Here is a 56,285-nt window from a genome sequence, read left to right as displayed (position 1 = left end):
GCGGGCGTGTCCCACCAGTAGCCCGCCCCCTGTCGCAGTCCCAGCGATCAAGAAGCGCCTGACCAGCAACAAGGAAGTGCTGATCGTGGCGCTCGGCTCCTCCAGCACGGAGGGTTGGCGCGCCACGACGCCGGCCAACACCTACCCAGCACGCCTCCAGTCGGACCTTGGTGTGGCCTACCCGCTCGCGCATTTCGCGGTCATCAACCGCGGCATCGGCGGCGAGGACGCGCTGGAGGAAATGGGGCGGATGGACAAGGACGTCATCTCCCTCCGGCCCGACCTCGTAATCTGGCAGGTCGGCGCCAATGGTGCGATGGCGCATTCCGACCCGGCAGTGTTCCGCAAGCTCGTGTCGACCGGGATCGAGCGGTTGAAGGCACTGAACATCGATGTGGTGCTGATGGACAATCAGCGTTCTCCGAACATCCTCGCCTCACCGGAGCACCTGGTGCTGGAGCGGATCCTGTCGGAACTGGCCGTTCAATACCGTGTGTCCCTGTTCTCGCGCGGCGCCCTGATGGATGGCTGGAAGCGTGAAGGCGCCAATTACGATCAGTTCCTGTCCGACGACAGCGTCCACATGAACGATCTGGGCTACCACTGTACGGCGGACGCACTCTCCTCCGCCATCGTCGCCGGGCTGCATGCGCCGGACCCACCGGCGATAGCGAAGACCACCACGCCTGCCGTCAGTTCGCCAGCTTCGGCGAACCCTGCATCGGGCAACCCGGTCGCCAACCCTACGGTCCACGCCTCGAAATAACGCCCTAGCTGTTCTCCGGCTTCGCTGCGGCGTGCAGGTATCCGAATTGCGGGTGCCCGCCGCCCAGCGTAGCGGCCGTGGTCTCGCTTGCCATCGCGCGGTTATAGGCCCGCAGGATCGCCGGCGGGGCGACCTCATCCTCTGTCAGGAACAGCCCCCACCGCCGCGCGACCAACCCGAGTGAGCGCTGGCTGGTCAACACCGAATATGGGATCGCCAGCAGCAGTCCAGGCAGCAGCGAGGCGGACCAACCAAGCACCGTGCCACCCGCCGTCAACGCCACGCCCAGCCAAACCAGCCCGGTGAGCGCCGGCATTCGCATGCGATGGAACGCCTCACCCCAGGCGACGCCGCGATCGTCCCGCGGCTGCGCATCCCATTGCACGGACCGGCCCAGCACCATCATCAGAATAAACCGCGTGTAGAACATCAGCAGTACGGGCGCGCTGGCCATGGCCGAAGCCTGTTCCAGCAGGGCGCTCGCCAGCAATCGCACACGGCCACCAAACAGCGCAGCGGTCTCGTCGTCCGCCAGTGCCATGCCGAGGCTGCAGAGCTTGGCAGCATACAGCAGCAGGAACGTCAGCAGCACAAACCCGGCGCTGGCAAGCCCTGGAGTGCCCAACAAACGCGCAACGAACTCCCCACCCAACAGTGCATCCAGCAGCGCCAGCGCAGTAAATGCGAATAGCAGCGGGCCCGAGAGGTAGTTCAGCACGCCCAGCGCCATGTGGTAGCGACCGACCGGGCGCAGGCCATGCATCGGCAGCACGCCCAGATGCTGCAGATTGCCCTGGCACCACCGCCGCTCCCGCTGGGCGAAATCGACCATGTTGGCCGGCAGCGCCTCATAGCTCTGTCCGAGCGACGGCAGCATCCAAACCTGCCAACCACCGCGACGCATCAGCCCCGCCTCGACCACATCGTGGCACAGGATCTCCCCGCCAAATGGCTCCTTGCCCGGCAGCACCGGCAACGCGCAATGCTCCACGAACGGGGCAATGCGGATGATGGCGTTGTGGCCCCAGTAATTGCTGTCGTCTTGCTGCCAGAACGCCAGGCCATCCACCAGTAGCGGCGTGTACAACCTGGCGGCAAATTGCTGGATGCGGGCGAACAGCGTCTCGCGCCCGACAGCATAGGGCACCGTCTGGATCAGCCCGGTGCGCGGGTTGGCGTCCATCAGCCCGATCATGCTGGCAATCGTCTCGGCGCTCATCAGGCTGTCGGCGTCCAGCACCACCATGTACTCGTAGGCGCCCGACCATACGCTGCAGAACTCGGCAATGTTGCCAACCTTCCGCCGCGCATTGTCGGGCCGGCGGCGATAGCGAACCCGGTCGCCGAACAATTTGTGCACGCGGGCGAAGGACGCTGCCTCATCGACGCTCATACCGGCGTCGCGCGTGTCGCTGAGTACGAAGATGTCGGTGCGATCGATCTTCTGGTCGATCAGGGCGCGCGCCATCACCTCGACCGCGGCGAACACCGCCTGCGGATCCTCGTTGTAGACCGGGAACAGCACGGCAGTACGGCTCGCGCCCCCGGGGGCGGCTGCCACGAGGCGGGTGCGCCGGAACAAACGAGCCAGCGCACCGAGCACGCCGGGCACGCCGGTCACGCCAAGGAACAGCAGATTGGCGAACAGCAGCAGCAACAATGGAATCCGCAGCACCGCCGGCGTCCCCACCGTCAGCACCGCAGCCAGCCCGGTGGCCAGCAAAGGCAAGCCCAAGGCCGGCACGACGAACGCCAGGCGGCGGGCACATATCCAGGTCGGGCGGAGCCGGGCCGTTTCTGCGGGGGCTAGAAGAAGGTCGGGGGCCGCATGAGTGGGCGCTGGGATCATCTCGACCTATGCAATGGGGCAGCTGGAGAAACGCAGAAATGCCATGTAGTTATGGCACGACAATGTGTTCCGCGCGTGGCCGCATCTTGGTTGGAATAGGACTGCGGATACCATCGCCTGGCCGAAAAGCAAACCAAGGCGCGGCTAGGCGGCGTCCGCCAGCATCTCCAATCCCTCACCGAGGTAGCGCTCGGCCGGTGTCCCGCCACCCTCCCGCCTGGCGAAGCTGCGCAGCGCGCGGGCAAGTTGCTCCGCCCCACCGAACTGGAACCCGATCTGGCTGGCATAGGCCTGCGCCGCGAGGATCTTCCGGTCCAAGGCCGCGGTGATATCGATCGATTCCTCCTCCTGCTCCGGCAGGACGGGCAGGGGCACCGCCTCTGCCTCCCGAATCGCGTAGGGCGTGTCGCGGTAGAATGCCAGCCGGTTGGCGGGGAAACTCTCGACCACCGCAGCGGTGACATGCTGGTGGTCCACGTGATTGCCCAGCCCCTGCGGTGCCAGCACCAGCGTCGGCTCGAACTCCGCCCGCAATGCCCGCATCTGCGACGTCAACACCAACGCGACGCTATCCTCGCTCAGCACATGGCCGAACAAGGCTTTCGCCGAATGGTAACCACGATGCGGCGCCTCCAGCAGGCCCATCCAGCGCGTTTCGGTGAAGGACAGAATTGCAGCGGCGGCCCGGTCTTCTTCCCGCCGCACCGCCATGTAATCGACGTCCGGCGCCAGCCCTTTGTCCAACTGGCACGCCAGCGCAAACCCCGCCGCCGGCACCACCGATCCAGTGAACACGGTCACCAGGACCGTTCTCCACCCGCGATCAGCCAGTAACCCGGCCAATCCCCCGGCAGAAAAGATCGCATCGTCGAGGTGCGGCGAAATAAACAGTGCTGTTGGCATGGGGCCTACAGTAGATGAGGTTCGGCTCTGAAACGACAGGGCGTTATCGGGAGTTCCACCGGCCAGTCCAAATCCGGCCTCGACCCGATCATCGCAGCATACACCTCCATGATCTGACGCCCCACTGCCTGCCAGGAATAGATCCGCCGGCATTCCTCGAACCCGGCGTCTGCCAGCCGGGTGCGCTCGGCCATGTCGGTGATGATCGTGCGCAAAGCCGCCGTCAGCGCCGGAATGTCACCTGGATCGGTCAGCAGCCCGTTCTCGCCATCGCGAATGCAATCGATCACCCCGACGGAGCGGCAGGACACCACTGCCAGCCGGCTAGCCATCGCCTCCAGGATCGTGTTGGAGAACCCTTCGGCATAGGTGGGGGACACGAAGATGTCGGCCTTGCGATAGAGCTCCGGCACCTCGGCATAGTCGATATACCCGGTCATCCGGGCATGGTCGCCAAGGTTGAGCGCGATGATCTTGGCCGCCGTCTCGTCATAGGTCGGCCCAATGCCGGAGATCAGCAACTCGAACGCCAACCCCTCCGCCGCCAGGGGCGCCAGCGCGTCCAGCATGTCCAACACGCCTTTTCGCGCATCCACCCGCCCGTGATACAGCAGCACCGGCGGCCCACCGGCCGAGCGATCCCCGGGGGTGAAGCGGCTCACGTCCACCGCGCCCGGCACGATGGTGAACCGCGCCGGGTCGGTGCCCAGCCGGTGGGTGACTTCCTCGGCAAACGACTGGCAACCGATCAACACCGACCCGGCGTGGTCCAGCACCCTTACCATGGCGATCCGGTGAGTTTCGCAGCAGGACCCGACCCAGTGCCCATCGCCGCCCTGGATGGACACGACATTGGGCACGCCGGTTTCGCGCGATGCCTCCAGCACAGCCCAGCCGCAGGGATAACCGTATTGGGCATGCAGGATGTCGAACGGCTCGCGCGCATGCTCGGCCAGGATTGCCGCTTTCATGTTGGCGACGTCGGTTTCGAAATCGCCGTGATCCTGCTCACCCACCTGTTCCAGCCCGATGACGCGCACGCCGGGCACCGGAGGCGGGGGGCCGCCGCCGTACACCCGGATCCCCAGCGCGTCCCCGCGATACTGGCTGATCATGGTGACGTCATGCCCGGCCGCGACCAGCTCGCGCAGCAGGTTCAGCGCATACACGCTCATGCCGGAGATCGCCGGGAAGAACCGGCGGGAGACGAAGCAAATTCGCAACGGGGTGTCCTTCAGGGCAGCGCGGCGCGCAGGGCGGCCAGCGAGTCGGGAATCATGGTATCGGCGCGATGGCTCTCGCGGGACAATTCGACGCAGATTAGCTTCTGGAACCCAATCTCGGTCAGCGCCGACAGCACGGCTGGCACATCCATATCGCCCTCGCCGAACGGCAAATGGATATGCGCCCCTCGCTTCATATCCTCGATCGTGACGGTACCGAGGTCGCCGGCAAACTCCCGCACCGCCGCAGCAGGGTCGCGTTCGCCCGTCACCAGGCAATGTCCGGTATCTAGCGCCAGTGTAAGGCCCGGAATGCCCAGGGCGCGCCAATCGTCCAATGTTTCGATCAGCATGCCGGGCTCCGGCTCCAGCGCGGCAACGACGCCCATGACTTCGGCGCGCTTGACGATCTCGGTCACACCCTCCAGCAGCCAGCCCCCCGCTTGCTCGGCCGTGACGCCCGGCTTCGGCACGCCGGCCCAGAAGCTCATCGCCTCGCCGCCGGTCTCCGCAACCACGGTCAAGGCTCGGGTCAGGAAATCTACCCGGCGTGCCCGGCCATCCGCATCGGCCGACAGCAGCGTCGGCTCGTGTTTCGCCCGCGGGTCCAACAGGAAGCGCGCGCCGGTTTCCACCACGCAGCCCAAATTCAGTGCCCGCAGCCGGGCGGCGACGTGGCGGGTGTTCAGCAGGAAATCCGGATCGTACGGATCCAAATGATGGATATCGAGCGTCAATGCCACGCCGTCATACCCGGCCTCGGCAATCAGTGTCAGCGCATCATCAAGGCGATGGTTGGCCGCACCATTGGTGTTGAAGGCGAAGCGGAGTGTCATGCGCGTTTCTCGATCGCGATCGGGGCGCTGTGTACTTCAGGTTCGCGATACAACGGATAAAGCCGTCCGACGATCCGGTCCACCGCCGCCACATCCAGCCACGCCGCCCCGCCCAGCCGCTCCGCCGCACCGGCCGGCAGACGCACCGGCAGCGCACCCGGCGGCGGCGCGCCAAGGCCGACCAGCGGCGAGTTCCGCTCCATCAACTTGCGCACCCCGCGTTCGCCGATCCGATGATAGCTCATGGTTTCGACCTCCAGCCCCGGAACGATAGCCTTTACCACATGCACATCCCGCGCACCCGACGGCGAGAAATCAACGAACAGCACCTCCATGCCAGCCGCCGCAAACCGCCGGGCCAATTCGGTGACCAGGGGCGTGCCGGACAGCGGGCCATCCCATGTCGGCAACTCGTCGAACCGCTTCGTCGCCCGGCGGGACAGCACCGTATCCGCCATATAGCCGCGCAACGTCGGCGCATCGCTGCGGCACCAGGCCATCATCTCGCGCAGCGCCCGGCTCTCCTCCCCATCCAGCGAGTGGTAGGATCGGAAACGTTCCAAATACCCCGGCGGCGCGATGTGTGCGATCTGCGACAGCGGCGCATGGCTGAACATCTTTCGCACCCGCGCGGCGGCAAATTCGAACAATGCCTTGCGCAACGCCTGCTCCCGATCGACGGAGGCTGCTTCCCCCGCCGCCGTCAGCATGATCGGAAACGGCGCCGAGGCATCGCGCTCGCCCCCCACGCAATACACCCCGGCCACGCCAAACTCGTCGGAGGCGAATTTTGGAATCACGTCGATATTCAACGCTGCCAACCGGTCCAGCAGCGCCCGGGTGCGCGGGTCCGCCGGGCCGTCGCCCAGATCCAGCGCGATGCCGCGATCCAGCGCGCGAAAACCGGTGCCGTTGCCGTCCCGTTGCAGCAACTCGCAGATGCCGTGGCCGATGGCGAAATCCAGCGTCGGCCCGGCGCCCAGCCCGTTGGTAATCGGCGTGATGAACGGCTGATAACCCGGCGTGAAATCCCCCACCGAACACCCGGCGATCTCCGTCGGCACCAGCACGCTCTCGCCACTCGGCCAGCGTTGCGCCGGCACCCATTCCAGCACCGTGTCGTGGTCGACCGGACTGCCAGCGGGCAGCGTCAATGTCAGCGGATCGGCAATGCCGCGCACGCCGAGTTCGGCTGCCAGTGCGGCGTAGCTGCCGATGCGGCGGGGGAAGCGCGCGATGGCGCCGGCTGCATGCACCGCCTCCGCCAACTCGCCCGTCGTGCCGATGATCGCCTCCGCATCGGTGGTGCCATAGCCCACGCCGTGCGGGGTGACGCCATGGAATCGTGTGCCGTCGCTGTTGAGGAAAATCGCGTTCCAGCACGCCACGCCCGTTCGATCCAACGGCGCCAGGCTGAACAATTCCACCCGGCCCGGCGGCATCGATTCGATGTAGGCAGCGGCCGCATCGGGGATATCGGCAGGCAAGAAATGCTGGGTCATCGTGCGATCTGGATCGGCGAGGTGAAAGGCGGCCCGGCGATCAACTCGTCGAACAGCGCCAACGCCGCCTTGGTGCTGGTGTCGGTAGCGTACTCGAACGGCGTGAACACGGTGGTGAAGTCCAACTGCTCATACACCGCACGATACCGCCGCACCTCGTCGCGGGAGAGCGGGATCTGCTTATGATACGCCTTGTGGCAGGAGATGCGCTGCGCGCTTCCATCGGCGTCGAAATCGATCTTCAGCGAATCCCCGGCGAACACGGCTTTACGTTCCCGATCATAAAGAATGGCATGGCCATCGTAATGCCCGCCCGTGTGATGTAGGCTTAGGCCCGGCCTGATCTCGAAAACATCGTCATAGGGCAGGGTGACGTGCATCGCCTTGGTCCATTCCAGATCGTCTTTCTGGATCAGCAATGCCGGGTTGAACGCCTCCTGCAACTGGAACAGCGCGCCATAACCATGCGGATGCGACGCCGCCAGGAACCGGATGCCGCCGAGTTCGCCGATCTTCGCCAATTGCGCCGCGTTGTAATAGGGCGCCGCTTCGAACGCGACATTCCCATCCGGGTAAGTCAGCAGCCAGCCATGACTGTCCAGCCCGAAGCGGGGGGTAGACCAGAACTCCCACACGCCAGGAATGGCCTCGCGCCAATGATAGTCCAACGTCGGCGCCACTTGCTCCGGCGTCACGAACTCCCACCCGTTTTCCGGCAGGTCGTTGCGCACATCGGTACAGATCGGACAGTTCGGCGGCACGGCGAAGTATTTCTGCCAGTGACCGCAATTGGTGCAGGCATAGGGTTTAAGCGGCATCGGTCAACTCCGGCCGGGCCTGGCGTTGCGCACGCAGAACCAGGTCCATGATGTGCAAATCGTGCAACGGCGGAAAAGCAAAATCCTGCCCGGCCAGCAGCGCCGCCGCAAACGCCTCCACCTGGTTCAGAAATGGGGAGCGTTCGGCGCCCGGCACCACCAGCAACTCAGTGGCGCCCGTAGCCGCGTGCGTCAGTTCCAGCGTGCCACCAGGCGTCTGGCCCAGCGTATCGGTGGCGACGATCTGCGCGGTGGTGCCCAGCACCTCCAACCGCCGGCGCGGATACGTCTCCGGGCAGTTATACGCGACGTGCAATTGCACCAGCGCCCCGCCAGCTGCCTGCGCGATCAGTACCGCGCCATCTTCCACCGCGTAAGCATGCACCTTGGACTGCCCCATTGCCGCGATATCGACCAACCGATCACCCAGCAGGAAGGATGCGAGATCGAGCCCATGCGGTGCCAGGTCGATCAGCGCGCCACCGCCGGCGCGGGCTGGGTCGATACGCCAATTATCGCCCTGGAAATCCGCACCGACCCAGCAGCAATAGGCAATCCGGATGGCGGTCACATTGCCCAACGCGCCGTCCCGCACCAGCCCGGCCAGATGCTGGTGCGCCGGATGAAACCGCTGGTCGAACGCGGTGGCGTAGGCAACCCCCGCACGGGCACACGCATCCACCATCGCCTGCGCATCCGCCATGCTGGTCGCCATCGGCTTCTCGCACAGCACCGGCACGGCCGCCGCCGCGGCGGCTTCGACCAACGCGCAATGCGCGTCGTTTGGGGAGGCGATGTAAACCGCATCGATCGCACCGAAAAACGCATCCTGGTCTGCGTAGGCCCGCGCCATCGGGAACAGCCCCGCGGCCCGCGACAGGGACGCCGCGGACACATCGTAAAGCGCCGCCAACGAGCCGTTGCCCGACGCCACGATCGCCGGTGCCACGTAGTCCCGCGCCACCCAGCCGCACCCGGCGATGCCCCAGCGAATGCCCATCACCACCGCTCCGGCAGATCGACGAACACGCGTTGCCGGGCCAAGCTGTCGACGGCCACGCTCCCAGCGACAGCGTGCTCCGCCGCGTGGCTATGCGACGGATATGTGGCGAGCGGCCCATATTCGGTCGCATACCGCTCGCTCGGCCATGCGATTTCCCCGCCCTGATACAGCGGGTTGCGACGCAACGCAGTGCCCGGCGTCGGGTCGGTCAACGGCCCCGTTGCCAAACCCGGCGCTGCCGTGCCGACGGCCAGCGCGATCGCCGGTGCCGTCGCCAAGTCGTGCAGTGTGGAAATGCGCGGCACACGCCCCGCTACCAACGCCGCGGTCAACTCACGGTCGTCGAACATGTCGGGCGCCGGGAACATCGCGGCGTAGGTCGCCGGCTCCATCGGCTCCCCGGCCGAAAGATTATCCACCAGCGCGTTGTGCATATGCCCCACCAAGATCCGCGTGCCCACGCGCAGCATCTCCGCCGCGACATCGCGTTTTTCCGGCAGAAAGTAGAACGCGTCGTGGCAGAACAGCAGATCGGCGGCGCGATGGGCGAACGGCCAGGGGGACGCCGCGTCGAAACATACCAACGTCGCCAGCGGCGCGATCCAATGCCGGGCCAGCCACAATTTGGCAAACACCAAATCCCCGCCAATAACCTCCGTCGCATGGCCGGCAAACGCACGCAGAAAATGCCCGGCGCCACATGCCAACTCCAGCACCGACCGCGGCGCCCCCCAATACGACTGCGCCAATGCCAGCCCGGACAGGAACGTCGGGTCCGTCCAGCGATGCGCGAAATAGGTGCCGACCGGGCCGAACGCCAGTAAGTCCATCGCCGCCCGGAAGCTCAGCGTATCCCGCCCTGCAATCACCTCCCGCCGGGCCTCGTCGGTGGGCGGCGGCGTGCGGGCCCAGCCATCCTGGTCACCCAATAACGTCACCAACGCGCCAGTAGCATCGCCCGAATCCAGGCACGCCAGCACCTCACCCGCCAACGCCCGCCGATCCGCACGCAGGAACGCGATATCATCCACAACCGGCCAACGCTCACCCGCGGCGGAAAGGCTGTGGCCGGCTCGGGTCAGCACACGGCCCGTTACCGGGCTGCGCAGGATCACGGCAGCCCGGCCTCCGCCAACACCACCTGGTGAAATGCCTGCAACGGGCCTGCATGCACCAATTCGAGATCATCCAGCGCCTGCGACGTGGTGAAACCGGCAACCCGGTCGTACTGCCGCATCTGCAACACCCGATCCATCACGTCGGCCGCATTGAACGCCCGGCCCTCGGGTGTCTCCGCGTCCCCGATCGTCACCAGCGCAGCGCGCACGGTAATCTCCACCGGCCCCGCCAGCGTCGCCAGCTCCCGGTCGAACAGCCGCCGCATCAGCGGCCCCAACTCGTCGCCCAGCAGGATTTCGCCCGCAAACCCGCTATCCGGCAGCATGGCATTGTGCAGATGATGCGCCATGCCCGCCACGAACGCTGTCGACGGGTCGGCGCCATACAGCCCGGCGAGCACCGTGCCCAACACCGCCACCACCAGGCAATGGTCGCCGTGGTTCTCCGGTGGCTCCAACACCAGGCGCGGCTTGCCAGGGCAGGTGGCGCCCGCACGCGGCTGACGAATCAGCGCCTCCGCAAACGCCGGCGCGGGAGAGGCGGCCATATCCCGCCCCAAATGCTCCCGCAACGCGCTCCGCAACGCCGGTGCGACCGGCCCGGCAACCTCATCGAAGCTCCGCTGCAAAATCGCCAACGGATCGGCCACCCCAGCCGCCGCCAACACGCCCCGATCGATCCCAGCCAACCGGGCCGCCGCCAGCGCATCCGCGGTGGTGGACAGCGCTACCGCCCGAGCATCCTCGCCGGCCGCCAGCCGCCCCCATGCCCGGCGGAACGCCCGCACCGCAAGGCTGTCGGGGGACGACGCGTCCCGGATCCGCTTCAGATCACCCAGTTCTGCTGCCAGCGGGGTAAGCGCACCCACCCCGCCAAGAGTACCGCCGCCATCCATCAGGCGGCGTTCAGCCAATCCAGCAGATTGCTCTGCTGCACCGGGAAGGAGTGCTCCTCCCGCCGGCCCGCCGGGGTCATCGGCGCCTTGAAGAAGATGCCGAGTTGCTCCTGGATCCCACCCTTGCCGCGCTGCTTCGCCAGATCCAGCACGCGCGCGATCTCGATCACCAGCGGTGCGGCCAGGATGCTGTCGCGGCAGAGGAAGTTCACCTTCATCTGCATCTTCTGGCCCATGAACCCCACCAGATCGATGTTGTCCCAAGCCTCCTTATTGTCGCCACGCGGCTTGTAATACTGGATGTTCACCAAGTGATCCTCCACCGGATATCCCAGGATGTCGTCCAATACCGACCCCTTGGTGTTCAGCTTGGACCGCAGGCTGTCGGCGTTATCCAGCGCCAAGCCGTCTCGGTTGCCCAGGATGTTCGTGGAAAACCACCCCTCCACATACAACGACCGCGCCCGGAACGCCGGCGCCAGCACGGTCTTGATGAAGGTCTGTCCAGTCTTTCCGTCCTTGCCCGCGACAGGGACGTTACGCTCGTCCGCCAGCCGTGTCAGCGCCGGAATATCCGCCGCCAGGCTCGGGGTGAAGTTGCCATACGGCACCCCCTCCACGATAGCGGCATAGGCATACAGCATCGCCGGGCTAATCGCCGGGTCGCTGGCGTCCAGCCCACACTCGAACGCCGCGGCTGTCTGCAGCACTTCCAGCTTCAGGTCCGGCCACCGCTCGACCGAGGCAAGGTTGATCATCACCACGTCGCCCACGCCGGTCGACTGCCGATAATTGCGGATGTCGCTCCGGATCTGGTCCACCGCATCGCGATGGCTGCCGCCAATCTTGTTGGTGCCATCGACATTCTTGCAAAAATCGACGCTGCCCACCGCCGGCCACGGCTTCACCGTGGACAGCACGTCCTCCACCATCTCGGTCTGGTCACGGTCCAGCACCCGGTGTTCACGCACCGCACTCGCCAGGTCCTCGCCATGCAGGTCCCACCCAGCAAAATGGATGTTGCGATACGGCGCCAGCCCCGCGGTCCCGACATTCGCCAGCGGCAAGCCCGCCAAATCGTTGGACCCAGCCCGCAGCATCTCGATACCAGCCACCGCGGTGCTGGCAACCGCGCCGCCAAGTCCTACGACGAGCACGCCCAAATGCCGCGCCGTACTGGCTGCGTCGAGGCCGGAATCAGGCATTGTGTAGTTCTCTTCTAGGTTCATCGGCAGACGAGGGCTTCGCCGCCGCAATGGTTCGGAATGACATGGGCCCAAGCTCCCGCGTGTTAAGTCGAAAAACGGAGGCAGGATTACGGCACGTGATCGATAGCCCGATCACAGAGTCGTGATCTGTCACAATTATCGATTGTTATAATTGAGCTTTCAGCCGACGCCAGAACCGATTTCGCATCCCATCCGACTGCCCGGTCCAAAAGGGTTGCCTCTGCACCCCAAAGGCTCGAGCCTCGGGCACCGTGCCGAAGCAGGGCAACGACACTGATGCAGTTGGGAGGCTACCGACATGACCCCGGAAATCCGCGTCGATCTGGCCGAGCGGCGGCCCGGCCGCATCGTCGCGACCATCACGATCGACAACGCGGCCAAGCTGAACACACTCACCAGCCCGCTGATGGACCTGTTCGCCGAAGCCATGGAGGACCTGGCCCAACGCGAAGAATTGGCCGCCGTAGTGCTCACCGGCGCCGGGGAGCGGGCGTTTATCGGCGGCGCCAATATCGATGAAATGGCCGAACTGGACGCTGACACCGCCCGGGAATTCATCACCCGGGTCCATCGCTGCTGCTCCATGCTGCGCCACTGCCCGGCGCCCGTCATCGCCCGCATCCAAGGCTACACGCTCGGGGCCGGGCTGGAGATGGCAGCCGCCTGCGACGTGCGCGTGGCCGCTCAGGGCGCCGTGTTCGGCATGCCGGAGGTCAAAATCGGCATCCCCTCCGTCGTGGAGGCGGCGCTCCTGCCGACCCTGATCGGCTGGGGCCGCACCCGCGAAATGCTGCTATTCGGCGAGAACATCACCGCCGAAACCGCCGCCGCCTGGGGCCTGGTCGAACGCCTGGTCCCCGCCGCCGATTTGGACGCCGCGGTCGGCTCCTACCTCGACTCCCTCATGGCCGCCGGGCCGGAGGCCGTGCGCAACCAGAAGACGCTGATCCGCGCGTGGGAAGAATTGCCGATGTCGCGCGCCATCGCCGCCGGCGTAGATGCCTTCGCCGCATCCTGGGACACCGACGAACCACGTGCCACCATGGCCACATTTCTAGCGGCACGACGCAAGAAGTCCGCGTAGGCTGGGCTCTGCCCAGCACCCGGCAAGGGACAGTCGTCCCTTGCAACCCTTTATCCTGAGGTGTCGAGGGGACGCCTATCCTGAGGCGTGGCGCTCGGAGCCGGCGCCCGGCCAGATCGTTCCCATTCGGCCAAACGCGCTGCGACCTCACTCGGCACGAACGCCGGATCCACCTTCAGGTCGCGGCAAATCTCCCGAATGATGTCCTCAGCCGTCCGTCCGCCAATATCGTCCAACGTGTCCAGCCGCTCGGCCTCTTCGGCATCCGGGTCACGCGCAATGGCGTCGCCCATCGCGCGCACGATCTGTCGCCGCGCCATCGCCTGCCGGTCATCCGCGCGCACCGGCCGCGCCCAGCCACGATCCATCCGCTCCGCCAACAGGATCGTCCGCCGGATCGCCCGCGACACCTGCGCGAAGGCAGCCGCCACGATCTCGGTCCGTGCCGCGCCCGCTTGCCGAGCTTCCCCGGCGGCGCAAGCAGCCTCATCCGCCGCAATAGCCTCTGCCAGCGATGTCGCAACGGGTAAGATCCCATCTGCCATCGCCGCATCGGCCAACGCAGCCTCCGCGTCTGCCGCACGCCCGACCATCCGGGCAACGCGCATCCCAATCTGCACGAGTTCGACCAAGGCCTCCCGAAACAACACGGGTGCCTGGCTGGTTTCATCGGTCGGATCGGATCGCGTTTGCATGGCCCAGCAAGGACCACACGCCCCGCATGAGTTTCAAGCAAAAGCTGTCCAGAGCACGCCTGTCCTCTGGCGGGGTCCGGCGAACGGCCCGGCTTAGGCCAACACTAAATCCCTATCCGGCACCCTCTCTCCCCGCGCCACAAGTTCGAAATTGCCGAACATATGCCGCATCGTCGGCTCGAACGTGTCGATGCTCGCCGCGGCGATATGCGGCGTCACGATGCAGTTGGGCAAATGCAGCAGCGGATTATCCGCCGGCACCGGCTCCTCCGCGAACACATCGGTCGCCGCACCATGGATCACGCCCGCCTTCAACGCCTCCGCCAGATCCGCCTCCACCACCACGCCGCCGCGCGCCACGTTGATCAGCACGGCCGTCGGCTTCATCGTTGCCAGCGCCGCCGCGTCGATCATGCCACGGGTTTTGTCGTTCAGTGGGCAATGCAGGCTCACCACATCGGCCTGCGCCAGCAGCTCCGGCACCGTGGCGTAGGTGACGCCTAACGCGGCCTCGTCCCCCGCGCTCAACCGCCGCGGCGTTTGGTACAGCACCTTGCAGCCGAACCCCTGGAACAACCGCGCCGCCGCCCGCCCGATCGCGCCGAATCAACGACGCCCACCGTCTTGCCCGACAGGATATACGCGTCACCCGGCAGCCGCCCGCCACGCCAGTGGCCCAGGCGCAATTCCTCATGCGCCCACGCCAGATGCCGCAGCGTGCTCAGCGTCAGCGCGATGGTGAACTCCGCCACCGGCACCGAATTATTGCCCGTGGTGCGCGCAACCCGAATTCCCAGCGCGTTGGCCGCCGCAACGTCGATATTATCCGTCCCGACGCCCCATTTATGCAGCAGCTTCACCCGCTTGGCGGCCCGCAGCAGGCTCTCCGGTACGGCGATCTGCCCGGTGATGACATACTCCGCATCCGCGATGATCGCTTGCAAATGCGCCTCGTCCCGCCCCGTCGCATGCGACAGCGTGAAGCCCGGTGGTAATAGGGCCGTCATACGCCCAAATACCCGCTCGCTAATCGGGTCGAGCACGACGATGTGCCCGCTCATGCGGAGAATCGCACCCCGGCGCGGGCCAATCCGCCTGCCAGCCCGATGGGCGTGCCATCCGCCCGCCAACATGCCGCACCCGTCATCATTCCATCCTCTGCAAACGCGATCGCGTTCATCCCGCCGGCGATGCGCCCAACGCGCTGCACCTCGTGCCCCCGCGTCGCCAATTCGGCAACCGTACTATCTGGGATCGCCCGCTCCACTTCCACTGCGCCGCCCTGCGTCCAGATGCGCGGCGCTTCCACCGCCTGCTGCGGCGTCATCTTGTGGTCCAGCAAATTCACCAGCGCCTGCATCGCGGATCCGAAGATGCGCAACCCGCCCGGCAACCCCAGCGCGAACGCGATCTTGCCATCCCGCGACACCATCATCGGCGACATCGACGTAAACACCCGCTTGCCCGCCTGCACCGACAATGCCCGGCCCGGCACCGGGTCGAAATTGCACATGTAGTTATTGGCGATCATCCCCGTGCCCGGCACCGCAAACCGCGCGCCCCACAGTCCGTTGATGGTCTGTGTGGTCGCCACGACATTGCCCTTCGCATCCGCCACCGTCACATGCGTCGTATTGGCGCTTTCCACCTTGGCCACACCCGGCGCCCAAACCTGCGTCCGGTCCATCCGGATCGCCGCCTGCCGCTCGGCCGCGTAGGCCTTCGACGTCAGCCGCTCCACCGGCACGTCCACGAACGCCGGGTCGGCGGTGGCGACGGCGCGATCCGCAAACGCGATCTTCAGCGCCTCCGCCAGCAGATGCGTCGCGTCGGGCGAGCCGAAGCCCATCGCCGACAGATCATACCCCTCCAGGATGTTCAGCATCTGCGTGATGTGCACCCCGCCGGAGGAGGGTGGCGGCGGCCCGGCAACCTGCCAGCCACGATAACTGCCCAAAATCGGCTCCCGCTCGATCACCTGCACGGCCGCGAGGTCCGCCTGGGTAATCAGCCCGCCATGGTCGCGCATATGCCCAGCCAGTGCCGTGCCCAACGCGCCGTCATACAGCGCCGCGGCACCCTGCTCGGCGATCATGCGCAACGTCGCGGCATAATCCGGTCGCCGCAGCCGATCCCCGGGCGCCAGCATCCTGCCCCCCGGCATCAGCAGCGCGGCCAGGTCTGCATCGTGCCGCAGGTCCTCCGCCCCATCGCCCAGGCAGTCGGTCAGATAGACGGTGACGTTGAACCCGCCCTCCGCCAGGCGGATCGCCGGGGCCAGCACCTCCGCGCGGGACATGCTGCCGTAACGCTCCAGCGCGGTGCACCACGCCAGCAACGAACTCGGCACCGCCATCGCCAGCGGGCCGATCTGGCTCGCCCGCAGATTGCCCTCGAATATCCCCGGCGTCGCCGCACCCGGCGCCGTGCTCATCCCGTCCAGTATCGTATGCCGCCCATCCGCCAACCGGATATGCGCCAACCCGCCGCCCAGGATGCCGACCATCATCGGCTCCACCACCGTCAGCGCGAACAGGCAGGCAATGGCTGCGTCCACGGCATTGCCGCCATGGACCAGGATTTCCATCCCCGCCGCCGAGGCCAAGGGGTGATTGGTGACCACCATCCCGCGGGACCCGGTGGCTGGCTGTTTTTCGCAGATAAAGGGGGCGTGCATCCGCCCACGCTACGGCGCTTCCATCCCGTGGGGAACCACCCTAGCTTAGCCGCCCATGGACAATGATTTATCGGCCGGCGATTTATCCGTCGGCGTGGACGTCGGTGGCACCTTCACCGACCTGTTGTTGCTGGATCGCGCCGCGGGCACCTGGCGCACCGCCAAAGTGCCCTCCACCCCCGCCGACCAGGCCGTGGGTTTCACCGACGGCATCGCCGCACTCGGCGTCTCCCCCTCACAGTTGAACGAAGTCCTTCACGGCACCACCGTCGCCACAAACGCCTTACTGGAACGCCGCGGTGCCCGCGTTGGAATCATCGCCACCGAGGGTTTCCGCGACCTGCTGGAACTCGGCCGCCGCACCCGGCCCAACGCCTACGGCCTCACCGGCAGCTTCGAAGCGCTGGCCGAACGGCAGGACCGCCTCGGTGTGCCCGAGCGTGTCACCGCACTGGGCGAGGTCCTCATCCCCCTGGACGAGGCCGCCGTCGAAGCCGCCGCCATCCGCCTGCGCGACGCCGGGTGCGAATCGCTGGTGATCCATTTCCTGCACGCCTACGCCGCCCCCGGGCACGAGCGCCGCGCTGCCGCCATCGCGCGCAAGGTTTGGCCGAACCCTTTCGTCTGCGCCAGCCACGAAGTCCTGGCGGAAATGCGCGAGTTTGAGCGTGGGTCAACCGCCGCCGTCCACGCCTATGTGCAACCCGCCATCGTCCGCTACATCGACAGCGTGCGCCGTCGCCTGGCCGATGCCGGGTTCGCCCGCGAACTGCTGGTCACCCAGGCCAATGGCGGCACCATGGCTGCCTCCGTCGTCGGCGAAAACGCCGTCCACACGGTGCTGTCCGGCCCCGCCGCCGGCGTCATCGCCGCCGCCGCCACCGGCCGTGCCGCAGGCCTGCCGAACCTGATCACCGGCGATATGGGCGGCACCTCCTTCGACGTGGCGCTGATCCTGGATGGAGAGCCCGCCATCAGTTCCGAAAAGGACATCGCCTACGGCATCCCCGTTCGCGTGCCGATGGTGGACGTGCACACGATCGGCGCCGGCGGCGGCTCGATCGCCCGCGTCACCAGCGCGGGGCTGCTCGCCGTCGGCCCGCATTCCGCCGGCTCCGTCCCCGGCCCGGTCGGCTACGGTCGCGGCGGCACCGAACCGACCATCACCGACGCCAACCTGCTGCTCGGCCGCCTGGACGCCGCCCGCGTCCCCGGCAGCAAGCCCGCGGACCTCGCCGCCGTTGCCGCCGCACTCGCCCGGGTCGGCGACCGCCTCGGCCTGGATGCGGACGGCACCGCTGCCGCCATCCTCCGCGTGGTCAACGCCGCCATGGCCGACGCGATGCGCCTGGTCAGCGTGGCCCGCGGCCAGGACCCGCGCGACCTCGCCTATTTCCCCTTCGGCGGCGCCGGCCCCCTCCACGCGGTCGACCTCGCGAAGGAACTCGGCGTCGGCAAGATATTGGTGCCGCGCTTCCCCGGCCTCACCTCCGCTCTTGGCTGCCTGCTGGCCGACCTGCGCCACGATTTCGTCCAAACCCTGAACCGCCCGGTCGACGCCGTAACCGGGGCCGAGATCGACGCCATCCTCGCAGCCCAGGCCAAATCCGGTCGCGCATTGCTCACCCGCGAAGGCGCCGAAAAAATCGAGGTCCGCCACACCGCCGACCTGCTGTTCCGCGGCCAAACCCACATGTTGAGCGTCCCCGCCACCCCGGGTGCCGAGGACGCCACGGCCCTGCGCGAGGCGTTCATCGCACGGTTCAAAACCCGCTTCGGCATCGTGCTGCCCGGCATGCAGGTGATGCTGCTGAACCTGCGCACCTCGGCCTTCGGCCGCCGCGAGGCGCTGGACCTGCACGTCTTCGCCCCGCCACCCGGCAAGGTCGCCCCACCGCGAACCTACCGCCGGGTCTGGTTCCCCGATGGCTGGCACGACACGCCGATCTACGACCGCGAAGGCCTTTCCCCCGGCGCCGAACTGCACGGCCCCGCCGTCGTCGAACAATCCGACACCACACTTCTCCTCCACCCCAGCAGCCACGCCACCGTGGACGCGCTCGGCAATTTGGTGGTGACCCCATGATCGACCCGATCACGCTGACGGTCGTGCAGAACGGCCTGGGCAACATCTGCTCCGAAATGGACCTGGTGCACGAGAAGGCGTCCTTCTCCCCCGTCATTTCCGAGGCGTTCGACCGATCCAACGGCCTCTACGACGCCAAGACCGGCGCCGTCATCGCGCAGGGCGATCTGGGCCTGCCGATCTTCATGGGCGTCATGCAGGCCACCGTCGCCGCCGTCATCGCCCGCGTGAAGGACCCCGCACCCGGCGACGTGTTCCTGGTCAACGATCCCTATCTCGGCGGCACGCATCTGATGGATGTGAAGATGGTCCGCCCCTATTTCCGCGACGGCCGCCTCTGGTGCTGGCTGGCCAACACCGGGCACTGGCCCGACATCGGCGGCATGGTGCCCGGCGGCTTCTCCTCCCGCGCCACCGAAGTGCATCAGGAGGGCCTGCGCATCCCGCCCGTCCGCCTGCTCAAGGCCGGCGAGATGCAGCAGGACATCGTCGACATGGTCCTGTCCAACATCCGCGTCCCGTCCGAGCGCATCGGCGACATGCAGGCCCAACTCGGCGCCTTGGGCGTCGGCAAACGCCGCCTCGACGCCTTCCTCACCAAAATGGGCGAGCCCGTGGTGCGCGACGCCATGGCCGAACTCGCCGATCGCTCCGAACGCCAGATGCGCGCCCACATCGAAGCGATTCCCGACGGCACCTACGAATCCGTCGCCGTGGTCGACAGCGACGGCATCGTCGACCGACCCCTGAACATCAAACTGCGCCTCACCATCGAGGGCGGCACCGCCAGCTTCGACTTCGCCGGCTCGTCCCCGCCGTGCAAAGGCCCGATGAACTCCGTCTGGGCGACGACGCATTCCTCCGTCCTGCTGGCGATGAAGCACGTCTTCCCCGACGTCCCCATCAACACCGGCTGCTTCCGCCCTCTCGTGGTCGCCCGGCCGGAAGGCACCTTCCTCGACGCGCAATACCCCAAGCCCGTCGCCGGTTGCGCCGCCGAGGTCAGCCAGCGCATCGCCGAAGCCGTCTTCCTGTGCTTGGCCCAGGCCATCCCGGACAAACTCTTCGGCATGCCCGCCGGCACCTCCGGCAACCTCACCCTCGGCGGCTGGGACCCACGCTTCGATCGCGCCTACGTGATGTATTTCTTTACCGGTGGCGGTTATGGCGGCTGGCATGGCGGCGACGGCATCAGCAACGGAACCTCGACCATCGGCATTTCCAAGACCCAGCCCGTCGAAGTGCTGGAACAACATTACCCCATCCTGTTCGAACGCTACGCCCTCCGCGACGGCTCCTCCGGCGACGGCGAGTATCGCGGCGGATTGGGCCTCGACTATTCCATCCGCCTGCTGGCCGGGGAGGGCACCGCGTCCTTCCTGATGGATCACGGCCGCAGCGGCCCGCCCGGCGCCGCAGGAGGCGAGACGGGCGGCGCGAATCGCATTAAACTTACCCTGCGTGGCCAGGACTTCGTGCCGCCGCAACTTTCCAAGGGCGAAGGCTACGAACTGGCGCCAGGCGACCAGATCGCGGTGCAAACACCGGGTGGCGGCGGATACGGGCCGCCCGAACACCGGCCTGCATCGATGCGTGAACGAGATAGGAGACGTGGATATTGACCAAACATCCGGACGGCGAGCCCTGGCAGTGGCCGGAGCCGACCTGGCGCGAAATCACCGGTCGCGCCCGCGCCGGCCGCAGCCTGCGCCCCACCACATGGCCCGGCGGCGCCCGCTGCGCCGTCGCCCTGTCGTTTGACGCCGACCACGACACCATCCCCCTGCGCGACGGCGACGAGAGCCCGATGCGCATCAGCCAGGGCCAGTATGGTCATCGCCAGGGCATGCCGCGCATTCGCGCAATGCTGGCCAAACACGGAATCCCAGCCTCGTTCTTCTACCCGGCCGTCTCCGCCCTGTTATACCCGGACGAAGTGCGCGCCGTCGCAGCCGAGGGCCACGAGATCGGCATCCACTCCTGGATCCACGAGGCCAACACCGCACTACCCCCCGGCGTCGAACGCGACCTGACCTTCCGCGCCGCCGACGTGCTGGAGAAGCTCGCGGGCAAGCGCTCGGTCGGCATCCGCACCGCGTCCTGGGATTTCAGCGTCAACACCATGGGCATCATCCGCGAACTCGGCCTGCTCTACGACAGCAGCCTGATGGCCGATGACGACGCCTACGAATTGCTGGATGGCGGCGCGCCCACTGGCGTGGTCGAACTCCCGCCCGAATGGATCCGCGACGACGCCGTCTACTGGAACTTCATGCGCTTCTCCGCCCTGCGCCCGTACACGCCGCCCTCTGCCGTGGCCGAGATCTTCATCTCCGAACTGGACGGCGCCTGGGACGAGGGCGGCCTGTTCCTGCTGACGATGCACCCGCACATCAGCGGCCACCGCAGCCGCATCAAGGTGGCCGAGCAAGTAATCCAGCACGCCAAGGACAAAGGCGGCTGCTGGTTCGCCACGCACGAGCAAGTCGCGCGCTGGTGCAAGGAGCAGGCGGGACCGGCGCCTGCCGTCTAAGCTGCTGCCAAACATCACGCCATGAAGCGCATGCTGGGGGCGTTCGGCCTGGGGGTGGTCGCACGCGGCGCCAGCCAGGTGACGGCGCTCGTCGTCTCCATCATCGCCGCGCGTGTGCTGGGGCAGGAACAGTTCGGCATCTACGCCATCGCCAGCGTCTTCGTGGTGATCGCGCAGGCCGTGCAATGGGGCGGCGTCTACGACTACGTGGTGAAGGACCGCGGCACCGACGCCGATCTGGACACGCCATTCTGGATCAACCTGGCGATCGGCGTCATCGGCAGCGTGCTGATCTTCATCCTCGCCCCGCTTCTCGGCTACGGCACCGGGCTCCCCGAAGTGCTGTACCTGATGTTGGCGCTCGCCCCCAGCACCACCCTGGCCGGCTTCGTCAGCTGGTCGGAGGCGGTGTTGCTGCAGCGCGCCCGCTTAGGCCCATACTACGTGCTCAGCATCGTGTCGGAGGTGATGGCCTGCACCGTGGCGCTACTGTGCTTCCGCGGCGGCCTTGGCGTCTGGTCGTTCGTCATCTATCGCTACGTGCAACTCACCATGGCGGCGACGCTGAACACGGCGCTGACCCGGCGCCTGCCGCGCATGCGGTTCGACCGGGCCATGGCACATGTCGTGTTGCGCTTCGCCAACCGCATCAACGCCAGCCGCCTCGTCGCCATGGGCGGGATGTACGCACCCGACCTGCTGCTGGGTTTCTTCGCCGGCCCGGCCGCCACCGCCTCGTACCGCTTCGCCAACCGCATCGTCAACGGCGTGTGCGACATGTTCTACGCCCCCGTGTCCAAACAAGCCTGGGTGTCGCTCTCGGGCCATGGTGAGGACATCAGCGCGCGCACACGAATATGGGCCGGTCTGCTGCAGGTGGTGGCGTTGATCGTCTGGCCCAGCCTGCTCGGCATCGCCACGCTCAGCCACGGCCTCATCGAATTGCTGGCCGGCTCCGCCTGGCTGGACGCCGCCCCCGTCATCGTGCTGATCGCGATCGCCCGCACCCTGCTGGTGTTCGAGCAGTTTTTCGAGCCGCTGCTGGGCATCCGCAACCGCGCCGGGCTGGTGTTCCGCATCCGCAGCGTGCTGGCCGTCATGGCGATCGTCGCGTTCTTGATCTTCGCTCATTTCGGTGCGATCGGCGGCGGCGTGTCCCAGGTGGTCATCGGCCTGGCAAGCGCCGCCATCTCCATCCGCATCTGCCTCAGCGAGACGTCGCTCAGCGTGGCCAAGCTGGTGCAGGTGCTGATCCCGCCCGCATTCGGCACCGCCATCGCAGTGGTGGCGTCGCTACTGGCCAGCGCCGCCGTCCAGGGCTACGCCCCCAGCATTCGGGTCGCCGCTGCGATCGGCGTATCCGGCGCCGTCTGGCTGCTATGCGTGGCCGCCGCCGCCCGCATGACGACGCTGCTGAGTCCGATCCGTGGCATGACGTAGGCGCCGCCTCAGTCGATGCGTCGCTGCGCCTCGATGATCTGCGACAGGCGCCGGGCCGCGGCGTTCCAAGTGTATCGGCGCACCTGCAGCAGCCCCTTGCGCCGCAACTCCGTGCTCAGCATCGGCGTATCGACCACGCGGCACACGATGTCGGCGATGTCGTCCGGGTCGCGCGGGTCGAAATAGACCGCGGCGTCCTCGCAAATCTCCGGCAGCGATCCGGCCTTGGACGCCGCCACCGGGCATCCACACGCCATCGCCTCCACCGCGGGCAGTCCGAACCCTTCGTAGCGCGAGGGAAACACGAAACACGCGGCGTTCTCATACAACGCTCGCAATTCCGCATCGCCCACCCGCCCGAGGTAGCGCGCAGGCTGCGGCAGGGCCGCTCGCCCGGCGGCGAACACCTTGGCATCCAGCCCACCCGTAATCGCAAGTTCCAGCCCGCGTTCTGCCAGCGCGATCGCGGTCTGCGACAGGGCGGCCAAATTCTTGTGCGGCGCCAGACTGCCCACCGCCAGCACGTAGCGGCCCGGCATCAACCCGTGCGCCGCCAGTACCGCGGGGTCGGCTGGCGCACGCAGGATATGCTCCGCTCCCTCCGGCACCGTCTCGATCGCCGCCGGGTCCAGGTGCAGACGTGCCGCTAGGTCGTTGCGCGCAAACTCGGACACGGTGACGATCTTGGCACGCCGGGCCAGCAGACGGTGCAGCAATTTGTACCAGGGGCGGAACTGCAGGCTGTAGGAGTCCGGGGTCGAGAACACCCCCGCATCATGGATCACCACGATCTGCCGCCGCTGCCGCAACGGCCCGGTATTGCCCAAATTCACCAGCAACCCACCGCCCGCCGCCCTGGTCAACGCGAACTGTTCCCAGCGCTGCCCGCCATGCCCGCCCACCGGCAGCACACGAAACCCGGCGAACCGCGGCACCTCCGTCAGCGGCGGCGTCAGCAACGTCGCGTCCCAGCCGGGCAGGGTGCCCAGCCCCAGGATCATCTCCGTCGCAAAGCGCTGCACCCCGGTCAGCGACTGCGCGACGAACCGGCCGTTGAAAAACAGGTCGGGCCTAGGCGGCACGGCGCTGCGGCTCACCCGGATGCAGCGCTCCATCGATGACGGCCATCATGCGGGTGCGAAACATCTGGCGGCTGAACCGCACCGCGTTGCGACGGCAGTTCTCGGGCGAGATCGTCGCCTCGATCCGCTCGAACTCGGCCACGGCGGCAACGATGGCTTGCGGCGTCTGCTCGTCGAACACGTATCCAGTGGGCTCACCGCCGTCGCGCAGCACGATGTCCAGGGCGCCACCGCGGCCGAACGCGATGACGGGCGTGCCGCACGCCTGCGCCTCCACCATGGTAATGCCGAAATCCTCCTCGGCCGGAAAGATGAACGCCCGGGCCTGTCCCATCGCCTGCACCAGGTCTCCCGTGGACACAGCGCCCAGGAAGGTGATGTTCGGCGCCTTGTTGGCGGCCGCCACCACGCTCGCCCGCTCCGACCCATCGCCGATGACGACGAGTTGCCGGTCCGGCATGTGCGTAAACGCCTCCACCACCAGATCGATCCGCTTGTAGGGCGCCATTCGGGACGCGACGAGATAAGCATCGCCATGCGCCAGGCTCAGCGTGAACCGGTCCACATCCACCGGCGGCGGCACGACGATGGCGTCGCGCCCATACACTTTGCGAATGCGCCGCGCGACGTAGCGGGAGTTGGCAACGAACACGTCCACACCATGCGCGGTCCGCACATCCCACAGCCGCATCCGGTGCAGCAGCCACCGCAGGTAAATGGATTTCAACCCCCGCTCCATCCCGGTCTGGCGCAGATACTGGCCCTGCATGTCCCACGCCCACCGCATGGGGGAATGGACGTAGCTGACATGCACCTGGTCCGGCCCGGTGATCACCCCCTTGGCCACGGCATGGGAACTGGAAATCACGAGGTCGTACAGGCTGAGGTCGAATTGCTCGACCGCGATCGGCATCAGTCCCAGGTAATGCCGGAAGCGGCTGCGGGCGAACGGCAGTTTCTGGATGAACGACGTGCGGACCCTGCGCCCCTTCAGAAAGCCACGCGCCTCTTCCGGCATGAAATCCACCAGGACGAACACATCGGCGTCCGGGAAGCATTCAAGCAGTTCGGCGACCACTCGCTCCGACCCGGCGAATGTCTCCAGCCACTCGTGTATGATGGCGACTTTCACGCGTCCATGATCCTTACGGCCAGCCGCTCATGGCGCTGGCGATGCCGGGCAAAGGCGCCTCAGACCGAGCCTTCGCGCATGACGATGACCTGGACCGTCTTCACCAGGATCCACAGATCCTGCCATAGCGACCACTTTTTGACGTAGGCGACGTCGAACGCAACCCGCTCGCGATACGATGTGTCGCTGCGCCCGCTCACCTGCCACAGCCCCGTCAGGCCAGGCTTGACCCGGTAGTAATACTCGATGTCCTGGCCATAACGCACGACCTCTTCCTGCACGATCGGGCGCGGACCAACCAGGCTCATTTCCCCGCGCAGCACGTTGAACAATTGCGGCAGTTCGTCGAGGCTCGTGACACGCAGAAACCGTCCAACCCGGGTGACGCGCGGGTCATTGCGCAGCTTGTGGTTCTCAGCCCATTCGGCGGCGGCGTCGGGGTCTTCGGCCAACGTGCGGGCAAGCACGGCAGCGCTGTCCATCACCATGGTCCGGAACTTCAGGCACCGGAACGGCTGCCCGCCCAATCCCACGCGGCGGTGGCCGAAAATCACTGGTCCGCCATCCATGCACACCAGCAGCGAGACGACGAACAACAGCGGGAAGATCAGGATCAGGACGACGGCCGCGATGATATGATCCAGCATCCATTTGACCGCCCGGCCCGCGACGTGTGCGGTATTACGCTCAGCAACCATTGGTGCAGCGAGGTGTGACATGTCTTATGACGCCCACATAACGATAGCCGCCCACGAAACGATAGCTTGGTCTGTCGCTGATGTGCCCGTCATCGGCCGGCCCGTCTGTCCGCACAGAGCTACCCGGACGCACAAGGGTTGAGCCATGTTGCCGTCTGACGAGAGGTAGGCTCGATGCGTCGCCGCTCGCATTTAACGATACGGCGCAACCATCGCTGGTGCGAGGCAAAGATGTCCCGCGGGGCGTTGGTGCTGCCTGATTCGCCTGCACGTCCTGAATTCCGCATCATGGACCCTCACGTCATGCGACGACGCCAGATCATATACAGAAATTCTTCTCAAAAAACAAGACTTTTTTACCATTTTGCAACGCTTCGTTAGAACTTGTGCGGATTTAAGGCATTTATGTTGATTTGGCGCGTAAGTAACGAATCATCACAGAAGTCGAAATAAAATAACCAAACAGTCTTCAATTTAATCTTTTAAAATATCAGACCGAAATCACCTTACGAGACTAAAACGGGGAAGGCTCTAAATCTAGAGTATGTTGGCCGTAAGCGGACTAACGATCCTCTGTAACTGGCACATAGCAGCATAGGTCCGGAACCGTCAATCTATCGCCCGGTCTTCGTAGTTTGATCGGATCGCCGTCATCATCGCATAGTAATGTAAGCTAAGAGCCATCTGAGTGGGGCCTATGATGCGCAAATGTGGTGGTTTTAAGCTGGCAATACTCGCCTGGGTTGTAGCAATGCCCGCTCTGGCACAGCAGGCGGATGGATCCGGCACCCCAGTCGCCCCGACGCCACGGCAGATCGCAGGCGCGTGCCAGGTCGACCTGGTCGCTCGCTGCGACACGCGGGCGGGGGATGCCGCCGGGCGTGCCTGCCTCCGTCAATATTGGAGCAATTTGACCCTCGGCTGCCGCACCGTGTTGCGGCGGCAGGCTGCGGCCGCCTCCGCCCCCTGATACAGTGCCGCCGCAACGGGAGTATCAAGGGTGGAACCGGACTACACGCTATCGAACCAGGATGACCCGGCACTGCGCGAGGTGCTGCAGGCCAATTTCCGCGCCCACGCCGAATCCAAGGGCCTCGTGCCGGACTTCCAGCCGCTGGTCATCCGGCTGAAGCGAGATGGCGTTTTGCTGGGCGGCATGATTGCGCGTACCGGCCGCAAGTGGCTGTTCATCGACCTGCTATCGCTACCCATGACGGAACACGGCAGCGGAATCGGCAGTCGCCTCATGGCGATGGCCGAGGCAGAGGCGATCCGCCGCGGCTGCGTCGGCGCGTTCCTTAACACCATCAATTTCCAGGCGCCGGGCTTCTACCAGAAATTGGGCTACGAAGAGTTCGGCCGCCTGCCACACGACGACCCACGGCTCGACCGGATCTGGTTCCGCAAGAGCCTGGCATGACGGGTTGGACCGTCGCCCTGGAACGCGATCCGCCGGAGGACGTGCGGCTCGCGATCTTGAAGCCCCTGCTCGCGCACAACAACGCGCAGACCGGTGACGGCAAATATTCCCGCTTCGCCGTGACCGTGCGTGCGGCGGATGGCGAGGTGGCGGGCGGCCTGTTCGGCCATATCTGGCACAACCACCTGTTTATCGAGTTGCTGGCGCTGGGCGCCGCCCGCGGCGAAGGCCTCGCCCGGCAGGTCATGGCGCTGGCCGAAGCGGAGGCGCGTCGCAAAGGCTGCACCGGCATCTGGCTGGACACCTTCACCTTCCAGGCACCCGGCTTTTACGCCAAACTGGGTTACGTCGAATTCGGCCGCATCACCGACTACCCGCCCGGCTTCGACCGGATCTACCTGCGCAAATCGCTGGACTAGCTAGACCACGTGCTCTGGCCGCAGCGCGCAACGCTCGGCCAGGTCGGGGCTCTCCAGTTGAAACGTGCAGTGGCTGATGCCAAATTCGGTCCGCAGCAGGGTGCAGGCCTGCGGCACCAGCCCGGCGGCCTCCACCCCGGTCACCAAATGCGCGGTCGCTGCCGTGCTGGTGGTGGACAGCGCCCAGATGTGCAGGTCATGCACCTCCGTCACGCCGGGTAGGGCCAGCAGCCGGCTGCGCACCGCGGCGGTGTCGATCCCCGGGGGCACCGCGTCCATCGCCAGCGCCGTCGCGTCCCGCAGCAATCCCCAACTGCCCACCACGATCACCGCGGAGATCGCAAGGCTCGCCGCCGGATCCAGCCACAGTGCACCGGTAAAGGTAATGATGGCGGCCGCCACCACCACGCCGGCCGACACGCCAGCATCGGCGGCCATGTGCATGAAGGCACCCTTGATGTTCAGGTCCTTTTCGCGCCCGCGCATGAACATCAGCGCTACGCCGCCATTCACCAGGATGCCCAGTGCGGCCACCATCATCACCAGCGGGCCGGCGACCGGCGCCGGGTTCAGCAAGCGCTGCACCGCCTCCACCGTGATGGCGCCTGTGCCGATCAGCAGCACGGTGGCATTGGCCAGGGCCGCCAGGATGCTGCTGCGGCCCCAGCCATAGGTCCGCCGCTCGGTCGGGCCGCGCTGGCCCAGATGCGCTGCCAGCCAGGCGAACGCCAGACCCAAAACGTCACCCAGATTATGCACCGCGTCGGCCAGCAGCGCCGTCGAATGCGCCCACGCCCCCACCCCGAACTGCGCCACCACCAGCAGCGTGTTCAGCGCAATCCCCACCGCGAACGCCCGCCCGAACGAGGCCGGCGCGTGCGAGTGCCCATGGTGGCCATGCCCGGCATGGGCGTGGTCATGGCTCCCCTGCTCTGCATGGTCATGCCCCTGCTCTGCATGGTCATGCCCTGCATGGTCGTGCTCGCAGCCGGGTCCGTGGGCATGCGCGTCGTGGTTGTGATCGTGGTGCATGGCCCATCATGCCCTGCTTCCCCATGTGCTCGCCATCCCTTTGCCGTGTCTCCCTTTGACGAAGGGGCGCAGCGCCTTAGATGGGGTGTATGACCAGCATCCGACCCAACGCCACTCGCCCGGCCCTCCCAGAAGGGCTGGCCGCCACCGGCCAATCCGCCGCCCTGCCATCCTGGGATCTGTCCGACCTATACCCCGGCACCGACAGTCCCCGCGTCGCCGCGGATCTGGACGCGGCCGACGCCGCCGCCAGCGCGTTCGCCGCCAAATACGCCGGCAAGCTCGCCACGCTGCCCGGCGCCAGCCTCGCCGCCGCCCTGGCCGAGTATGAAAAGATCGAGGAAGTGCTGGGGCGGGTAATGTCCTTCGCCCAGCTGAAGTTCAGCGGCGACAGCACCGACGGCGCCATCGCCCAGTTCATGCAGTCCTGCTCCGAGCGGGTGACCACGATCAGCGCCCACATGATCTTCTTCTCGCTGGAACTGAATCGGCTGGAAGACGATGCCCTGGCGCAGAAGCTGAAGGACCCGGCGCTTGCAATCTGGGCGCCCTTCCTGCGCGACCTGCGCGTCTTCCGCCCGCACCAACTCTCCGACGAGGCGGAGCGGCTGCTGCACGACAAATCCGTCACCGGCGCCCAGGCCTGGAACCGCCTGTTCGACGAGACGGTCGCCGGCATGCGCGTGCCCTTCAGCACCGAAACCCTCACCGTCAGCGACGTGCTGAACAAGCTGTCCGATCGCGACCGCAGCGTGCGCGAACAGGCCGGCCGCGCCATCGGCACCGCGTTCGGCGACCGGGTGAAGCTGTTCAGCCTCATCACCAACACGCTGGCCAAGGACAAGGCGATCAGCGACACCTGGCGCAAATACCCGCGCCCCGGCAGCAGCCGCAACCGGTCCAACATGGTGGAGGACGAGGTGGTGGACGCGCTGGTGTCTGCCGTCACCTCCGACTACGCCCGGCTGTCGCATCGCTATTACCAGATGAAGGCCAAATGGCTCGGCCTGCCCAAGCTACAGCATTGGGACCGCAATGCCCCGCTGCCCGGCGATGACGACCGTGCCATCCCCTGGGATGAGGCGCGGAACCGCGTGCTGTCCGCCTATGGCGCGTTCAGCCCGGACCTGGCCGCGGTGGGCAAGCAGTTCTTCGACAAGCCCTGGATCGACGCCGGGCTGCGCCCCGGCAAGTCCGGCGGCGCCTTCGCGCACCCCACCGTGCCATCGGCCCATCCCTATCTGCTGCTGAACTATCACGGCCGCACCCGCGACGTGATGACCCTGGCGCACGAATTGGGCCACGGCGTGCACCAGGTGTTGGCCGCACCCCAGGGCTACCTGCAATCCGGCACCCCGCTGACCCTGGCCGAAACCGCCAGCGTGTTCGGCGAGATGCTGACCTTCCGTGCCCTGCTCGACGCCGAAACCGACCCGGCGCGCCGCCGCATCATGCTCGCCTCCAAGGTGGAGGACATGCTGAACACGGTGGTACGCCAGACCGCCTTCTACCAGTTCGAAACCCTGCTGCACGACGAACGCCGCAATGGCGAGCTACTGCCGGAGCGGATCGGCGAGATCTGGCGCCAGGTGCAGACCGCCAGCCTCGGCCCGGCATTCGAATTCACGCCCGAATACGACGTGTTCTGGGCCTACGTGCCGCATTTCGTGCATTCGCCCTTCTATGTGTACGCGTATGCATTCGGCGATTGCCTGGTGAACGCGCTATACGGTGTATTCCAGGATGGGCATCCCGGTTTCCAGGCCAAATATCTGGACATGCTGCGTGCCGGCGGCACAAAGCGGCACAAGGAATTGCTCGCCCCATTCGGCCTCGATGCATCCGACCCGGCCTTCTGGCGCCGGGGGTTGGACGTCATTGCCGGGTTCATCGACGAGTTGGAGGGCATTGTTCGTTGAACGAAGACAAGTCGAACATCTTCGGTGAGGTCCGTCGCATGGCGCGGACCTCGGGTGCCGTAGGTGGGATTGCAGCCCGGCTTGCAGGGCAGCGCGTCTTCGGCATCAAAACCAACAAGGAAGCCCATGCCGGCGATCTAAAAGCCATCCTCGGCGGCCTGAAAGGCCCGCTGATGAAGGTGGCGCAGCTTCTGTCCACCATCCCCGATGCGTTGCCCGCCGAATACGCCAGCGAGTTGGCGCAACTGCAGGCCAACGCCCCGCCAATGGGCTGGAGCTTCGTGCGCCGCCGCATGGCCGGGGAGTTGGGCGTGGACTGGCAGTCCAAATTCGCGACCTTCGACCAGGAGGCCGCGGCCGCCGCCAGCCTGGGCCAGGTCCATCGCGGCACCCTGCATGACGGCACCGAAATTGCCGCCAAACTGCAATACCCGGACATGGCCAGCACCGTGGAGGCCGACCTCAAGCAGCTTCGCCTCGCCATGTCGGTCTACAAGCGCATCGAATCCACCATCAACACCGACGACGTCTACACCGAATTGGCCGAGCGGCTGCGCGAGGAACTGGACTACCGGCGCGAGGCCGCGCAGATGCGCCTCTACGGCCAGATGCTCGCCGGCGACGAGTTGGTGAGCGTTCCCAAGCCGATCGAGAGCCACTCCACCGGCCGCCTGCTGACCATGACCTGGCTGGAGGGCCGCGGCCTGCAATCCCGCCTGGACGAAGGCATGGCGCTGGAGGAGCGCAACCGCCTGGCCACCGCGATCTTCCACGCCTGGTATCTGCCGCTCTACCGCTTCGGCGTCATCCACGGCGACCCGCATCTCGGCAACTACCAGGTCCGCGCCGATAACGGGCTCAACCTGCTGGATTACGGCACCATCCGCGTCTTCCCGCCCAAATTCGTCCGCGGCGTCATCGACCTGTACGAGTCGATCCGCGACGAAGACATGGACCGCGCCCACCACGCCTACGAGCAATGGGGCTTTGGCGGCCTGACGCGCGAGAAGATGGAGATCCTGAACCAATGGGCCCGCTTCATCTACGAACCCCTGCTGGATGACCGCGTCCGCCTGATCCAGGAACACGGCAGCCCGGATTACGGCCGCCAGGTCGCCGAGAAGGTGCATGCCGAGCTAAAGCGCACCGGCGGCGTGCGCCCCCCGCGCGAGTTTGTCCTGATGGACCGCTCGGCCGTCGGGCTGGGCAGCGTGTTCCTACGCCTGAAGGCCGAACTCAACTGGGCCCGCATGTTCCAGGAGATGGTGGAGGGCTTCGACGCCGACGAACTGGCCGCCCGCCAATCTGCCGCGTTGATCGAGGCCGGAGTGCCGCCAACCGTGTAACGACCACCCTTGCGTCGGCCCGGCGCCTCACGCATCCTTTATTCCAACGAGGCGGAGCGGCCCGCCCGAAGTCAAGGAATCACGGATGCGCCTAGCGGTGCTTAGGGAGACGGCCGCGGCGGAGACCCGCGTGGCCGCAACGGCGGAAACGGTTAAAAAGCTCATCGCGTTGGGGATGACGGTAGCGGTCCAGGCCGGCGCCGGCGCCCACGCCTCCATTTCCGACGCTGAGTTCGCGTCAGCCGGGGCCGAGATCGCGCCAGATGCGGCCGCCGCCATCCAAGACGCCGGCATCGTGTTCAGCGTGCAGGTGCCGGACGCCTCCGTTCGGGCCTCGATGGCACGCGGCACATTACTCGTGTGCGTGGTGAACGCAGGCGCCGACCCGGCGCTCGCCCCCGCTTTGGCCGCCGCCGGCATCGATGTCGCCGCCATGGAGTTGCTGCCCCGCATCACCCGCGCCCAGTCGATGGACGTGCTGTCCTCTCAGGCCAACCTCGCCGGCTACCGCGGCGTCATCGAGGGCGCTGCGGCGTTTGACCGCGGTTTCGCCATGATGATGACCGCCGCCGGCACCGTGCCGCCCGCCCGCGTCTTCATCGTGGGCGCCGGCGTCGCCGGGCTGCAGGCCATCGCCACCGCCCGCCGCCTCGGCGCCATCGTATCCGCCACCGACGTGCGCCCCGCCGCCAAGGAAGAAATCAAATCCCTCGGCGCCGTCTTCGTCGGGGTCGAGGACGAGGAGACCGCCGGCCAAACCGGCGCCTACGCCCGCACCATGAGCGACGCCTTCCGCGCCAAACAGGCCGAACTGATGAAGGTGACCGTCGCCAAGAACGACCTGGTGATCTGCACCGCCCTGGTCGCCGGCGGCAAAGCCCCCGTGATCGTCACGGCGGAGATGGTGGCCGGCATGCGCCCCGGCAGCGTCGTGGTGGACCTGGCCGCCGACGCCGGCGGCAATTGCGGCGCCACAATGCCCGGCCAGATGATCACGACCGAGAACGGCGTCAAGGTGCTCGGCTGGCGCAACTGGCCCGGCCGCATCTCGGTCGCCGCCAGCAGCCTGTACGCCCGCAACCTGCTGACCTTCCTCACCACCTTCTGGGACAAGGATGCAAAGGCGCCCAAACTGCCGGAGGACGACGCCATCGTCATCGGCACGATGCTGACCCGCGGCGGCGCCGTGGTGCACGAGCGCTACAAATCCGCCCCACCCCCCGCCGGAGCCGCCGCATGAACCCCAATGCCCTGGCCGACCAGGCCAACAGCATCTCCCAACAGGCCGCCAACTTGGCCGGACAACTGCACATGATGGCCGGCAACGCCGTCGTGGCCGCCAACCCGGTGGCCGCCGCGGTCGAGCCATTCGTCTTCCTGTTTGCCGTGTTCATGATGGCCTGCTTCGTCGGCTATTACGTCGTCTGGAACGTCACCCCGGCGCTGCACTCCCCCCTCATGGGCGTCACCAACGCCATTTCCTCCGTCATCGTGGTCGGCGCGATGCTCGCCACCGGCCTGGGCGACAGCGTCGTCGCCCAGATCTTCGGCTTCGTGGCGGTGCTGCTGGCCAGCGTGAACATCTTCGGCGGGTTCACCGTGACGCATCGCATGCTGGCGATGTTCAAGCCGCGTACTCCGGCCAAGAAGTAGAGCGCGCACGATGTCCCCTAGCTTGACCGCGTTCGCCTATCTCGTCGCTGGCGTGCTGTTCGTGCTCGCGTTGCGCGGGCTGTCCAGCCCCACCACGTCCCGCCAGGGCAACCTGTTCGGCATGGTCGGCATGGCCATCGCCATCGTCGCCACGCTGCTGCACCATGGCATGTCCGGCAGCGGCTACATGCTCATCATCCTGGCCATCGTCATCGGCGGCGGCATCGGCGTGACGGTCTCGCGCCGCATCCAGATGACGTCGCTGCCGCAATTGGTGGCGGCCTTCCACTCCCTTGTCGGCCTGGCCGCCGTCTTCGTCGCTGCCGCAGCGATCAACGCCCCGGCCGCCTTCGGCATCGGCACCCCCGGCCACATCCACGGCCAAAGCCTGGTGGAAATGTCGATCGGCCTGGCCATTGGCGCGGTCACCTTCACCGGCTCCCTCATCGCCTTCGCCAAGCTGCAGGCGCTGATGAAGGGCACGCCGATCACCTTCAAATACCAGCACCTGCTGAACGCCGCGCTCGGCATCCTGCTGGTCCTGTTGGTCATCATCTTCTGCCTCACGGCCAGCCAGCCGGTCTTCTGGCTCATCGCCCTGGTCGCCCTGGCGCTCGGCTTCCTGCTCATCATCCCGATCGGCGGCGCCGACATGCCCGTCGTCGTGTCCATGCTGAACAGCTATTCCGGCTGGGCAGCCTGCGGCATCGGCTTCACCATCCAGAACCTGGCGCTGATCATCACCGGCGCCCTGGTCGGCGCATCGGGCGCGATCCTGTCCTACATCATGTGCAAGGGCATGAACCGCTCGATCTTCAACGTGCTGCTGGGCGGCTTCGGCACCGAATCCGGCGGCCCCGCCGCAGCCAGCAGCGGTGAACAGCGCCCGGTCAAATCCGGCAATGCCGACGACGCCGCCTTCATCATGAAGAACGCCTCCAAGGTCATCATCGTCCCCGGCTACGGCATGGCGGTCGCCCAGGCCCAGCACGCCCTGCGCGAAATGGCGGACGTGCTGAAGGCCGAGGGCGTGGTGGTGAAATACGCCATCCACCCCGTCGCCGGCCGCATGCCCGGCCACATGAACGTGCTGCTTGCCGAGGCCAACGTCCCCTACGAGGACGTCTTCGAGTTGGAGGAGATCAATGGCGAGTTTTCCACCGCCGACGTCGTCTACGTGATCGGCGCCAACGACGTCACCAACCCGGCCGCCAAGACGGACAAGACCTCCGCCATCTACGGCATGCCGATCCTGGAGGTGGAGAAGGCTGCGACCGTCCTGTTCATCAAGCGCTCGATGGCATCGGGCTACGCCGGTGTGGAGAACGAGCTGTTCTTCCGCCCGAACACGATGATGTTGTTCGCGGATGCCAAGAAGATGACCGAAGAGATCGTTCAGGCATTGGGGAAGTAGGACATGGAATATCGCGCGCTCGGTCGCTCGGGCTTGCAGGTCTCCCCCATCTGCCTGGGCGCAATGATGTTCGGCGGCGCCACGACCGAGCCGGATTCCGTCCGCATCATGGACAGGGCGCGCGAGCAGGGCGTGAACTTCGTCGACACCGCCGACGCCTATAATGACGGCGCCAGCGAGGAGATTACCGGCCGAGTGATCGCGGCGAACCGTCACTGGTGGGTCATCGCCACCAAGCTTGCCAACCCGACCGGCCCCGGCCCAAACGCCCGCGGCTACTCCCGCCGCCACGTCTTCACCGCGGTCGAAGCCAGCCTGAAGCGCCTGGGTGTCGACACGATCGACATCATCTACCTGCACAAGGAAGACCACATCACCCCGCCGGGCGAGTTGGTGCACGCCATGGCCGACCTCGTCCGCAGCGGCCGCATCCGCTACTTCGGCGTCTCCAACCACCGTGCCTGGCGCGTCGCCGAGATCTGCCGCCTGTGCGACGAGGCCGGCATCGACCGCCCCGTGATCAGCCAGCCCTACTACAACGCCATGAACCGCATGCCGGAGGTGGAGCATCTGCCCGCCTGTGCCAATCTCGGCCTCGGCGTGTTCGCCTACAGCCCGCTGGCCCGCGGCATATTGACCGGCAAATACCGCCCCGACGCCCCGCCCGACCAGGGCACCCGCGCCGGCCGCCAGGACAAGCGCATCCTGGAGACGGAGTGGCGGCCCGAAAGCCTCCAGATCGCCCAAACCCTGGCCGAGCACGCCCGCAGCCGCGGCATCACGCCGGGCCAATTCGCCTTCGCCTGGGTGCTGAACAACAAGCTGATCACGGGCGCGATCGGCGGCCCCCGCACCATGGAACAGTGGGACGACTACATCGGCGCGCTCAGCTACCACTTCACCGGGGAAGACGAGGCGCTGGTGGACCGCTTGGTGACGCCCGGCCACGCCTCTACGCCGGGCTACAACGACCCGGCCTATCCGCTGGAGGGGCGGGTCAGCCGCGCCGGCTAGGACAGGCGATGACCGACCCGGCGCATATCTACAATTGGCGCCGGCTGGATGCGCAACTGACGACATCCGGCCAGCCAACCGAACCCGAACTTGCGGCGCTTGCGGCGCTCGGCGTCCGCCACGTCATCAACCTGGCCCCGCACAGCCACGCCAAGGCGCTGCCGGACGAGGCTGGCAGCGCGGCAGCCTTGGGGATGACCTACCGCAACATCCCCGTCGATTTCAAACACCCGACCGACGCGGATTTCGCTGAGTTCTGCACCGCGCTGGCGACCTGCGGCGATGCGCCGGTTCACATCCACTGCGCGGCCAACTACCGTGTATCGGCGTTTCTATACCGCTACCGCCGCGACGTGCTCGGCATGGAGGACGGCGCAGCCCGCGCGGAGATGGAACAAATCTGGCACCCCGACCCCATCTGGGCCGCCTTCCTGGCCCCATCCACGCCCTAGCGGTGGCTGGGCGGCGCCATCGTGGTGTGCTGCGGATGAACCACCGGCGCGATCGCCACGCCGGCCGGTAGCGGCACGTTGTGCAGCGACGTCGGCGGTTCCTCTATGACCGGGTCGGCTGGCGGATGCATGACCGCCACCGTCCAGGGATCGAGCTTCGCGATCGGCTTGTCGTCCTTGATGTATAGCCCGAACGCCACCCCGACGATCAACGCTGCGAACAGCACGATCGAGGTGGAAATCCAGCCCGCCCGGTTGCGCTTCTTCAGCACTGGGCGCGGCGGCTCGATATAGGCGGGCAGGGCTGCCAAATCGGGAAGGGCGGGGATACCGCCAGCAATGGTGAACTCTGTGCGGGCCTTGGCGAAGCTGCGAACAGGGATCACCGTCAGGCTCGCAGCACCCGATGCATCAACGATCTTTCTGGCCGTTGCGCTCATACTCTTCCTCCAGCACACAGTCCGCTGCCGGCAGTACTATCGTCCGGATCGCCCGAAGGCCATTCCCAGGCGTCGACGTGTACCACACATTCCCGCTACCATACTGATTCTGAAATAGTTGTTAAGGGCGTAACGAGAACACGCGCGTTTCCCCAATACCCAGCGTGGTGAAACCCTCCACACCTGTTGCATTCAAAGCGCGAACTGGCGCGGAGATTGGTTCGTCGGTCAGTTGAAAGGTGCCGAAATGCATACCGACCGACTGCCGGGCGCCCAGATCGCGGTGGGCAAGCGCCGCTTCCTCCGGGTTCATATGAACGGCTGCCATCAGCCAGCGCGGCTCGTAGGCGCCGATCGGCAGCAACGCCAGATCAGGCGGCCCAAGCCGTTCTTGGATCACCCGCCAATGCGGCCCGGTGGCAGAATCGCCGGCGAACAGCAGGTGCCCGTCCGGCCTCTGAAGGCTGAACCCGGACCACAGCGTGGCATTGCCGTCGAACAGCCCACGACGGGCGAAATGGCGGGCCGGGGTCGCCGTGATCCTGGTCGGCCCAAACTCCACCGCCTCCCACCAATCGAGCGCATCGACCGTCGCGAACCCGGCCGCCCGCAGCCGCACATCATTGCCCGCACTGGTGACGACACGGCCCGAATTGTTCGCCGCCAGCCACCGCAGGCTGGGAAGATCCATGTGGTCGTAATGGTTATGCGACACCAGCACGAGGTCGATCGGCGGCAGATCGGCCAGCGCCAAACCCGGCGGATGTGCCCGGCGCGGGCCAGCCCATGACACCGGAGAACAACGCTCGCTGAACACCGGGTCGGTCAGCATGGTGAAGTCGGCGAACCGGATCAGAAAGCTGGCATGTCCGATGAAGGTGATAGCCGCGCTGCCGGGCAACACGCTGGTAGGCGGCGCCGGATAGCGCGGCAGCGCCGGCTGCGGTCCCCAGGCGACCTGCCCGCGGCCCATCTGCCAACGCAGCACCTTGCCCAGGCTGCGCCGGTCGGGCGGCGTGTCGTCTAGGGCCGGGTTGAAGAACCGCTTGCCGTCGAAATGGTCGGAGGGCAATCGGCTCACTGCGTGGGCGGATCCGCGCGAATTTCAGTGCCTGTCGCATCGGGCGTGAAATGCATGGTGACGTCCGCGCGCTTGCCGCAGGCCTGCACGGTCCACACCTCGGTCCAGGGCAGCGGCTGGCTATCGGGGACCGGACGCACGCCTGGCGGCTTGCCCTGCTGGCCAACGAACCGAGTGTCCACGACGGCACCCTGTTCGCATCCTTCCGGCATCTGCCCCAGCCCGTAGGCGGCGTATTGCACGCTGTCCCGCTGCAATTCCGGGTCGGTGATAGTGGTGCCCGGCAGCAACGCATCGGTCTGCAGCGTGCCGTCGGATTGCACGGTGGTGATCGCATTCAGCAGCCGGGTCAGCCCGCAGCCGGCTTGCTGCATCGTCTCCTTCCACGCGCCCCCCGTAATATGACCCGCCGCATCGGTCTGGATCGGCGACAACAGGCCGATATCGCCGGTGGTGGTGACGCTGGCACTCGGACAACTTGGCGTATCGGACCCGTTCACCGATTGCGCCGCATGCAACAGGGCAGCGCGATGGGCCGGCGTGACCAGCAGCGGCGCCAGCGCGGGCGGTAACGGCGACGGGGTTGCGGCGTGGGCTAGCAAGGGCAGGGGGCACGCAAGCGCCATGGCCAGCAACAGGCGTGCGAACCGCATCTACTCGTCCCTTCTCTCATCACACCCATCCCGACTCGGCGGAACGACTCATTCTAAGTCAGAAGGGGTAGCCGCAGTTCTTTAACAAATCACTCCGGCGGGCGGTGTGGCGCTGTCAGCACGGTTCCAGCACGTCTTCCGGCAAGTGGGCCAGGTTGCCAGCCAGGTCCTGCAGAGTATTGCGCAGCTTCTCCAACGCCATGTTGCTCAACCCGGTGCGGTAGACGACGTCACGCTGCGCCTTCAGCAACGAATCCTGCAGCGCGATGCCCTTGGCGGTCAGTTGGTTGTCGATGACCCGTTCATCCTCTGGCCGGCGTGTGCGCTCGATAAGCCCAGCCATGCTCAGCCGCTTCAGCATCGGCGTCAGCGTGCCGGCGTCCAGCTTCAGCGCCCGGGCCAACTCACCGGATGTCATGCTGGGGCGCTGCAGCAGGCTCACCAACACCAGATATTGCGGGTAGGTGAGGCCCAAAGGCTCCAACACACTTCGATAGCTGCGCGTAATCGCGTTCGTTGCGGCATACAGCGCGAAGCAAAGTTGGTTTTCTAGCCATAACGTGTCGGTGTCGGACATACTGTGGCCCCCTTCTAGGCATAACATAAGTTACTCTCGCAACGATTGCTACATCATTGCATCGCGCTACGCTCATTATTGGTAGCCGAACGAATTCCTCTCGCGCCACCAGCGCTTGACAGGCGATGCCCCCGTGGGTGGCATACCCGCATGTCCAGACCTGCATTTCACGCTGCCCGGCACCCATGCATGCAGCGATGACGCCGGGCCGCGCCCGTACCATGGCATTGGTCGTAGCCGGTGCGTTTTTCATGGAATTCCTGGACGGCACGATCATCGCGACGGCGCTACCCGCCATGGCGCGGGACTTCGGCCAGCCCGTGGTGGCGCTGTCCATCGGCATCAGCGCCTATCTGCTGGCCCTGGCCGTGTTCATCCCCGTCAGCGGCTGGGTGGCCGACCGCTACGGCACGCGGGACGTGTTCACCGCCGCCATCGTCGTGTTCACCGGTGCCTCGATGCTATGCGGCCTGTGCAGCGGATTGTGGACCTTCGTCGCGGCCCGGCTGCTGCAGGGGCTGGGGGGCGCCATGATGGTGCCCGTCGGGCGGCTCGCCGTGCTGCGGGTAACCGAGAAATCGGCCCTGGTCGGCGCCATCGCCCTGCTCACCTGGCCCGCTTTGGCCGCCCCGGTGCTAGGGCCGCCAGTCGGCGGGTTCATCACCACCTACGCATCCTGGCGCTGGATCTTTCTGCTGAACGTACCGCTGGGCGTGGCGGCCATCGCCCTGTCCTGGGCACTGATGCCGAACCTGCGCGAGGACATCCGGCGCAAATTCGACCGCATCGGCTTCGTGCTCAGCGGATTGTCCCTCTCGCTGATCATGGAGGGGATGGAACTGGTCAGCGATGACGCCGTCGGCTGGCTGGCGGCCGTGGTGCTGGTGGCGGGGCTGGCGCTGGGCGTGGTCGCCGTGCGTCACTTGCTGCGCACGCCGCAGCCGCTGCTGGACCTGCAGGTGATGCAGGTGCCGACCTTCGCCGTCACCGTCACCGGCGGTACGGTGTTCCGCGTCACCATCGGCACGGTGCCGTTCCTGCTGCCGCTGCTGTTCCAGGTCGGCTTCGGGCTGGACGCGTTCCACGCGGGAATGCTGGTGCTATCGACCTTCCTGGGCAATATTGGCATGAAGCCGTTCACCACCTGGGTGATGCGCCGCTGGGGCTTTCGCACCAGCGGGATCGCCAACGGCATCGCGGCGGCGCTGACCATGGCGGTCTGCGCCTTCCTCACCCCGGCAACGCCGCTGCCCCTGCTGCTGGTCGTGCTGTTCATCAGCGGGCTCACCCGGTCGATGCAGTTCACCGTGCTGAACACGCTGGGCTTCGTCGACGTGCCGCGCCCAAGGATGAGCGGCGCGTCCACCTTGGCGAGCGTGGCCCAGCAAATGTCGATCGGCATGGGCGTGGCGCTCGGCGCTGCCGTGCTCCATCTGGTCACCCTGCGCCACGGCGGCCCGCCGATGCTGGCGGATTTCCACGTCGTGTTCGCGCTGATGGCGGTTCTGATGCTGGCCGGACTGCCGTTCTTCTTCCGCCTGCCGCGCGAGGCCGGCGCGGAAGTCAGCGGCCACCGCCCAGCCTAGGCCGGGCGCCGCGCCTTCAACGCCGCGCCCAATGTGCCGTCATCCAGCACGTCCAACGCACCGCCGATCGGCACACCGTGGCCGACCCGCGTCACCGCGACACCGCTGGGCTGCAGCCGCTCCGCCAGCCAATGCGCCGTGCTCGCCCCCTCCACCGTGGCGCCCAGGGCCAGGATCACCTCGGCCACCGGTTCCTCTACCACGCGGGTCAGCAGCGGGCGCACATTCAGATCGTCCGGCCCGACGCCGCCCAGGGCCGACAGCGTGCCGCCCAGCACGTGATACAGCCCGCGATGCACCCCGGCACGCTCCAGCGCCCAGAGGTCGCCGACGCCCTCCACCACGCAAACCAGCGTGCGGTCACGCGCCGGGTCGTTGCAGATCGCACAGGGGTCGCGACTGTCCAGATTGCCGCAAAGGCTGCACGGCGCCACGGCGGCCGCGGCTTCCGACAACGCCGCGGCCAGCGGCAGCATGCGCGTTTGCGGATGTTGCAGCAGGCGCAGCACGGCGCGCCGGGCACTGCGCGGGCCGAACCCGGGCAGCTTGGCCAGCAGCCCGATCAGCCGATCGATCTCGGGAGAATTCACAGGCCACGAGATAGCGACGGATTGGCTCCGCCGCTAGGGCTCCGGCCTGGACCCGGCAGGGACGGTCGTCCCCTGCACCCCTCGTTAAACCGAGAAATACTTCGCCTTCGGGTTCAACACCACGATCGCGCTCGTGCTCTGCTCCGGGTGCAACTGCCATTCGTCGCTGATCTCGACTCCGATCTTCTCGCCGCCCAGCAATTGCAGCAGCGGCACCTGGTCCTCCAGCTTCGGGCAGGCCGGATAACCAAAACTATACCGGCTGCCGCGATACGATTGCGCCAGCATCTTCTCCATGTCGCGGTCATCCTCCGCCGCGAAGCCGCATTCGGCGCGGATCCGCTTATGCGTGTATTCCGCCATCGCCTCCGCCAACTCCACCGACAGCCCGTGCAGATACAGGTAATCCTGGTAGCGATTATCCTCGAACCACAGCCGCGCCGTGTCGGACGCCTTCTGGCCCACCGTCACCACCTGCAACCCGATCACGTCCCGCTCCGCATCGTCCACGTCACGGAAGAAATCGGCGATGCACTCGCCATCCTCCTTCGGCTGCCGCGGCAGCGAGAACCGAGCCACCTCGGTGGTGCCATCCTGCTCGAACACGATCAGATCGTTGCCTTGCCCGGCGGCCTTCCAATAGCCGTAGACCGCCTGCGGCCGCAGGATGTTCTCCGTCTCGCACAGGGTGAACATGCGCTTCATGATCGGGCGCAATTCCTGCTTGGCCCAGCCCAGGAAATCCTCCAGCGTGCGGCCCTGCTTGCGGAATCCCCACTGGAATTGGTACAGGCTGCGCTCGTTCAGAAACGGCAGCACCGCCTTGGGCGTGCTCTCCAGCACCCGCGGCCCCCAGAACGGCGGCTCCACCACGGGCACGTCCAGCGTCAGCCGGTGGCGGCGCTTACGCACCTCGGCCACATCCACCGGACGGAACGCCGCCTTGTCGGCCTGGCCCAGCGTCCGCTTCGTGTTGCGCGACTTGCCGACCCGTTTGGCCTGGATCGCCGCCAAATAGTCGTCGAACCCGTTGCCGGTCACCCGGTCCATCAGGTGCAGCCCGTCGAACGCATCCCGCGCATAGGCGACCCGGCCGCCGCCATAGGCCTGCACGCAATCATCCTCGACGTAATTCCGCGTCAGCGCCGCCCCGCCCAGCATGACGGGGATTTCCAGGCCCTGCCGGGTCATCTCTTCCAAATTCTCGCGCATCACCACGGTGGACTTCACCAGCAGTCCCGACATCCCGATCGCATGCGCCCGATGCTCTTTCACCGCCGCCACCATGTCGGCCAGCGGCACCTTGATGCCCAGGTTGATCACCCGGTAGCCGTTATTGGTCAGGATGATGTCGACCAGGTTTTTGCCGATATCGTGCACGTCGCCCTTCACGGTCGCCAGCACGATGGTGCCTTTCTCCTGGCCCTCGATCTTCTCCATATGCGGTTCCAGATGCGCCACCGCGGCCTTCATGGTCTCCGCCGATTGCAGCACGAACGGCAACTGCATCTTGCCCGAGCCGAATAGCTCGCCCACCACCTTCATCCCGTCCAGCAGGATCTCGTTGATGATGGTCAGCGGCGGCAGCGTCTTCATCGCCTCGTCCAACTCGTCGCCCAGCCCTTTGCGGTCGCCGTCGACGATGCGATCCTTCAGCCGGCCCTCCACCGTCTCGGACCGCACTTTCTTCGTCGCGTCCGCCAGCTTGCGGTCGGCAAAGATCTCCAACAGCTTCTGCAGCGGGTCATAACCCTCGCGCCGCCGATCGAAGATCAGGTCCTCGCACACCTGCACCTCCTCCGGCGCAATCAGGTGCAGCGGCCGGATCTTGGACACGTGCACGATCGCCCCCGTCATCCCCGCCTTCACCGCATGGTCCAGGAACACGCTGTTCAGCACCGCCCGCGCCGCCGCGTTCAGCCCGAATGAGATGTTGGACAGCCCCAGGATGATCTGGATGTCCGGATACGCTTGGCTGATCGCCGCAATGCCCTCCAGCGTCCACTGCCCCAGCTTGCGATCATCCTCATTGCCGGTGGCGATCGTGAAGGTCAGCGGGTCGATCATCAGATCGCTCTGCGGCAGCCCGTACTTGTCGCAGGCGAACTCCACCAGCCGCTTGGCGACCGCCAACTTCTCCTCCGGCTTCTTCGCCATGCCCACTTCGTCGATCGTCAGCGCGATCACCGCGGCGCCGAACTTCTTGGCCAGGATCAGCCGATCCTCTGCCGCCTTCTCGCCATCCTCGAAGTTGATCGAGTTGATGATCGGCTTGCCGCCATGCAGCTTCAGGGCCGCCTCGATCACGTTGGTTTCCGTGCTGTCGATCACCAGCGGCGCATTCACGCTGGAGGTGAACCGGGTGATGACCTCGTTCATCTCCGCCACTTCGTCGCGGCCAACGAACGCGGTGCAGATATCCAGGCTGTTGGAGCCTTCGCCCACCTGCTCGCGCCCCACGGACACGCAGCCATCCCAGTCCGCCTTCTCCTGCAACTCGCGCCATTTCTTCGACCCATTGGCGTTGCAGCGCTCGCCGATGGAGAAATAGCTGTTCTCCTGCCGCAGCGGCGTCTGGCCGTACAGGCTGGCGACCGACGGCACCCAGTGATGCGTGCGGGCCACCGGCGCCGGCCGCCACGCCGCATGCTTGCGCAGCATCTGGTCCAGCCCGGCGATGTGCTCGATGGACGTGCCGCAGCAGCCGCCCACCAGGTTCAGCCCGTCTTCCAGCACGAACCGCTCCACCCAACTCGCCATCTCCGGCGCGCCGAGCGGGTAGTGCGTGGCGCCGTTCACCAACTCCGGCAGCCCGGCATTCGGCTGGATCGACAGCAGCCCCGGCCAGTTCGCCGCCAGCCACCGCACATGCTCGCTCATTTCCTGCGGCCCGGTGGCGCAGTTCAACCCGATCAGCGGCACGTCCAACGCGTGGATCACCGTCGCCGCAGCCGCGATATCCGGCCCCACCAGCAACGTCCCCGTCGTCTCAACCGTCACCTGCACGAAGATCGGCGTATCCGTGCCCGCCGCTGCCCGAGCGATCTTCGCCCCGTTCACCGCCGCCTTGATTTGCAGCGTGTCCTGGCACGTCTCGATCAGGATCGCATCCACCCCGCCATCGATCAGCCCGGCGCATTGCTGCGCCAGCGCCGCCTCCAGCGGATCGTATGCAATATTCCCCAGCGACGGCAGCTTCGTTCCCGGCCCGACCGACCCGATCACCCAGCGATCCCGCCCATCGGCAAAACTATCCGCCGCCTCACGCGCCAACTCGGCAGCGACCTTGTTGATCTCGTGCGTGCGGTCCTCCAGCTCGAACTCGGCCAACGTGATCGGGCTGCCGCCGAAGCTGTTGGTTTCCACCATGTCGGCGCCGGCCAGGTAATAGCCGCGGTGGATTTCCCGCACCATGTCCGGCCGCGACAGGTTCAGCACCTCGGTGCAGTTCTCGCGGTTCCAGTAATCCTTCTCGACATCCAGGGTCAGCGCCTGCACGCGGCTGCCCATGCCGCCGTCGCACAGCAGCACGCGGTCGCGCAGGGCATCGAGCAAATGGGGACGACGGGTCATGCGAATTCCTTGAGGGATGGCACGGGATATTCAATGGTCGGAATTTCGGCCGGGGTAGCCGGCCAGATGCGGACCGGCAGCGGCCCCGGCACCGTAATCGGCGTGCCCGGCGTCAACCCGACCTGCTGCATCAGCGATACGAGGGTAGCGTCATCGAAACCCGGCCAGCGATGCGCCAGCCGTTCCGTCAACTCGGTGCGGTCGTGCTGCAGCAGGTCCACCACCAGCAGCAATCCGCCGGGCCGCAGCACGCGCCGCGCCTCGGCCAGCGCGGCGGCCGGGTCCTCGGCATAATGCAGCACCATCTGCAGCACTGCCGTGTCGAACGAGCCGTCGGTCAGCGGCAGGCGATACATGTCCGCCTGGCGCACCGCGCAATGCGCCAATTCCGGCTTCGACAGCCGCGACCGGGCCAGGGCGAGCATGGCCCGGCTGGCATCCACCCCCAATCCACGGTCGACCCGCGGGGCCAACCGCTCCAGCAGCAGCCCGGTGCCGGTACCGATATCCAGCAGCCGCCCGGGCTTCTCCCCCACCGCCTCCGCCACCGCGGTCTCGATCGCGTCGACGGGCAGGGCCATCGCCCGCGCCTCGTCCCAATCGGCCCCCTGCTTGCGGAAGCTTTCGGAGGCAATCCGCGCCCGCTCCGCCAGCACCCGGGCGGCCTGGCGGCGGTCCGCCTCCAACACCGGGTCTTCGGCGGGCAGGCGGGCCAGCAAGTCGCGCGTGATGCCAGGGTTGTGCGGCAGGGTGAACCAGACATTGGCGCCCTCACGCACCCGCTCCATCACCCCAGCCTCCACCAGCAGGCGCAGATGGCGGGATAGGCGCGGCTGCGACTGGCCCAATATCTCGGTAAACTCCATCACGCAGAACGCGCCGCGGCCAGCCAGGGCCAGCAAACGCAGCCGGGTCGGTTCGGCGCAGGCGCGTAAAGCGAGGAGAAGTGCGTCCATAGCGCTTGATGTGACATAAAGATATCCTTATGTCTAGGCGCATGACCATATTCGTTGATGCCCGCATCCCAGTGGTCTTCGGCGTCGAGCCCGGCGAGGGCGACGTGTTGCTGGTGACCGAAGCCGACGGCCCGGCAGTGCATCCCAATGGCTGCACGTGCTGCGTCGCCCGCTCGCCAGATGCGGCCGGGTTCGACCGGCTGTTCCTGGATCGGGTGCGTGGCACCATACCATGGTTCCGCCGCGTCGTGGTGGCAGCGGACCATGCCGGTCTCCGCCAGGCGCTCCAGACCGACCCGGTGCTGACCGCCCGCTTCCGCCTAGGCTGAAACCGTCCTCACGGTCCGGGCGGCGGCTCCAAGGCGCTCCGATGCAAAATGACCTTGCGCGGTTGGTAAGGCTGCATTCCCGGCAGCCTTGCCCGCAGGGCGTCAACCGCCCGCTCGATCTGCGCGAATGGCGTGCCGTGCAACTGGCTGGGCGCGAACCGCCACCAGGCAAGCTCCTGCAACGCGGTGCAGATCTCCGGCGCGAACCGCATGCGGATCACTGCCGCCGGGTTGCCGCCGACGATGGCGTAGGCCGGCACGTCCTTCGTCACCACCGCATGCGCCGCCACCACCGCGCCATCCCCGATCGTCACGCCTGGCGAAATGAAGGCGCCGTGCCCGACATAGACATCGTTGCCGATAATGGTCTGCTGCAAGAAGTCGTTGATCGTGCGCGCAGTCTTCACCGGAATGTCCCCCGGCGGCCCAGGCCGATACGCGGCATAATCCGGCCCGCCATCGAACCCCGTACCCACATCGAACAGCGTCTGAGGATAGGTGTAGAACACCGGGCTCGTGCTCATCCACGCCACCGGGTGACTGCCGCGGCCGATCTGCACCGCTTCCCCCATTGAGCAATACCGCCCGATCGTGACCGCGGAGCAAAACCCGCTGACGCCGTAGCTATAGGCGCCCAGGTGGAACGCATGCGCCGTATCCAGGAATTTCAGCCCACATGGCGGCTCGAACACTGCGCGGTCGGTGATCACCGACCCATCCGGCAGCAGGCATTCGACCCCACTCTGCCGCAAATGCTCCCGCAACCCGGCATTCACGATCGCCATGACGAGCCTAGTCCTCGCCCTTGCGATACGGGGAGAACTCCGCCTCCAACTCCATCATGCCCGCCAGCATCGCCGGGCGCTCGCGCTGCAGGAAGTCGTCCACCGCATTGCGCAGCCCGCTATGGGTCAGCCAATGGGCGGAGTAGGTGGGTTTCGGCAGGTAGCCGCGCTGGATCTTGTGCTGGCCCTGGGCGCCCGCTTCCACCCGCGCCAGCTTGTGCTCGATCGCGAATTCGATGGCGCGGTAGTAGCAAAGTTCGAAATGCAGGAACGGCCAGTCGCCCTTGCAGCCCCAGTTGCGGCCATACAGCGCGTCGCGGCCCATCAGGTTCAGCGCACCGGCCACGGGCTCCCCGTCATGCTCGGCCAACATCAGCACCACCCGGTCGCCCAGCCGATCCCCCAGCATCGGGAAGAACCGCTTGGTCAGGTAGGCGCTGCCCCATTTGCGATCCACGGTGGACTGATAGAAGCGGTAGAACGCGTCCCATTCCCGCCGCCCGATCTCGTGCCCGCGCAGGGTGCGGAATTCCAGACCGGCGGCATTGGCGTCCCGCCGCTCCCGCCGCAGCACCTTGCGCTTGCGGGACGACAGCGCGCCGAGGAAATCCTCGAACGTCGCGTAACCATTGTTTTCCCAATGGTATTGCTGCCCCAACCGCTGCAGCCACCCGGCGCGGCCCAGCGCCTCATACTCCGCCTCGGTGCAGAAGGTCGCGTGCACGCCCGATAGCTTCAGCTCCTCGCAAGCCTGCACCAGCGCTTGCGCCACAGCCTCCGCCGGAACCCCGCCCTTGGGGTGCAGCAACAGCCGCGGCCCGGGCACGGGGGAGAATGGGATCGCCACCTGCAGCTTCGGGTAATAATCCCCGCCCGCCTGCTCGAACGCATTCGCCCAGCCGTGGTCGAACACGTATTCGCCGTAGCTGTTGGATTTCGCGTACATCGGCACCGCGGCCACCAGCATCCCCGTCTCGTCCCGCAACGCCGCGTGCTGCGGCAGCCACCCGGTGCGCGCCCCCGCCGATCCGCTATCCTCGACCGCGGACAGGAAGGCGTGGCTGACGAAGGGATTGTCGTCCCCCGCGCACGCATCCCACTCCGCCTTGTCGATGGTTGCGATGGAGGGGTGCAGCGAGAGGGTCAGGGAGCCACAGGGCATGCCAAAGCATATGGCAGTGCAGCATGGGGCCGCCAGCCCAGATAATGCGGCCCCGATCACAGCATGCGTTTAGCGGATGGCAAACATACCCTCGACCTCGACCGCGGCATCGCCCGGCAGCGCCGGCACGCCGATGGTGGAGCGTGCATGGCGCCCGGCATCGCCGAACACCGCGACCGCCAGGTCCGACGCGCCATTCATCACCAGCGCATGCTGGCTGAAGCTGGCCGGGCTGGCAATGAAACCACCCAGGCGCACGACGCGCACCACCCGGTCCAGATCGCCCTCGCAGGCGGCACGCAGATGCACCAGCACGTTGATGAGGCACAGCTTGGCGGCTTCCTGCCCTTGTTCGACCGTCACGGTGTCGCCAACCTTGCCGGTCACGGCAATCTTGCCGTCCTTCGCCGGCACCTGGCCAGACACGACCACCAGGTCACCCGTGCGAACGAACGGCACGTAATTCGCCATTGGGGCCATCGGGGTCGGCAACTCGATGCCGAGTTCCTTCAGCCGGGCTTCGACGATCCCCATCAGCCGGCGACCAGGCGCAGGGCGACACGGGCACGGCGGCGGGGCAGATCCAACGGCAGCAAGGGCGTTTCCTCCGGTTCGGGCGGCAAAGCGGCGCCGTCCGCAGGGACGACCCGGCCAAGATAGCTCGCGGCCAGCGATCGGGCCACATAATCGGGAATGGAACTGGCGCGGTCGATCGCCGCGTCACCCTCCACCGCGCCGGCAGGGGCGAAGCGGGCATGCGCCAGGGCGTCGACATAGGCGTCCAGCGGCGTGCCGTGCTGCAGGCCAACCGACAAGGCGGCCGCGAACGCATCCGCCAGGCCGCGCACCGCCGCACTTTCCCGCGGTAAGGCCAGCCCGATCTCGCCCAACCGGCCATCGGCATATTCCCCGGTCCGCAGGAACACACGATGCCCGCCGATGGCCGCCTTCTGGGTGTAGCCACGACGGCGGGAGGGCAGTTCCTCCCGCTTCGTGTCATTCGCCGGGGAGGGCGAGGCGGTCGGCCGCGCCGGCATCGTGTTCAGCAGCGGCGCCACCGCATCATGCATGGCCGCGTGATCGGACACGGCGGCAATCGGCACCACCGGCTCCCCCGCCAGCGCCGCTGCCAAGGCTGCATCCTGCGAAATGCCGCGCGCCGTCATCCAGGCACGGGTGGCGCGCAGCAATCCATTCGGTCCCACGGGCGCAAAGGCCGGCGCGATGCCGCCAGTTTCTACGCCCAGCAGCGCATCGGTCGCGCTGGGCGCCAGAATGGCGGTGCCCGGCCGCACGCTGCCACTGCGCAGCGCCGCCGCGCGGGCGGTCGCTGCCGCAACCGCCAACCCCGGCACCACGCATTGCGATGGCGCAGCCGGCCAGGATGGGATCGCCGCCAGCAGATCCGGCTGCGGCCCGGCCAGCACCGCGTCGACCCGGCCGCGCAGCAGCCCCGCCAGGCAGGCTGCAACATCCCGCGCCGGCTTGCTCGAATATTCCAGACCCAACGCCGCCAGCAGCCCGGCCAGATCGGCCATGCTGACGGCATATTGCGTCGCGTGCGGCGCCAGCAGGTGCAATGCCTCCGCCGCAGTGGCAACGGCGTCGCCAAACGCCTCCACATCGAAGCCGGCGGCGGTGTCGTGGAAGGCGGGCAGGTTCAGCACGAAGCCCGGCGTATCGCCCGGCGAGCCGCGCCACACGCCCTCGGTTGGCGCACCCTGGCGCAGCAGCAGCAGCGTATGCAGCCGGTCCGCCAAGCCGGCGACGCCAGCCTCCTTGGCTCGGGCCGACAGCGGAAGGATCCACGATTGCGCCAGCGCGGGCAGCGACACGCGCCCCGTGCCCGGCGCCAACTCACACACCGCAGCCGCCGCAGCGTCATCCCACGAGGCGGGGAGGCGCACCGGGCGCGTTGGCGAATCCGGGTCGACCGCCGCATCGATCTGCCGCAGCCGCACGCCTTGCCAAGTCCGGTCGGTTTTCATGCCCCTAGGCTAGCCCGCACAACTGCAGCAGGAAAGCCGGATTTTGCGTCTAGTCGCCTTCACACCACAAAATGCTGTGGGTAACCTCGCCGTGCTCACATCTGTCGTGCTGCGCTGCACCTGCCCAGTGGACCCGCCTGCCGACGCTGCTATAACCCTCGCATGACCCTGATGATGCGCCTCGTCACCTCCCTCACCGGCCGGATGGTCGGCAAGGATGCAATCGGTAATATTTACTATGAGAAGAAGAAGATCAGCGGGGGTGATCTGCGTCGCCGTCGCTGGGTGATGTACGCCGGCGAGTTGGAGGCCAGCACCATTCCGCCCGAATGGCACGCCTGGCTGCACTACACCACCGACGCTCCCCTGCCGGAAAACGTCCGCCGTGCCTGGCAGAAGCCGCACGAGCCGAACCTGACCGGCACCCCGCTCGGCTATCGCCCGCCGGGCAGCGACTATCTGGGTGGCAAGCGTCCTCCCGCCCCCGGTGACTACGAATCTTGGACACCAGGCAGCTAGCATGGCGCGTCGTTCTGCGGCGGAAATCGCCGCCGGTGCCGTCGTGCTGCTCGTCGCAGTGGGGTTCCTGAGCTACGCGGTCGCCAATACCGGGCGCACTGGGCTGGGCGGCTACAGCCTGCATGCCGCGTTCGACAATGTGGGCGGCATCTCCAGCGGCGCCGATGTGCGCATCGCCGGATTGAAGGTCGGCAGCGTCACCAACCTCCAGATCGATCCGAAATCCTATCAGGCAGTCGCCACCTTCACGGTGCAGAGCGATATCAAGCTGTCATCCGACAGCAGCGCCACCATCGCAACTGGCGGCCTGCTCGGCGGCAACTTCATCTCCCTGGCGACCGGCGGGGACGAGAAGATGCTGGCCGATGGCGGCACGATCACCGTGACTCAATCCGCCGTGAACCTTGAAGACCTGTTGGGCAAGTTCATCTTCAACGTAGGCAACCTTGCAGAAGCGGCGCAGAAGCAGATGGACACGCTGAAGAAGACCACCCCGTGACCCAAGCGGTGCTGACCTGGCCCGGCGTCGATGGTGCGCCGGTCAGTTGTCGCGAAAAGCTGCGCACCCTCACCGAGAATCACACCGAACTGCGCCAGGTGATGCAGGATGCGTTCGAGGACGCGGTGCTGATGGGCGTGGACGAGGCGGCCATGCGCCGCATCCTGGCCGAGCTGGTGACGGAGCTTCGCAGCCCGAAGCGGTTCTGATGCGCGTTGCGATGCTGGCCGCCTTTGTGTTGGCCGCGACCGCCGCCGTCGCGCAAACCCCGGCACCGACCCCTTCCGCACCCTCCGGTCCCGGTTCCTGGCTATCCCGCGACACCGCCGATCTGTTGGTGCTGGACAAGGTGAACGCCAAGTCCACCGCGGTGACGCTGAAGGTCGGGCAGGCGGCAGATAACGCCTCGCTGTCGATCAGCCTGCGCGCCTGCTCGGTTCGCCCGCCAGACCAGCCGATCGATTCCGCGGCCTATCTCGACATCAAGGACAGCCGCGCCGGCGCCCCGGGCTTCCACGGCTGGATGTTCGCCAACGAACCGGCGGTGAACATGCTGGAACACCCCGTCTACGATGTTCGGCTGGTGGCCTGCCACTGATGCCCGCTGGCTTGCCGCCCTTCGCCGAGACGGCGCTGCTGCTGGATCTGGACGGCACCCTGCTCGACTTCGCCCCCACCCCCGACAGCGTCATCGTGCCGCCAAACCTGCCGCTCGCCTTGGGCCGCCTGCGGGATGAACTCAACGGCGCCCTGGCCGTCATCACCGGCCGGCCCGTCGAACAGATCGACGCCCTGCTGCCCGGCCTCATCCCCGCCGTCGCCGGCGAACACGGCGGCGCCCTTCGCCCCGCCCTCGGCGCCCCGCTGCAACGCCCCAACCTCGCCGCTATGCCGCCCGAACTACTAGCCGCCGGCGAGGCCCTGGCCGCCCGCCACCCAGGCGTGCTTGTGGAACGTAAGGCGCGCGGCTTCTGCCTGCATTTCCGCAAGGCCCCCGACGCCGGCCCCGACCTGCACGCCGGCCTCATCGACCTGCTGCTCCCATTGACCGAGCAATTCCAACTCCTCGCCGCCCACATGGCCTGGGAAGTCCGCCCCCGCGGCGCCGACAAGGGCCTGGCGGTCGAAGCAGTGATGGCGCTGCCCGGCTTCGCGGGACGCCGCCCCGTCTTCATCGGCGACGACGTGACGGATGAGGATGGCATGGTGGTCGCCCGCCGCATGGGCGGCGCCGGATTGTTCGTGCCAACCGTCTTCGGCTCGCCTGGCGCGGTGCGAGATTGGCTGGATCGCTGCCGCGGAGACTGGGCGGCGTTTACGCACGGCTAAGCAGCCTGCGTCTCACGACCCTTCGAAGCTCGGTGCCTCGCGGCCGGGTGTGCCTTCCCCAATGCCGCCCGACCACTCTTCAGCGGGTCCCTGACATCGCTGCCAGCATCGGGTCGATTTGCAGGTCCTGTTCCGGGTGCGTCACACAACCGCCTAGCCCGCCCACTGCACCAACCCAATCCGGTCCGCCCCGCCAGCGATCATCGCCAGCCGATCGAACCCTAGCGCGATCCCGCTTCCCGCCGGCATGCCGAACTCCAGCGCCGCCAGGAACCGTTCATCCGTTCCCCAACCCGGCCCGTACAGCGCCTCCCGCCGCGCCCGATCGGCGGCGAACCGCGCGCGCTGCTCCGTCGCATCGGTCAATTCCTCGAACGCGTTCGCCAACTCCATGCCACACACGAACAGCTCGAACCGCAGCGCGGCCCGGGGGTCCGCCGGGTCGCGACAGGCGAGCGCGGCCTGGTCCGCAGGCCAATGCGTCAGGAACGTCGGCCGCTCGCGCCCAAGGTTCGGTTCCACCCGGTCCAACAACAGGCGGAAGAACAGATCCTCCCACCCCTCGCCATCCCGCAGCCGCACCCCCGCCTGGGCGGCCAAACCCTGCGCGTCGCCAGCCGTGCCCAGCACATCCGCCCCAACCCAGCGTGTGAACGCCTCCGCCACACTCACCCGGTCGAACGCCGCCAGCGACGTCTCCACCCCACGACACCGCACTACCGGCGGCAGCACCGCGCGCAGCAGCGCCTCCGTCTCGTCCATCAGCCCGGCCAGCGAGGCACCGGGCCGATACCATTCCAGCATGGTGAACTCGGGCGCATGGGTGTCGCTGCCTTCCTCGTTTCGCCAAACGCGCGCCACCTGGAAAATCGGCCCGGCGCCCGCCACCAGCAGGGTTTTCATCGCAAATTCCGGGCTGGTGTGCAGCCATAACGGCGTTCGGGTGCCGTCCGTGCCCACATGCTCAGTGCGGAAGGCGCGCAAATGCACCTCCTCGCCGGGCACGGGCACGGCGTAAGGCGTCTCCACCTCCAAATACCCCCGCGCATCGAAGAACGCGCGCGTCGCCTGGGTCAGTCTGGCCCGGCGCCGCAGGAAGGGCAGGCGGGCGGCGAACTGCTCGGGATGCCAAGATGGTTGCGGCATTCAGCCTCCGGGACTACACGCCCGCCACCATGCCGGATGGCTCCCTCCCTGCCCACACACTGCGCGACGCCGCCGCCCTCATCGCCGCCGGGCTGGCCGCGCCGCAGGACCGCGCCCTGCTGGACCAGGTGGGCGAGCGCTACGCCGTCGCCATCCCACCCGCCTTGGCAGCCCTCATCACCCACCCCGGCGACCCGATCGCCCGCCAGTTTGTCCCACACCCCGACGAACTCGCCACCGCCCCCCACGAACGCGCCGACCCCATCGGCGACGACGCGCTCTCCCCCGTGCCCGGCATCGTCCACCGCTACGCCGACCGCGCCCTGCTGAAGCCGCTGCTGATCTGTCCCGTATACTGCCGCTTTTGCTTCCGGCGGGAGCATGTCGGCCCCGATGGCGGCCTGCTCACCGACGCCCAACTCGCCACCGCTCTGGACTGGCTGCGCACCCACGAGGCGATCACCGAGGTCATCCTCACCGGCGGCGACCCGTTGCTGCTCTCCCCCCGCCGCCTCGCCGCGATCCTGGACGCGCTGGGCGCCATCCCGCACATCCAAACCCTGCGCATCCACAGCCGCGTCCCCGTCGCCGACCCGGCGCGAATGCGCGCCATCGCCCCAGTGCTGGAAACCGAAAAGCCGCTCTGGCTCGTCGTCCACGCCAACCACGCCACCGAGTTCACCCCCGACGCCCGCGCCGCCCTGCGCGAGGTCAACCGCCTCGGCGTCCCGCTCCTCGGTCAATCCGTGCTTCTCCGCGGCGTAAACGACACCCCCGACGCGCTGGAAGCGCTGTTCCGCGCCATGCTTGCCACCCGGATCAAGCCGTACTACCTGCACCAACTCGACCCGGCGCCCGGCACCGCCCGCTTCCACGTCCCGATCGCCGAAGGCCGCGCCATCCTCGCCAGCCTGCGCGGCCGCGTCACCGGGCTCGCCTGGCCGACATACGTGCTGGACATTCCCGGCGGGCACGGCAAAGTGCCCATCGGACCCGATTATCTGGACGCCGATACGGTTCGTGACCCGGCGGGACGCAGTCATGCGCTTGCCGCACCGACCGTCACCGGCTAGACCACCGCGTTCCCAAATACCGTAAGAGCCCGAGAGACCATGAAGCAGCAGGCCAACCTGATCCGCGCCGGCCAGGTGATCGAGCACGAAGGCAATCGCTGGACCGTGCTCAAGCAGCAGATCATCACTCCTGGGAAGGGCGGCGCCTTCATCCAGGTCGAGATGCGCAACATGAAGACCGGCAACAAGACCAACGAGCGGTGGCGCACCGCCGACACGGTCGAGCGGCTGATGACCGACACCAAGGACTACACCTACTCCTACACGGACGGCGACAACCTCGTCCTGATGGATCCGGAAACGTTCGAGCAGGCGATGATCCCGTCCGTGATTCTGGGCGACCAGGTCGCCTTCCTGCAGGACAATATGGAGGTCGAGGTCGACACGGTCGAAGGCGATCCGGTCGGCATCCATCTCCCCGCCACCGTCATCCTCACCGTCGAGGAAGCCGACCCCGTGGTGAAGGGCCAGACCGCCGCCAGCTCCTACAAGCCGGCCAAGCTGTCCAACGGCGTGAAGACCCTGGTGCCGCCGTTCATCGAGACGGGGGAGCGCATCGTGGTCAAGACCGAGGACGGCAGCTACGTGGAGCGTGCGAAGGGCTGAGCAGCCCCAAGCACTCTTCAGGACAGTAGAACGCCATGGCCCTCCAACTCTCCCCCCACATGACGGTGATGCAGAACGCCGTGCAAAAGGCGTCCCGTCGCCTGGTGCGCGACTTCGCCGAGGTGGAGCAGCTGCAGGTCAGCGTCAAAGGCCCCGGCGATTTCGTCAGCCAGGCCGACATCCGGTCCGAACAGACCATCCGGACCGAGTTGGAGCGCGCCCGCCCCGGCTATGCCTTCATGCTGGAGGAGGGCGGGATGGTCGGCAGCCCCAACTGGTCGTGGCGCTGGATCGTCGACCCGCTGGACGGCACCACAAACTACCTGCACGGCGTGCCCCATTGGTGCATCAGCGTCGCCCTGGAACGCCGGACTGACACGGGCAGCGAGATCGTCGCCGGCTGCGTCTACAACCCCGTGAACGACGAGATGTTTTGGGCCGAGAAGGGCGCCGGCGCCTTCCTGAACGAGCGTCGTCTCCGCGTCTCAGGCCGCAAGGACATGAAGGACGCCCTGCTCGCCACCGGCATCCCCTTCGCCTCCGTCTCCGCCCCCCGCCGCCTGGCCTTCGCCCGCACCCTCGGCACGCTGATGCCCGTCGTCGCCGGAATCCGCCGCTTCGGTGCCGCCGCGTTGGACCTCGCCTGGGTCGCCGCCGGCCGCTACGATGGCTACTGGGAATTGGGCCCGAAGCCATGGGACGTCGCGGCCGGTGCGCTGATCGTGCGCGAGGCCGGTGGATACGCCACCGACACCATGGGCGGCGAACTGGTGATGGACCCGGCCGGTATCGACATCGTCGCCGCCAACTCGCATCTGCACCCGAAGCTGCTGGAGGTTGTCGCCGAGGGCGTCGCCGCATCGCGTGCAGCCTGAACGTTTGGCTGAGGCGGTAGCTGGCATGGATGGACCGCGCTATCATACCGGCGTGACTCGCACGTTATTGCTCGCTGCCATGCTGGTGCCCGGGGTCGTCCTCGCGCCTGCCATGGCCCAGGTCAGCGTCAACCAGGGCGCGTTGGATCATTTAAGCCCCACCGCACCCGCGACCCATGCGTCGCCCGCGGCCAAACCGGCCAGCCATCCGCCCGCGCATCACCCGCCGGCCCGCGAAGCCCACCCGGCGCCCAAGCCCGTCACCCACGGCTCGCCGCG

Annotated in this window: 57 protein-coding genes (1 of these 57 running past the window's edge); 27 read left to right on the top strand and 30 right to left on the bottom strand. The window is 66.9% G+C overall.

Going from position 1 to position 56,285, the window contains the following annotated elements:
• Positions 1-766 carry the 3' portion of an SGNH/GDSL hydrolase family protein gene (locus GSQ76_RS07320; protein WP_254070287.1) on the top strand. The gene continues 32 nt to the left of window position 1, outside the view, so the window shows 766 of its 798 coding nt (coding positions 33-798); its start codon lies beyond the left edge, outside the window; its stop codon occupies positions 764-766.
• A gap of 4 nt (positions 767-770) precedes the next feature.
• Here the strand turns inward: GSQ76_RS07320 and mdoH are convergent, their stop codons facing one another.
• From mdoH to GSQ76_RS07270, 10 genes are all read right to left on the bottom strand, one after another.
• Entirely contained in the window at positions 771-2,615 is a 1,845-nt protein-coding gene (mdoH, locus tag GSQ76_RS07315) for a glucans biosynthesis glucosyltransferase MdoH (RefSeq protein ID WP_158743253.1), read from the bottom strand.
• Positions 2,616-2,759: 144 nt separating this feature from the next.
• Positions 2,760-3,518, bottom strand: coding sequence for a PIG-L deacetylase family protein (locus GSQ76_RS07310; RefSeq protein ID WP_158743252.1), 759 nt, complete (start codon positions 3,516-3,518; stop codon positions 2,760-2,762).
• A gap of 5 nt (positions 3,519-3,523) precedes the next feature.
• Entirely contained in the window at positions 3,524-4,741 is a 1,218-nt protein-coding gene (locus tag GSQ76_RS07305; protein ID WP_158743251.1) for a glycosyltransferase family 4 protein, read from the bottom strand.
• An 11-nt stretch (positions 4,742-4,752) separates the two neighbouring features.
• A complete protein-coding gene (locus tag GSQ76_RS07300; RefSeq protein ID WP_158743250.1) occupies positions 4,753-5,577 on the bottom strand; it encodes a sugar phosphate isomerase/epimerase in 825 nt (274 codons plus the stop codon).
• Positions 5,574-7,079 (bottom strand): YcaO-like family protein, encoded by a 1,506-nt coding sequence (locus tag GSQ76_RS07295; protein WP_158743249.1) that lies wholly within the window; start codon positions 7,077-7,079, stop codon positions 5,574-5,576. Before GSQ76_RS07295 ends, GSQ76_RS07300 begins: the two co-directional genes overlap by 4 nt.
• Entirely contained in the window at positions 7,076-7,897 is an 822-nt protein-coding gene (locus GSQ76_RS07290; RefSeq protein WP_158743248.1) for an MBL fold metallo-hydrolase, read from the bottom strand. Before GSQ76_RS07290 ends, GSQ76_RS07295 begins: the two co-directional genes overlap by 4 nt.
• Positions 7,887-8,897 (bottom strand): Gfo/Idh/MocA family protein, encoded by a 1,011-nt coding sequence (locus GSQ76_RS07285; protein WP_216850943.1) that lies wholly within the window; start codon positions 8,895-8,897, stop codon positions 7,887-7,889. The genes GSQ76_RS07290 and GSQ76_RS07285 overlap by 11 nt, the downstream gene beginning before the upstream one ends.
• Complete coding sequence (locus GSQ76_RS07280) at positions 8,897-10,015, bottom strand: class I SAM-dependent methyltransferase (RefSeq protein ID WP_158743246.1); 1,119 nt, start codon at positions 10,013-10,015, stop codon at positions 8,897-8,899. The genes GSQ76_RS07285 and GSQ76_RS07280 overlap by 1 nt, the downstream gene beginning before the upstream one ends.
• Positions 10,012-10,932, bottom strand: coding sequence for a hypothetical protein (locus GSQ76_RS07275; RefSeq protein ID WP_216850942.1), 921 nt, complete (start codon positions 10,930-10,932; stop codon positions 10,012-10,014). The genes GSQ76_RS07280 and GSQ76_RS07275 overlap by 4 nt, the downstream gene beginning before the upstream one ends.
• Complete coding sequence (locus GSQ76_RS07270) at positions 10,914-12,119, bottom strand: inositol-3-phosphate synthase (RefSeq protein WP_158743245.1); 1,206 nt, start codon at positions 12,117-12,119, stop codon at positions 10,914-10,916. The genes GSQ76_RS07275 and GSQ76_RS07270 overlap by 19 nt, the downstream gene beginning before the upstream one ends.
• Positions 12,120-12,441: 322 nt before the next feature.
• On the opposite strand from GSQ76_RS07270, the gene GSQ76_RS07265 reads away from it, so the two are divergent.
• Positions 12,442-13,227 carry an enoyl-CoA hydratase gene (locus GSQ76_RS07265; RefSeq protein WP_158743244.1) on the top strand — a complete coding sequence of 262 codons (786 nt, stop codon included), beginning with the start codon at positions 12,442-12,444 and terminating at the stop codon, positions 13,225-13,227.
• Between the two features lie 50 nt (positions 13,228-13,277).
• On the opposite strand, the gene GSQ76_RS07260 is transcribed toward GSQ76_RS07265, so the two are convergent.
• The 4 genes from GSQ76_RS07260 to ggt all read right to left on the bottom strand — a co-directional run bounded on the left by GSQ76_RS07260 (position 13,278) and on the right by ggt (position 16,599).
• Positions 13,278-13,922, bottom strand: a complete 645-nt coding sequence (locus GSQ76_RS07260; protein WP_158743243.1) for a hypothetical protein — start codon at positions 13,920-13,922, stop codon at positions 13,278-13,280.
• A gap of 93 nt (positions 13,923-14,015) precedes the next feature.
• The gene (locus GSQ76_RS31700; RefSeq protein WP_254070286.1) at positions 14,016-14,474 is read right to left on the bottom strand and encodes a 2-hydroxyacid dehydrogenase; all 459 of its coding nucleotides are present in this window, start codon (positions 14,472-14,474) and stop codon (positions 14,016-14,018) included.
• On the bottom strand, positions 14,447-14,983 hold the full coding sequence (locus GSQ76_RS31695; protein ID WP_254070285.1) for a D-isomer specific 2-hydroxyacid dehydrogenase family protein: 537 nt from the start codon (positions 14,981-14,983) through the stop codon (positions 14,447-14,449). The genes GSQ76_RS31700 and GSQ76_RS31695 overlap by 28 nt, the downstream gene beginning before the upstream one ends.
• Entirely contained in the window at positions 14,980-16,599 is a 1,620-nt protein-coding gene (gene ggt / locus GSQ76_RS07250; RefSeq protein ID WP_254070284.1) for a gamma-glutamyltransferase, read from the bottom strand. The genes GSQ76_RS31695 and ggt overlap by 4 nt, the downstream gene beginning before the upstream one ends.
• A 55-nt stretch (positions 16,600-16,654) precedes the next feature.
• On the opposite strand from ggt, the gene GSQ76_RS07245 reads away from it, so the two are divergent.
• The 4 genes from GSQ76_RS07245 to GSQ76_RS07230 are packed head-to-tail and all read left to right on the top strand — an operon-like array spanning position 16,655 to position 22,658.
• Complete coding sequence (locus GSQ76_RS07245) at positions 16,655-18,685, top strand: hydantoinase/oxoprolinase family protein (protein ID WP_158743242.1); 2,031 nt, start codon at positions 16,655-16,657, stop codon at positions 18,683-18,685.
• Complete coding sequence (locus GSQ76_RS07240) at positions 18,682-20,307, top strand: hydantoinase B/oxoprolinase family protein (RefSeq protein ID WP_158743241.1); 1,626 nt, start codon at positions 18,682-18,684, stop codon at positions 20,305-20,307. The genes GSQ76_RS07245 and GSQ76_RS07240 overlap by 4 nt, the downstream gene beginning before the upstream one ends.
• The gene (locus GSQ76_RS07235) at positions 20,304-21,218 is read left to right on the top strand and encodes a polysaccharide deacetylase (protein ID WP_158743240.1); all 915 of its coding nucleotides are present in this window, start codon (positions 20,304-20,306) and stop codon (positions 21,216-21,218) included. The genes GSQ76_RS07240 and GSQ76_RS07235 overlap by 4 nt, the downstream gene beginning before the upstream one ends.
• A 21-nt stretch (positions 21,219-21,239) precedes the next feature.
• Positions 21,240-22,658 carry an oligosaccharide flippase family protein gene (locus GSQ76_RS07230; RefSeq protein WP_158743239.1) on the top strand — a complete coding sequence of 473 codons (1,419 nt, stop codon included), beginning with the start codon at positions 21,240-21,242 and terminating at the stop codon, positions 22,656-22,658.
• A gap of 8 nt (positions 22,659-22,666) precedes the next feature.
• Here the strand turns inward: GSQ76_RS07230 and GSQ76_RS07225 are convergent, their stop codons facing one another.
• Genes GSQ76_RS07225 through GSQ76_RS07215 form a run of 3 tightly spaced genes read right to left on the bottom strand, consistent with a single transcriptional unit; the run spans position 22,667 to position 25,519 of the window.
• Complete coding sequence (locus tag GSQ76_RS07225) at positions 22,667-23,755, bottom strand: glycosyltransferase family 1 protein (protein WP_254070283.1); 1,089 nt, start codon at positions 23,753-23,755, stop codon at positions 22,667-22,669.
• On the bottom strand, positions 23,730-24,872 hold the full coding sequence (locus tag GSQ76_RS07220) for a glycosyltransferase (RefSeq protein ID WP_158743237.1): 1,143 nt from the start codon (positions 24,870-24,872) through the stop codon (positions 23,730-23,732). The genes GSQ76_RS07225 and GSQ76_RS07220 overlap by 26 nt, the downstream gene beginning before the upstream one ends.
• Before the next feature lie 59 nt (positions 24,873-24,931).
• Positions 24,932-25,519: a sugar transferase gene (locus tag GSQ76_RS07215; protein ID WP_254070282.1), complete on the bottom strand. Its 588-nt coding sequence runs from the start codon at positions 25,517-25,519 to the stop codon at positions 24,932-24,934.
• 802 nt (positions 25,520-26,321) lie between these two features.
• Between GSQ76_RS07215 and GSQ76_RS07210 the strand changes: the two genes are divergently transcribed.
• The 3 genes from GSQ76_RS07210 to GSQ76_RS07200 are packed head-to-tail and all read left to right on the top strand — an operon-like array spanning position 26,322 to position 27,409.
• Positions 26,322-26,540: a hypothetical protein gene (locus GSQ76_RS07210; protein ID WP_158743235.1), complete on the top strand. Its 219-nt coding sequence runs from the start codon at positions 26,322-26,324 to the stop codon at positions 26,538-26,540.
• Between the two features lie 30 nt (positions 26,541-26,570).
• Positions 26,571-26,990: a GNAT family N-acetyltransferase gene (locus tag GSQ76_RS07205; RefSeq protein WP_158743234.1), complete on the top strand. Its 420-nt coding sequence runs from the start codon at positions 26,571-26,573 to the stop codon at positions 26,988-26,990.
• Positions 26,987-27,409, top strand: coding sequence for a GNAT family N-acetyltransferase (locus tag GSQ76_RS07200; RefSeq protein ID WP_158743233.1), 423 nt, complete (start codon positions 26,987-26,989; stop codon positions 27,407-27,409). The genes GSQ76_RS07205 and GSQ76_RS07200 overlap by 4 nt, the downstream gene beginning before the upstream one ends.
• Here GSQ76_RS07200 and GSQ76_RS07195 read toward each other — a convergent pair whose 3' ends face one another.
• On the bottom strand, positions 27,410-28,441 hold the full coding sequence (locus tag GSQ76_RS07195; RefSeq protein ID WP_158743232.1) for a cation diffusion facilitator family transporter: 1,032 nt from the start codon (positions 28,439-28,441) through the stop codon (positions 27,410-27,412).
• An 89-nt stretch (positions 28,442-28,530) separates the two neighbouring features.
• On the opposite strand from GSQ76_RS07195, the gene GSQ76_RS07190 reads away from it, so the two are divergent.
• The 7 genes from GSQ76_RS07190 to GSQ76_RS07160 all read left to right on the top strand — a co-directional run bounded on the left by GSQ76_RS07190 (position 28,531) and on the right by GSQ76_RS07160 (position 36,239).
• A complete protein-coding gene (locus GSQ76_RS07190; protein ID WP_174247301.1) occupies positions 28,531-30,360 on the top strand; it encodes a M3 family oligoendopeptidase in 1,830 nt (609 codons plus the stop codon).
• A 38-nt stretch (positions 30,361-30,398) separates the two neighbouring features.
• Positions 30,399-31,706, top strand: a complete 1,308-nt coding sequence (locus GSQ76_RS07185; RefSeq protein ID WP_158743292.1) for an AarF/ABC1/UbiB kinase family protein — start codon at positions 30,399-30,401, stop codon at positions 31,704-31,706.
• A gap of 85 nt (positions 31,707-31,791) precedes the next feature.
• Positions 31,792-32,946, top strand: a complete 1,155-nt coding sequence (locus GSQ76_RS07180; RefSeq protein WP_158743230.1) for a Re/Si-specific NAD(P)(+) transhydrogenase subunit alpha — start codon at positions 31,792-31,794, stop codon at positions 32,944-32,946.
• A complete protein-coding gene (locus GSQ76_RS07175) occupies positions 32,943-33,359 on the top strand; it encodes a proton-translocating transhydrogenase family protein (RefSeq protein WP_158743229.1) in 417 nt (138 codons plus the stop codon). Before GSQ76_RS07180 ends, GSQ76_RS07175 begins: the two co-directional genes overlap by 4 nt.
• A 10-nt stretch (positions 33,360-33,369) precedes the next feature.
• Positions 33,370-34,773 carry an NAD(P)(+) transhydrogenase (Re/Si-specific) subunit beta gene (locus tag GSQ76_RS07170; RefSeq protein ID WP_158743228.1) on the top strand — a complete coding sequence of 468 codons (1,404 nt, stop codon included), beginning with the start codon at positions 33,370-33,372 and terminating at the stop codon, positions 34,771-34,773.
• A gap of 3 nt (positions 34,774-34,776) precedes the next feature.
• Positions 34,777-35,787: an aldo/keto reductase gene (locus GSQ76_RS07165; RefSeq protein ID WP_158743227.1), complete on the top strand. Its 1,011-nt coding sequence runs from the start codon at positions 34,777-34,779 to the stop codon at positions 35,785-35,787.
• Between the two features lie 8 nt (positions 35,788-35,795).
• Entirely contained in the window at positions 35,796-36,239 is a 444-nt protein-coding gene (locus GSQ76_RS07160; RefSeq protein WP_158743226.1) for a protein tyrosine phosphatase family protein, read from the top strand.
• Here GSQ76_RS07160 and GSQ76_RS07155 read toward each other — a convergent pair.
• From GSQ76_RS07155 to GSQ76_RS07140, 4 genes are all read right to left on the bottom strand, one after another.
• A complete protein-coding gene (locus GSQ76_RS07155; RefSeq protein ID WP_158743225.1) occupies positions 36,236-36,679 on the bottom strand; it encodes a hypothetical protein in 444 nt (147 codons plus the stop codon). The genes GSQ76_RS07160 and GSQ76_RS07155 overlap by 4 nt on opposite strands.
• Positions 36,680-36,800: 121 nt before the next feature.
• Positions 36,801-37,760, bottom strand: a complete 960-nt coding sequence (locus GSQ76_RS07150; RefSeq protein ID WP_216850941.1) for an MBL fold metallo-hydrolase — start codon at positions 37,758-37,760, stop codon at positions 36,801-36,803.
• Positions 37,757-38,413, bottom strand: a complete 657-nt coding sequence (locus tag GSQ76_RS07145) for a hypothetical protein (RefSeq protein ID WP_158743224.1) — start codon at positions 38,411-38,413, stop codon at positions 37,757-37,759. The genes GSQ76_RS07150 and GSQ76_RS07145 overlap by 4 nt, the downstream gene beginning before the upstream one ends.
• 115 nt (positions 38,414-38,528) lie before the next feature.
• Positions 38,529-38,990: a MarR family winged helix-turn-helix transcriptional regulator gene (locus GSQ76_RS07140; RefSeq protein WP_158743223.1), complete on the bottom strand. Its 462-nt coding sequence runs from the start codon at positions 38,988-38,990 to the stop codon at positions 38,529-38,531.
• Between the two features lie 197 nt (positions 38,991-39,187).
• On the opposite strand from GSQ76_RS07140, the gene GSQ76_RS07135 reads away from it, so the two are divergent.
• Positions 39,188-40,576: an MFS transporter gene (locus tag GSQ76_RS07135; RefSeq protein ID WP_158743222.1), complete on the top strand. Its 1,389-nt coding sequence runs from the start codon at positions 39,188-39,190 to the stop codon at positions 40,574-40,576.
• Here the strand turns inward: GSQ76_RS07135 and recR are convergent.
• From recR to GSQ76_RS07120, 3 genes are all read right to left on the bottom strand, one after another.
• Positions 40,573-41,166 carry a recombination mediator RecR gene (gene recR / locus GSQ76_RS07130; RefSeq protein WP_158743221.1) on the bottom strand — a complete coding sequence of 198 codons (594 nt, stop codon included), beginning with the start codon at positions 41,164-41,166 and terminating at the stop codon, positions 40,573-40,575. The two genes, GSQ76_RS07135 and recR, sit on opposite strands and share 4 nt — an antisense overlap.
• A gap of 84 nt (positions 41,167-41,250) precedes the next feature.
• Positions 41,251-44,739, bottom strand: coding sequence for a methionine synthase (gene metH, locus GSQ76_RS07125; protein WP_158743220.1), 3,489 nt, complete (start codon positions 44,737-44,739; stop codon positions 41,251-41,253).
• Positions 44,736-45,695, bottom strand: a complete 960-nt coding sequence (locus GSQ76_RS07120) for a metalloregulator ArsR/SmtB family transcription factor (protein WP_158743219.1) — start codon at positions 45,693-45,695, stop codon at positions 44,736-44,738. Before GSQ76_RS07120 ends, metH begins: the two co-directional genes overlap by 4 nt.
• Before the next feature lie 41 nt (positions 45,696-45,736).
• Here GSQ76_RS07120 and GSQ76_RS07115 point away from each other — a divergent pair, with 41 nt between their 5' ends.
• Positions 45,737-46,024: a hypothetical protein gene (locus tag GSQ76_RS07115; RefSeq protein ID WP_158743218.1), complete on the top strand. Its 288-nt coding sequence runs from the start codon at positions 45,737-45,739 to the stop codon at positions 46,022-46,024.
• Positions 46,025-46,032: 8 nt separating this feature from the next.
• Here GSQ76_RS07115 and GSQ76_RS32420 read toward each other — a convergent pair whose 3' ends face one another.
• The 4 genes from GSQ76_RS32420 to GSQ76_RS07095 form a co-directional block, all read right to left on the bottom strand.
• A complete protein-coding gene (locus GSQ76_RS32420) occupies positions 46,033-46,809 on the bottom strand; it encodes a CatB-related O-acetyltransferase (protein ID WP_272482679.1) in 777 nt (258 codons plus the stop codon).
• Positions 46,810-46,816: 7 nt separating this feature from the next.
• A complete protein-coding gene (locus GSQ76_RS07105; protein ID WP_158743217.1) occupies positions 46,817-47,971 on the bottom strand; it encodes a GNAT family N-acetyltransferase in 1,155 nt (384 codons plus the stop codon).
• Between the two features lie 69 nt (positions 47,972-48,040).
• Positions 48,041-48,505 carry a RidA family protein gene (locus GSQ76_RS07100; RefSeq protein ID WP_158743216.1) on the bottom strand — a complete coding sequence of 155 codons (465 nt, stop codon included), beginning with the start codon at positions 48,503-48,505 and terminating at the stop codon, positions 48,041-48,043.
• Positions 48,505-49,959 (bottom strand): TSCPD domain-containing protein, encoded by a 1,455-nt coding sequence (locus GSQ76_RS07095; RefSeq protein WP_158743215.1) that lies wholly within the window; start codon positions 49,957-49,959, stop codon positions 48,505-48,507. Before GSQ76_RS07095 ends, GSQ76_RS07100 begins: the two co-directional genes overlap by 1 nt.
• Positions 49,960-50,130: 171 nt before the next feature.
• Here GSQ76_RS07095 and GSQ76_RS07090 point away from each other — a divergent pair, with 171 nt between their 5' ends.
• The 5 genes from GSQ76_RS07090 to otsB are packed head-to-tail and all read left to right on the top strand — an operon-like array spanning position 50,131 to position 52,306.
• Positions 50,131-50,478, top strand: coding sequence for an NADH:ubiquinone oxidoreductase subunit NDUFA12 (locus tag GSQ76_RS07090; protein ID WP_408836230.1), 348 nt, complete (start codon positions 50,131-50,133; stop codon positions 50,476-50,478).
• Between the two features lies 1 nt (position 50,479).
• Entirely contained in the window at positions 50,480-50,977 is a 498-nt protein-coding gene (gene mlaD, locus GSQ76_RS07085; protein WP_158743213.1) for an outer membrane lipid asymmetry maintenance protein MlaD, read from the top strand.
• On the top strand, positions 50,974-51,186 hold the full coding sequence (locus GSQ76_RS07080; protein WP_158743212.1) for a hypothetical protein: 213 nt from the start codon (positions 50,974-50,976) through the stop codon (positions 51,184-51,186). The genes mlaD and GSQ76_RS07080 overlap by 4 nt, the downstream gene beginning before the upstream one ends.
• Positions 51,186-51,575, top strand: a complete 390-nt coding sequence (locus GSQ76_RS07075; protein ID WP_158743211.1) for a DUF2155 domain-containing protein — start codon at positions 51,186-51,188, stop codon at positions 51,573-51,575. Before GSQ76_RS07080 ends, GSQ76_RS07075 begins: the two co-directional genes overlap by 1 nt.
• A complete protein-coding gene (otsB, locus tag GSQ76_RS07070) occupies positions 51,575-52,306 on the top strand; it encodes a trehalose-phosphatase (RefSeq protein ID WP_158743210.1) in 732 nt (243 codons plus the stop codon). The genes GSQ76_RS07075 and otsB overlap by 1 nt, the downstream gene beginning before the upstream one ends.
• Before the next feature lie 153 nt (positions 52,307-52,459).
• On the opposite strand, the gene epmA is transcribed toward otsB, so the two are convergent.
• The gene (gene epmA, locus GSQ76_RS07065) at positions 52,460-53,452 is read right to left on the bottom strand and encodes an EF-P lysine aminoacylase EpmA (RefSeq protein WP_158743209.1); all 993 of its coding nucleotides are present in this window, start codon (positions 53,450-53,452) and stop codon (positions 52,460-52,462) included.
• A 29-nt stretch (positions 53,453-53,481) separates the two neighbouring features.
• Between epmA and GSQ76_RS07060 the strand changes: the two genes are divergently transcribed.
• The 4 genes from GSQ76_RS07060 to GSQ76_RS07045 form a co-directional block, all read left to right on the top strand.
• Positions 53,482-54,525: a lysine-2,3-aminomutase-like protein gene (locus GSQ76_RS07060; RefSeq protein WP_254070289.1), complete on the top strand. Its 1,044-nt coding sequence runs from the start codon at positions 53,482-53,484 to the stop codon at positions 54,523-54,525.
• Positions 54,526-54,564: 39 nt separating this feature from the next.
• Positions 54,565-55,131, top strand: a complete 567-nt coding sequence (efp, locus tag GSQ76_RS07055) for an elongation factor P (RefSeq protein WP_158743207.1) — start codon at positions 54,565-54,567, stop codon at positions 55,129-55,131.
• Positions 55,132-55,166: 35 nt separating this feature from the next.
• Positions 55,167-56,006 carry an inositol monophosphatase family protein gene (locus GSQ76_RS07050; RefSeq protein ID WP_158743206.1) on the top strand — a complete coding sequence of 280 codons (840 nt, stop codon included), beginning with the start codon at positions 55,167-55,169 and terminating at the stop codon, positions 56,004-56,006.
• A gap of 25 nt (positions 56,007-56,031) precedes the next feature.
• Positions 56,032-56,285: hypothetical protein (locus tag GSQ76_RS07045; protein ID WP_216850940.1), on the top strand; the 254-nt coding region annotated here is incomplete at its 3' end.

It is taken from the genome of Acidisphaera sp. L21 (assembly GCF_009765685.1).
Lineage (GTDB): Bacteria > Pseudomonadota > Alphaproteobacteria > Acetobacterales > Acetobacteraceae > LMUY01.
Note: the sequence above shows the minus strand (reverse complement) of the source record. Positions and strands in the feature narration are given on the sequence as shown.

Coding starts and splice junctions, on each gene's coding strand:
- metH (WP_158743220.1), bottom strand. CDS start 44,739: ATGACCCGTCGTCCCCATTTGCTCGATGCCCTGCGCGACCGCGTGCTG.
- GSQ76_RS07185 (WP_158743292.1), top strand. CDS start 30,399: ATGGCGCGGACCTCGGGTGCCGTAGGTGGGATTGCAGCCCGGCTTGCA.
- efp (WP_158743207.1), top strand. CDS start 54,565: ATGAAGCAGCAGGCCAACCTGATCCGCGCCGGCCAGGTGATCGAGCAC.
- epmA (WP_158743209.1), bottom strand. CDS start 53,452: ATGCCGCAACCATCTTGGCATCCCGAGCAGTTCGCCGCCCGCCTGCCC.
- otsB (WP_158743210.1), top strand. CDS start 51,575: ATGCCCGCTGGCTTGCCGCCCTTCGCCGAGACGGCGCTGCTGCTGGAT.
- GSQ76_RS07050 (WP_158743206.1), top strand. CDS start 55,167: ATGGCCCTCCAACTCTCCCCCCACATGACGGTGATGCAGAACGCCGTG.
- GSQ76_RS07160 (WP_158743226.1), top strand. CDS start 35,796: ATGACCGACCCGGCGCATATCTACAATTGGCGCCGGCTGGATGCGCAA.
- GSQ76_RS07100 (WP_158743216.1), bottom strand. CDS start 48,505: ATGGGGATCGTCGAAGCCCGGCTGAAGGAACTCGGCATCGAGTTGCCG.
- GSQ76_RS07140 (WP_158743223.1), bottom strand. CDS start 38,990: ATGTCCGACACCGACACGTTATGGCTAGAAAACCAACTTTGCTTCGCG.
- GSQ76_RS07290 (WP_158743248.1), bottom strand. CDS start 7,897: ATGCCGCTTAAACCCTATGCCTGCACCAATTGCGGTCACTGGCAGAAA.
- GSQ76_RS07175 (WP_158743229.1), top strand. CDS start 32,943: ATGAACCCCAATGCCCTGGCCGACCAGGCCAACAGCATCTCCCAACAG.
- GSQ76_RS07240 (WP_158743241.1), top strand. CDS start 18,682: ATGATCGACCCGATCACGCTGACGGTCGTGCAGAACGGCCTGGGCAAC.
- GSQ76_RS07285 (WP_216850943.1), bottom strand. CDS start 8,897: ATGGGCATTCGCTGGGGCATCGCCGGGTGCGGCTGGGTGGCGCGGGAC.
- GSQ76_RS07145 (WP_158743224.1), bottom strand. CDS start 38,413: ATGCGGTTCGCACGCCTGTTGCTGGCCATGGCGCTTGCGTGCCCCCTG.
- GSQ76_RS07310 (WP_158743252.1), bottom strand. CDS start 3,518: ATGCCAACAGCACTGTTTATTTCGCCGCACCTCGACGATGCGATCTTT.
- GSQ76_RS07165 (WP_158743227.1), top strand. CDS start 34,777: ATGGAATATCGCGCGCTCGGTCGCTCGGGCTTGCAGGTCTCCCCCATC.
- GSQ76_RS07135 (WP_158743222.1), top strand. CDS start 39,188: ATGACGCCGGGCCGCGCCCGTACCATGGCATTGGTCGTAGCCGGTGCG.
- GSQ76_RS07195 (WP_158743232.1), bottom strand. CDS start 28,441: ATGCACCACGATCACAACCACGACGCGCATGCCCACGGACCCGGCTGC.
- GSQ76_RS32420 (WP_272482679.1), bottom strand. CDS start 46,809: ATGGCGATCGTGAATGCCGGGTTGCGGGAGCATTTGCGGCAGAGTGGG.
- ggt (WP_254070284.1), bottom strand. CDS start 16,599: ATGCACGCCCCCTTTATCTGCGAAAAACAGCCAGCCACCGGGTCCCGC.
- GSQ76_RS07190 (WP_174247301.1), top strand. CDS start 28,531: ATGACCAGCATCCGACCCAACGCCACTCGCCCGGCCCTCCCAGAAGGG.
- GSQ76_RS07170 (WP_158743228.1), top strand. CDS start 33,370: ATGTCCCCTAGCTTGACCGCGTTCGCCTATCTCGTCGCTGGCGTGCTG.
- GSQ76_RS07115 (WP_158743218.1), top strand. CDS start 45,737: ATGACCATATTCGTTGATGCCCGCATCCCAGTGGTCTTCGGCGTCGAG.
- GSQ76_RS07215 (WP_254070282.1), bottom strand. CDS start 25,519: ATGCTGGATCATATCATCGCGGCCGTCGTCCTGATCCTGATCTTCCCG.
- mdoH (WP_158743253.1), bottom strand. CDS start 2,615: ATGATCCCAGCGCCCACTCATGCGGCCCCCGACCTTCTTCTAGCCCCC.
- GSQ76_RS07095 (WP_158743215.1), bottom strand. CDS start 49,959: ATGAAAACCGACCGGACTTGGCAAGGCGTGCGGCTGCGGCAGATCGAT.
- GSQ76_RS07090 (WP_408836230.1), top strand. CDS start 50,131: ATGATGCGCCTCGTCACCTCCCTCACCGGCCGGATGGTCGGCAAGGAT.
- GSQ76_RS07245 (WP_158743242.1), top strand. CDS start 16,655: ATGGACAATGATTTATCGGCCGGCGATTTATCCGTCGGCGTGGACGTC.
- GSQ76_RS07230 (WP_158743239.1), top strand. CDS start 21,240: ATGAAGCGCATGCTGGGGGCGTTCGGCCTGGGGGTGGTCGCACGCGGC.
- GSQ76_RS07155 (WP_158743225.1), bottom strand. CDS start 36,679: ATGAGCGCAACGGCCAGAAAGATCGTTGATGCATCGGGTGCTGCGAGC.
- GSQ76_RS07295 (WP_158743249.1), bottom strand. CDS start 7,079: ATGACCCAGCATTTCTTGCCTGCCGATATCCCCGATGCGGCCGCTGCC.
- GSQ76_RS07105 (WP_158743217.1), bottom strand. CDS start 47,971: ATGCCCTGTGGCTCCCTGACCCTCTCGCTGCACCCCTCCATCGCAACC.
- GSQ76_RS07180 (WP_158743230.1), top strand. CDS start 31,792: ATGCGCCTAGCGGTGCTTAGGGAGACGGCCGCGGCGGAGACCCGCGTG.
- GSQ76_RS07200 (WP_158743233.1), top strand. CDS start 26,987: ATGACGGGTTGGACCGTCGCCCTGGAACGCGATCCGCCGGAGGACGTG.
- GSQ76_RS07260 (WP_158743243.1), bottom strand. CDS start 13,922: ATGCAAACGCGATCCGATCCGACCGATGAAACCAGCCAGGCACCCGTG.
- GSQ76_RS07265 (WP_158743244.1), top strand. CDS start 12,442: ATGACCCCGGAAATCCGCGTCGATCTGGCCGAGCGGCGGCCCGGCCGC.
- GSQ76_RS07300 (WP_158743250.1), bottom strand. CDS start 5,577: ATGACACTCCGCTTCGCCTTCAACACCAATGGTGCGGCCAACCATCGC.
- mlaD (WP_158743213.1), top strand. CDS start 50,480: ATGGCGCGTCGTTCTGCGGCGGAAATCGCCGCCGGTGCCGTCGTGCTG.
- GSQ76_RS07060 (WP_254070289.1), top strand. CDS start 53,482: ATGCCGGATGGCTCCCTCCCTGCCCACACACTGCGCGACGCCGCCGCC.
- GSQ76_RS07075 (WP_158743211.1), top strand. CDS start 51,186: ATGCGCGTTGCGATGCTGGCCGCCTTTGTGTTGGCCGCGACCGCCGCC.
- GSQ76_RS31695 (WP_254070285.1), bottom strand. CDS start 14,983: ATGAGCGGGCACATCGTCGTGCTCGACCCGATTAGCGAGCGGGTATTT.
- GSQ76_RS07210 (WP_158743235.1), top strand. CDS start 26,322: ATGCCCGCTCTGGCACAGCAGGCGGATGGATCCGGCACCCCAGTCGCC.
- GSQ76_RS07120 (WP_158743219.1), bottom strand. CDS start 45,695: ATGGACGCACTTCTCCTCGCTTTACGCGCCTGCGCCGAACCGACCCGG.
- GSQ76_RS07270 (WP_158743245.1), bottom strand. CDS start 12,119: ATGCCTGATTCCGGCCTCGACGCAGCCAGTACGGCGCGGCATTTGGGC.